43 protein-coding genes are annotated in these 48,367 nt (G+C 72.2%); 16 read left to right on the top strand and 27 right to left on the bottom strand.

Translation table 11 applies throughout. The annotated features are described in order from the left end of the window. Positions 1-213: 213 nt before the first annotated feature. The gene (locus KAK03_RS23340; protein ID WP_210857086.1) at positions 214-471 is read left to right on the top strand and encodes a hypothetical protein; all 258 of its coding nucleotides are present in this window, start codon (positions 214-216) and stop codon (positions 469-471) included. Between the two features lie 105 nt (positions 472-576). Next, entirely contained in the window at positions 577-1,065 is a 489-nt protein-coding gene (locus KAK03_RS23335; protein ID WP_210857085.1) for a Spy/CpxP family protein refolding chaperone, read from the top strand. A gap of 20 nt (positions 1,066-1,085) precedes the next feature. On the opposite strand, the gene KAK03_RS23330 is transcribed toward KAK03_RS23335, so the two are convergent. Then, positions 1,086-1,697: an SAM-dependent methyltransferase gene (locus tag KAK03_RS23330; RefSeq protein WP_210857084.1), complete on the bottom strand. Its 612-nt coding sequence runs from the start codon at positions 1,695-1,697 to the stop codon at positions 1,086-1,088. A 78-nt stretch (positions 1,698-1,775) separates the two neighbouring features. Between KAK03_RS23330 and KAK03_RS23325 the strand changes: the two genes are divergently transcribed. The 5 genes from KAK03_RS23325 to KAK03_RS23305 all read left to right on the top strand — a co-directional run bounded on the left by KAK03_RS23325 (position 1,776) and on the right by KAK03_RS23305 (position 5,830). Next, entirely contained in the window at positions 1,776-3,134 is a 1,359-nt protein-coding gene (locus KAK03_RS23325; protein ID WP_210857083.1) for a DUF3422 family protein, read from the top strand. Further along, complete coding sequence (locus tag KAK03_RS23320; RefSeq protein WP_210857082.1) at positions 3,131-3,928, top strand: sulfite exporter TauE/SafE family protein; 798 nt, start codon at positions 3,131-3,133, stop codon at positions 3,926-3,928. The genes KAK03_RS23325 and KAK03_RS23320 overlap by 4 nt, the downstream gene beginning before the upstream one ends. Before the next feature lie 88 nt (positions 3,929-4,016). Then, on the top strand, positions 4,017-5,018 hold the full coding sequence (locus KAK03_RS23315) for an SLAC1 anion channel family protein (protein WP_210857081.1): 1,002 nt from the start codon (positions 4,017-4,019) through the stop codon (positions 5,016-5,018). Positions 5,019-5,029: 11 nt separating this feature from the next. Beyond that, entirely contained in the window at positions 5,030-5,410 is a 381-nt protein-coding gene (locus tag KAK03_RS23310) for a rhodanese-like domain-containing protein (RefSeq protein WP_210857080.1), read from the top strand. A gap of 42 nt (positions 5,411-5,452) precedes the next feature. Next, complete coding sequence (locus KAK03_RS23305; RefSeq protein WP_210857079.1) at positions 5,453-5,830, top strand: thioredoxin family protein; 378 nt, start codon at positions 5,453-5,455, stop codon at positions 5,828-5,830. Here the strand turns inward: KAK03_RS23305 and KAK03_RS23300 are convergent. The 7 genes from KAK03_RS23300 to KAK03_RS23270 all read right to left on the bottom strand — a co-directional run bounded on the left by KAK03_RS23300 (position 5,813) and on the right by KAK03_RS23270 (position 14,643). Then, positions 5,813-8,167, bottom strand: a complete 2,355-nt coding sequence (locus KAK03_RS23300; protein WP_210857078.1) for a putative bifunctional diguanylate cyclase/phosphodiesterase — start codon at positions 8,165-8,167, stop codon at positions 5,813-5,815. The two genes, KAK03_RS23305 and KAK03_RS23300, sit on opposite strands and share 18 nt — an antisense overlap. Next, positions 8,164-8,763 carry a methylamine utilization protein gene (locus KAK03_RS23295; protein WP_210857077.1) on the bottom strand — a complete coding sequence of 200 codons (600 nt, stop codon included), beginning with the start codon at positions 8,761-8,763 and terminating at the stop codon, positions 8,164-8,166. Before KAK03_RS23295 ends, KAK03_RS23300 begins: the two co-directional genes overlap by 4 nt. Then, entirely contained in the window at positions 8,760-9,629 is an 870-nt protein-coding gene (locus KAK03_RS23290) for a DUF4394 domain-containing protein (protein ID WP_210857076.1), read from the bottom strand. Before KAK03_RS23290 ends, KAK03_RS23295 begins: the two co-directional genes overlap by 4 nt. A gap of 101 nt (positions 9,630-9,730) precedes the next feature. After that, positions 9,731-11,557 (bottom strand): ABC transporter ATP-binding protein, encoded by a 1,827-nt coding sequence (locus KAK03_RS23285; RefSeq protein ID WP_210857075.1) that lies wholly within the window; start codon positions 11,555-11,557, stop codon positions 9,731-9,733. A gap of 48 nt (positions 11,558-11,605) precedes the next feature. Then, a complete protein-coding gene (locus KAK03_RS23280) occupies positions 11,606-12,337 on the bottom strand; it encodes a 16S rRNA (uracil(1498)-N(3))-methyltransferase (protein ID WP_210857074.1) in 732 nt (243 codons plus the stop codon). A gap of 43 nt (positions 12,338-12,380) precedes the next feature. Next, positions 12,381-12,872: a hypothetical protein gene (locus KAK03_RS23275; protein WP_210857073.1), complete on the bottom strand. Its 492-nt coding sequence runs from the start codon at positions 12,870-12,872 to the stop codon at positions 12,381-12,383. Positions 12,873-12,957: 85 nt separating this feature from the next. Further along, on the bottom strand, positions 12,958-14,643 hold the full coding sequence (locus KAK03_RS23270) for a long-chain-fatty-acid--CoA ligase (RefSeq protein ID WP_210857072.1): 1,686 nt from the start codon (positions 14,641-14,643) through the stop codon (positions 12,958-12,960). 230 nt (positions 14,644-14,873) lie between these two features. Here KAK03_RS23270 and KAK03_RS23265 point away from each other — a divergent pair, with 230 nt between their 5' ends. The 3 genes from KAK03_RS23265 to KAK03_RS23255 all read left to right on the top strand — a co-directional run bounded on the left by KAK03_RS23265 (position 14,874) and on the right by KAK03_RS23255 (position 19,587). Next, positions 14,874-16,208 (top strand): S8 family peptidase, encoded by a 1,335-nt coding sequence (locus KAK03_RS23265; RefSeq protein ID WP_210857071.1) that lies wholly within the window; start codon positions 14,874-14,876, stop codon positions 16,206-16,208. Positions 16,209-16,281: 73 nt separating this feature from the next. Continuing rightward, positions 16,282-19,002, top strand: coding sequence for an ATP-binding protein (locus KAK03_RS23260; protein WP_210857070.1), 2,721 nt, complete (start codon positions 16,282-16,284; stop codon positions 19,000-19,002). Between the two features lie 72 nt (positions 19,003-19,074). Continuing rightward, complete coding sequence (locus tag KAK03_RS23255) at positions 19,075-19,587, top strand: hypothetical protein (protein ID WP_210857069.1); 513 nt, start codon at positions 19,075-19,077, stop codon at positions 19,585-19,587. 6 nt (positions 19,588-19,593) lie between these two features. Here the strand turns inward: KAK03_RS23255 and KAK03_RS23250 are convergent, their stop codons facing one another. From KAK03_RS23250 to KAK03_RS23235, 4 genes are all read right to left on the bottom strand, one after another. Continuing rightward, positions 19,594-20,325 carry a 5'-methylthioadenosine/adenosylhomocysteine nucleosidase gene (locus KAK03_RS23250; protein WP_210857068.1) on the bottom strand — a complete coding sequence of 244 codons (732 nt, stop codon included), beginning with the start codon at positions 20,323-20,325 and terminating at the stop codon, positions 19,594-19,596. Between the two features lie 67 nt (positions 20,326-20,392). After that, positions 20,393-20,614 (bottom strand): hypothetical protein, encoded by a 222-nt coding sequence (locus tag KAK03_RS23245; protein ID WP_210857067.1) that lies wholly within the window; start codon positions 20,612-20,614, stop codon positions 20,393-20,395. A gap of 161 nt (positions 20,615-20,775) precedes the next feature. Beyond that, positions 20,776-22,191, bottom strand: coding sequence for a Re/Si-specific NAD(P)(+) transhydrogenase subunit beta (gene pntB, locus KAK03_RS23240; RefSeq protein WP_210857066.1), 1,416 nt, complete (start codon positions 22,189-22,191; stop codon positions 20,776-20,778). A 28-nt stretch (positions 22,192-22,219) separates the two neighbouring features. Then, the gene (locus KAK03_RS23235; RefSeq protein ID WP_210857065.1) at positions 22,220-23,809 is read right to left on the bottom strand and encodes a Re/Si-specific NAD(P)(+) transhydrogenase subunit alpha; all 1,590 of its coding nucleotides are present in this window, start codon (positions 23,807-23,809) and stop codon (positions 22,220-22,222) included. Positions 23,810-23,953: 144 nt separating this feature from the next. On the opposite strand from KAK03_RS23235, the gene KAK03_RS23230 reads away from it, so the two are divergent. Together KAK03_RS23230 and KAK03_RS23225 are read left to right on the top strand one after the other, a co-directional pair. Next, positions 23,954-24,436: an NUDIX domain-containing protein gene (locus KAK03_RS23230; RefSeq protein ID WP_210857064.1), complete on the top strand. Its 483-nt coding sequence runs from the start codon at positions 23,954-23,956 to the stop codon at positions 24,434-24,436. A gap of 90 nt (positions 24,437-24,526) precedes the next feature. After that, positions 24,527-25,711 (top strand): MnmA/TRMU family protein, encoded by a 1,185-nt coding sequence (locus KAK03_RS23225; protein ID WP_210857063.1) that lies wholly within the window; start codon positions 24,527-24,529, stop codon positions 25,709-25,711. A gap of 16 nt (positions 25,712-25,727) precedes the next feature. On the opposite strand, the gene KAK03_RS25190 is transcribed toward KAK03_RS23225, so the two are convergent. Beyond that, entirely contained in the window at positions 25,728-27,482 is a 1,755-nt protein-coding gene (locus tag KAK03_RS25190; RefSeq protein ID WP_210857062.1) for an ATP-binding protein, read from the bottom strand. A 202-nt stretch (positions 27,483-27,684) separates the two neighbouring features. Between KAK03_RS25190 and KAK03_RS23215 the strand changes: the two genes are divergently transcribed. After that, positions 27,685-29,331: a tetratricopeptide repeat-containing sulfotransferase family protein gene (locus tag KAK03_RS23215; protein WP_210857061.1), complete on the top strand. Its 1,647-nt coding sequence runs from the start codon at positions 27,685-27,687 to the stop codon at positions 29,329-29,331. Here KAK03_RS23215 and KAK03_RS23210 read toward each other — a convergent pair whose 3' ends face one another. The 12 genes from KAK03_RS23210 to KAK03_RS23155 form a co-directional block, all read right to left on the bottom strand. After that, complete coding sequence (locus tag KAK03_RS23210; protein WP_210857060.1) at positions 29,332-30,084, bottom strand: LamB/YcsF family protein; 753 nt, start codon at positions 30,082-30,084, stop codon at positions 29,332-29,334. It abuts the gene before it with no gap. Next, positions 30,081-31,034: a 5-oxoprolinase subunit C family protein gene (locus tag KAK03_RS23205; RefSeq protein WP_210857059.1), complete on the bottom strand. Its 954-nt coding sequence runs from the start codon at positions 31,032-31,034 to the stop codon at positions 30,081-30,083. The genes KAK03_RS23210 and KAK03_RS23205 overlap by 4 nt, the downstream gene beginning before the upstream one ends. Then, positions 31,031-31,753 (bottom strand): 5-oxoprolinase subunit PxpB, encoded by a 723-nt coding sequence (gene pxpB, locus KAK03_RS23200; RefSeq protein ID WP_210857058.1) that lies wholly within the window; start codon positions 31,751-31,753, stop codon positions 31,031-31,033. The genes KAK03_RS23205 and pxpB overlap by 4 nt, the downstream gene beginning before the upstream one ends. Beyond that, on the bottom strand, positions 31,753-33,051 hold the full coding sequence (locus tag KAK03_RS23195; RefSeq protein WP_210857057.1) for a TRAP transporter large permease: 1,299 nt from the start codon (positions 33,049-33,051) through the stop codon (positions 31,753-31,755). Before KAK03_RS23195 ends, pxpB begins: the two co-directional genes overlap by 1 nt. Before the next feature lie 13 nt (positions 33,052-33,064). Continuing rightward, complete coding sequence (locus KAK03_RS23190) at positions 33,065-33,568, bottom strand: TRAP transporter small permease (protein ID WP_210857056.1); 504 nt, start codon at positions 33,566-33,568, stop codon at positions 33,065-33,067. A gap of 7 nt (positions 33,569-33,575) precedes the next feature. Next, positions 33,576-34,550: a TRAP transporter substrate-binding protein gene (locus KAK03_RS23185; RefSeq protein ID WP_210857055.1), complete on the bottom strand. Its 975-nt coding sequence runs from the start codon at positions 34,548-34,550 to the stop codon at positions 33,576-33,578. Positions 34,551-34,794: 244 nt separating this feature from the next. Beyond that, on the bottom strand, positions 34,795-36,249 hold the full coding sequence (locus KAK03_RS23180) for an aldehyde dehydrogenase (RefSeq protein ID WP_210857054.1): 1,455 nt from the start codon (positions 36,247-36,249) through the stop codon (positions 34,795-34,797). 18 nt (positions 36,250-36,267) lie between these two features. Further along, entirely contained in the window at positions 36,268-37,074 is an 807-nt protein-coding gene (locus KAK03_RS23175; RefSeq protein WP_210857053.1) for an ABC transporter ATP-binding protein, read from the bottom strand. Further along, on the bottom strand, positions 37,071-37,871 hold the full coding sequence (locus KAK03_RS23170) for an ABC transporter ATP-binding protein (RefSeq protein ID WP_310738715.1): 801 nt from the start codon (positions 37,869-37,871) through the stop codon (positions 37,071-37,073). Before KAK03_RS23170 ends, KAK03_RS23175 begins: the two co-directional genes overlap by 4 nt. Beyond that, positions 37,861-38,880, bottom strand: a complete 1,020-nt coding sequence (locus tag KAK03_RS23165) for a branched-chain amino acid ABC transporter permease (RefSeq protein WP_210857052.1) — start codon at positions 38,878-38,880, stop codon at positions 37,861-37,863. Before KAK03_RS23165 ends, KAK03_RS23170 begins: the two co-directional genes overlap by 11 nt. Before the next feature lie 166 nt (positions 38,881-39,046). Further along, on the bottom strand, positions 39,047-39,934 hold the full coding sequence (locus KAK03_RS23160) for a branched-chain amino acid ABC transporter permease (RefSeq protein WP_210857051.1): 888 nt from the start codon (positions 39,932-39,934) through the stop codon (positions 39,047-39,049). A gap of 15 nt (positions 39,935-39,949) precedes the next feature. Continuing rightward, positions 39,950-41,173 carry an amino acid ABC transporter substrate-binding protein gene (locus KAK03_RS23155; protein WP_210857050.1) on the bottom strand — a complete coding sequence of 408 codons (1,224 nt, stop codon included), beginning with the start codon at positions 41,171-41,173 and terminating at the stop codon, positions 39,950-39,952. Between the two features lie 185 nt (positions 41,174-41,358). Here KAK03_RS23155 and KAK03_RS23150 point away from each other — a divergent pair, with 185 nt between their 5' ends. Continuing rightward, positions 41,359-42,348, top strand: a complete 990-nt coding sequence (locus tag KAK03_RS23150; protein ID WP_247661374.1) for an AraC-like ligand-binding domain-containing protein — start codon at positions 41,359-41,361, stop codon at positions 42,346-42,348. Positions 42,349-42,359: 11 nt separating this feature from the next. Here the strand turns inward: KAK03_RS23150 and KAK03_RS23145 are convergent, their stop codons facing one another. After that, positions 42,360-43,286 carry a LysR family transcriptional regulator gene (locus KAK03_RS23145; protein WP_210857049.1) on the bottom strand — a complete coding sequence of 309 codons (927 nt, stop codon included), beginning with the start codon at positions 43,284-43,286 and terminating at the stop codon, positions 42,360-42,362. A 112-nt stretch (positions 43,287-43,398) separates the two neighbouring features. On the opposite strand from KAK03_RS23145, the gene KAK03_RS23140 reads away from it, so the two are divergent. Continuing rightward, positions 43,399-44,157: a class II aldolase/adducin family protein gene (locus tag KAK03_RS23140; RefSeq protein ID WP_210857048.1), complete on the top strand. Its 759-nt coding sequence runs from the start codon at positions 43,399-43,401 to the stop codon at positions 44,155-44,157. Here the strand turns inward: KAK03_RS23140 and KAK03_RS23135 are convergent, their stop codons facing one another. Then, positions 44,158-46,839, bottom strand: coding sequence for a bifunctional diguanylate cyclase/phosphodiesterase (locus KAK03_RS23135; RefSeq protein ID WP_210857047.1), 2,682 nt, complete (start codon positions 46,837-46,839; stop codon positions 44,158-44,160). It abuts the gene before it with no gap. 115 nt (positions 46,840-46,954) lie between these two features. Between KAK03_RS23135 and KAK03_RS23130 the strand changes: the two genes are divergently transcribed. Next, positions 46,955-48,169 carry a 6-phosphofructokinase gene (locus KAK03_RS23130; protein WP_210857046.1) on the top strand — a complete coding sequence of 405 codons (1,215 nt, stop codon included), beginning with the start codon at positions 46,955-46,957 and terminating at the stop codon, positions 48,167-48,169. Positions 48,170-48,367 lie beyond the last annotated feature (198 nt).

Here is a 48,367-nt window from a genome sequence, read left to right as displayed (position 1 = left end):
CTCAGGCCTTGGCTGAATCCACCGTTGGCGTACTGCAGCAGGCATGGCCCATCGCGGCCAACGGCCGCTGTGGGCAGCAAGCGGTCCATCAACGTTTCTTTGACCCACCACAGACGCGCGCACTGAACCATCCGCCTCCGCGGCCGATACGAGGCCATGGCCGGGTTGCGGGTGCAGTCCGGGCCCGAAGCTTCATGACCAGGGAGGTTCGTGATGGGTGCGACGTGGCGCTTGATCGTGGGCGGGGTGCCCAGCGGGCTGGACCGGCAGGAGCTGGAAGCGTTGCTGGCGCCGTGCGGGGCGGCGCGGCTGGACGTGCATGAGTCGGCGGGCGGGCCGGGTGAATCGGTGGTGGTGGTCCGCATCGGCACCGACCTGCGCCTGGCCGAGCGACTGCGTCAGCGGGTGGGCGGGCGCAGCATCCAGGGCCACAGGCTGTGGACCTGGCTCAGCCGACGACCGCTGCATTGACCTGGCGCAACCAGCGAAGCGCGCGAGACACACGGGCTTGACATCGCCCGGTTGGAATGGGCTTGGACGGTGCCGATCGGCCCGTTGACCTCGAAAGGAACCACCATGCTTCGCTCCCCCGCATTCAAGGCTGGTGCCGCCGGCCTGTTCGCCCTGTGCCTGGCCGGCGCTGCGCTGGCCGCGCCCGGCTGTCCCGACGCTGGCCGCCCATGTGACGGCCATGCCGCACGCGCCCAGCACGCCCGCATGAACGGCGATCCGGCCGAGCATGCGGCCCGGCACCTGGAGCGCCTGAAGGCCGACCTGAAGCTGCAAGCCGGCCAGGAATCGGCCTGGACGGCCTTTGCCGCCCAGGTGGCGGAACAGGCCAAGGCGGCCCGCGCCGAGCGCGACGAGATGGACAAGCTGGCCGGCAGCGCCACCGCCCCCGACCGCCTGGCCGCGCACATCGCCGCGCTCAAGCGCCGAACCGCCGCGCTCGAGGCCGGCCAGCCGGCCATGACGGCGCTGTACGCGGTGCTCAGCACCGAGCAACGCGCCGTGTTCGACCGCGAGGCCCCTGGCAGCCGCCCGCCGCGCGGCCCGGGTCGCTGACCCGGCGCACCGGTGGCGCCTCAGCGCCGCCGCGCCACCCAGCGCGTGACGAAGCCCGGGCCCTGGTGCCCGGTGCCTTCGAACAGCGGCACCTCGCCCTCGAAGGCCTCGATCTCGTCGAGCACATCGCCCATCTCGGCGCGCAGGTCGGCCAGCGTCAGCAGCATGTCCGGGTCCTTGGGTCCGCCGCTGGTATAGCCCTGCAGCTGGCCCGGGTGGAAGCCCTCGACGATGCACCAGCCGCCGGGTGACAGCAGCCCGGCCAGCTGCGCATGCGCCACGCGCCGCACGGCCGAGGGCAGGTGGCAGTAGACCAGTACCAGCGCGTCGAAGCGTTGTTCAGGCGGGGTCCAGGCGGACAGGTCGGCCCAGCGCGCCTCGTAGCGCCGCGCCACGCCACGCTCGGCGGCCAGGGCCCGGGCCTTGGCCAGGCCGTTCTCGGCGTAGTCCAGCGCCAGCACCTGGTGGCCCTGGGTGGCCAGCCACACGCCGTTGCGGCCCTCGCCGTCGCCCGGCACCAGCACCTGCGAGTGCGGGGCCAGCAGCGCGGCCTGTCGGCGCAGGAAGGCGTTCGGCTCGGTGCCGTACTTGTGGCCGGGGGCGGCGAAGCGGTCGTTCCACTGGTCTTGCATGGCGTGCGCGGCTGATCGGTCCAGCGGGCATTGTCGGGTCATACTGCGCACCAAACCGCCTGCTGCGCCGCATTGCCCATGAGCAACACCCCTGAAGCCGACGCCGACCGCGCCCCGCGCGCCTTGCCGCCCGACGACCCGCTGCGCGCCGTGCTGCACGACGAGGTGCATGCCCGCCCCTCGGCGCGCATCCGCCTGCCGGCGCTGGTGGTCTTCGTTGCGGTGCTCAACAAGGGCGTCAGCCGCGACGACGAGTGCGCCCACCTGCAGCGCCTGCCCGGCCATGCCCACCTGACACCGGCGGACCTGGCGGGCAACTTCCTGCGCCTGCGTTTTGCCGACCACACGCTGAAGTGGGAGCGCCACACCGAGTTCACCCGCTACGCACTGGTGCAGCCGCTGCCCGACGACGCAGCCCTGGGCGCGGTGCAGCCGGCGCTGCTGCCCGGGCTGCGCATCGCCACCGACTGGTGGCAGGCGATTCCCGGCCGCACCGTGGCCGCGGTGCAACTGGTGATGGTGAACCACCCGATCGAGGACCCGCACGCGGCGCTGGCGCTGGGCCAGCGCTGGTTCGGCGGCAAGACCGTGGTGGCCTCGCTGATGGGCAATGGCGAGGCCGGCAACGGCCACTCGATCGCCATCACCAACTTCCGCCGCACCGATGACGGCTTCGAGCGCATGCTGGTGATCGCTCCGCCGGGCACCAGCGAGACGCGCGCCGGCCGCATCTCGCAGCGCCTGCTGGAGCTGGAGATCTACCGCCTGATGGCGCTGCGCGGCCTGCCGCTGGCCAAGGAGCTGGCGCCGCTGCTGGCCGGCAGCGAGGACGAGCTGGCCTCGGTCACCGCCCGGCTGGAGGCGCGCAGTGCCTCTGAGGCCGAGCTGCTGGACGCGCTGATCCACGTCGCCGCCCGCATCGAGCGGGCCACCGCCGAGCACGCCTTCCGCTTCTCGGCCACCCAGGCCTACGACGCGCTGGTGCGCCAGCGCATCGCCGAGCTGCGCGAGCGGCCCATCCCGGGCACGCAGACGATCGGCGAGTTCATGCAGCGCCGCCTGTCACCGGCGATGGCCACGGTGGCGGCCACCGCCGGCCGCCTGGCCTCGCTGAGCCAGCGCACCGAGCGCGTCAGCGCCTTGCTGCGCACCCGCGTGGACATCGCCACCGAGACGCAGAACCAGCAGCTGCTGGCCAAGCTCACCCGCGGGCAGCAGCTGCAGCTGAACCTGCAGTCCACGGTGGAGGGCCTGTCGATCGCGGCCATCTCGTACTACGTGGTCAGTCTGCTGCTCTACGGTGGCAAGGCGCTGAAGTCGCTGGGCCTGCCGATCAACCCCGAGATGGCGGCGGGCGCGCTGATCCCGCTGGTGCTGTGGGTGGTCTGGAAGGCCACGCAGCGCGTCCATGCCCGGCTGATGGGCGACGCGCATTGACCGGCACGCTGGCCCTGGTGGGCGCCGTGGTCGGCGCCGTGCTGGCGCTGACCGGCGCCGGCGGTGGCGTGCTGGCAGTGCCGCTGCTGGTGTTCGCCACCGGCCTGAGCGTGCAGCAGGCGGCACCGCTGGCGCTGCTGGCGGTGGGCGTGGCGGCCGGCACCGGCGCCTGGCTGGGCTGGCGCGAGGGCGTGCTGCGCTACCGCGCCGCCGCGCTGGTCGGCGGCCTGGGGCTGCTGACCGCGCCGCTGGGCGTCTGGCTGGCGCAGCGCCTGCCTCCCGAGCCGCTGCTGCTGGGCTTTGCGGGGGTGATGCTGCTGACGGCGCGCCGCATGGCGCGGCGCGACCCGGTGCGCGACGGCAGCGAGGCCCTCGACGGCCGGCCCTGCCGCGTCAACCCCGACGAGGGCCGCCTGCACTGGACCGCGCCCTGCGCCTGGGTACTGGCCACCACGGGTGTGGCGGTGGGCCTGGTCGGCGGACTGCTGGGCGTGGGTGGCGGATTCGTCATCGTGCCGGCGCTCACGCGGGCCACCGACCTGGACACGCGCAGCATCACCACCACCTCGCTGGGCGCGGTGGCGCTGTCGGCGGTGGGCGGACTGGCCGGGGCCTTGCAGTTCGGCCAGCTCGATGGGCTGCAGGCCGGCGTGTTCAGCGGCTCGGCGATCGTCGCGCTGCTGCTGGGCCGGCGCGTGGCGGGGCAGTTGCCCTCACGCACGCTGCGCCGGCTGTTCGCCGCGGTGTGCGTGGTGGTGGCGCTGCTGCTGCTGGCGCGGGTGCTGCTGCGCTGATACCCAACAGGGTATCATCCCGGGGGGCTGCAAGGCCTTCACCGTCGCCGCACAATCACCGGCTGCAGGCCGCTCTTCCCCCTCCCCCATGGCGCATCCCACTCCCCTGAAGTTCCTCCAGCCCGGCTGGTACGCGATCCCGATGGGCCTGACCGGTCTGGCCCTGGCCTGGCTGCGCGCCGCGCCGTTGATGGGCGAGATGGCCACCGGCTTTGCGCTGGTGGTGGGCAGCCTGGCGGCGCTGGTGTTTGTCACGCTGCTGGTCTTCACGGTGCTGCGCGGCCAGCGCCACCCCGAGGCCTGGGCCGAGGACCGCAGGCACCCGGTGCGCCATGCCTTCATCGCCACCCTGCCGGTCTCGGCGATGCTGCTGGGCTCGCTGGCGGCCCAGCTGGGCGTGCAGCATCCGCTGGTCAGCGCGCTGTGGTGGGCCGGCTCGCTGGGCCAGCTGGCCACCACGCTGTGGGTGATGGCGCGCTGGTGGACGCCCGCCGCCCAGGGCGGCCTGAGCTGGATGGCGGTGACGCCGGCGCTGTTCATCCCGGTGGTGGGCAACATCATCGCGCCGCTGGGCGGCGTGCCGCTGGGGCATGAGCTGTGGGCGGCGGCGCAGTTCGGCATCGGCCTGCTGTTCTGGCCGGTGGTGCTGGTGCTGCTGCTGGTTCGGCTGGTGGTGCAGGGCCCGGTGCCCGAGCGCCTGCTGCCCACCGCCTTCATCCTGATCGCGCCGCCGGCACTGGCCGGGCTGGGTGTGCTGCAACTGGGGGGTTCCGGCAGCGTGGCCTGGGCCTGCTGGGGGATGGCGGCCTTCACCTTCGCCTGGGTCGGCTATGCGCTGGCCGGGCGCATCCGCAACCTGCCGTTCGCGCTGCCGCACTGGGGCATGAGCTTCCCGCTGGCGGCCTTCACCTCGCTGACGCTGCGCCTGGCCGAGGTGGGCAGCCCGATGGCCGTGGCCGGCCCGGTGCTGCTGGCGCTGACCAGCATCATCATCCTGGGCCTGGCCATGGGCACGGTGCGCGGCCTGCGCGATGGCACGCTGCTGGCGCCCGAGCCGGTGGCCCCGATCATTCCCGTCACTGCCGCCTGAGGAGCCCCCCGATGAAGAACGCCATGGACCTGGTGATGGCCGCCAAGGCACGGGTCAGCGAAGTCTCCGCCGTCGAGGCGCCCGCCGCGCTGCGCGAGGCCGACGTGCTGATCGATGTGCGCGAGGAGTCCGAGTTCGCCGCGGGCCACATCCCCGGTGCGATCCACGCCTCGCGCGGCCTGCTGGAGTTCAAGCTCAGCAGCAACCCGGCGCTGCAGGCCCGCGACCTGAAGGTGCTGCTGTACTGCAAGACCAGCGGCCGCGCCGCGCTGGCAGCGGTGGCGATGCAGGAGATGGGCTACCTCAACGTGCGCTCGATCGCCGGCGGCTTTGACGCCTGGGTGGCCGCCGGACAGCCGGTCGCCAAGCCCGAACAGCCCAACTTCGGCTGAGGCGCACAGTGGGGGCCTTGAAGCTGCGGCACACTGCGCGGCATGACCGCCGCCCCGCAACTGCTCGTGGCCTGCCTGTGCGCCGGCTGGTGCACCACCTGCGACGCCTACCGTGCCACCTTTGACGCGCTGGCCGACCGCCATCCGCAGGCCCGCTTCGTCTGGGTCGACATCGAGGACCATGCCGATGCGCTGGAGGACGATGACGGCCACGCCCCCGACATCCAGAACTTCCCGACGCTGCTGCTGGTGCAGGACGGTACGCCGCGCTTTTTCGGCACCGTGCTGCCGCATGCGGCGGTGGTCGAGCGGATGCTGGCCGAGGCCGCGCGCGCCGCACTGCCGCGATTGAGCGACGCCGGCAGCCAGGTGCTGGCGCGCGCCGTGCTGGCGCTCCAGCACTCAGGCGCGCTGGACTGAGGCCAGCAGCGCCCGCGCCTGCAACCAGGACGGCAGCTCCTCGGCCGGCATCGGCTTGCCGATGTGCCAGCCCTGGGCCTCGTCGCATCCCAGCGCGCGCAGGCGTTGCAGGATGGCGGCGTTCTCCACGCCCTCGGCCACCACGCTCAGGCGCAGGTCGTGGCCCATGCGCACCAGCGCGCCCACCATCGAGGCCTTGTCGGCGTCCTGGTCCATGGTGCGCACGAACAGCATGTCCAGCTTCAGCTCATCCACCGGCAGGTCGATCAGCTGCGCCAGCGAGGTCTGGCCGGCACCGAAGTCGTCGATCGACAGCCGGAAGCCCTCGGCCTTGAGCGCATGCAGGGTCTGCAGCGCGCGCTGCGGGTCGTGGGCGATCGCGCTCTCGGTGATCTCCAGGCACAGCCAGGACGGCTCGGCGCCATGGCGCTGCAGCGCGGTGCGCAGGCGCTGCTGCAGCTCGGGCTTCATCAGGTCGTGCGCCGACAGGTTGACCGAGATGCGCGGCGACAGGCCCTGGGCGCGCAGCAGCGCCGCCTGGCGCGCCGCCTCGTCGACCACCCACAGCGTCAGCTCGTGGATGAAGCCGGTCTCTTCAGCGAAGGGAATGAACTGCACCGGCGGCACCAGGCCGCGCTGCGGGTGCTGCCAGCGCACCAGGGCCTCGGCCGCCACCACCTGGTCGTCGCCCAGGCGCAGCTTGGGCTGCAGGTACAGGCGCAGCTCCTGGCCGCGGATCGCCTGGCGCAGCTCGCCCAGCAGCGACAGCGTCTGGGCGCTGCCGGCGTCGATGGACGGGTCGTAGACCAGCATGCCGGCGGTGCGGCGCTTGCATTCGGTCAGCGCCAGCAAGGCCCGCGCGAGCAGGGTCTCGGTGTCGGCGGCGTGCAGCGGCGCCACCGCGATGCCGATGCCGGCCGACAGGTCCACCGTGGAGCCGTCCAGCACCAGCGCCTGCTCGGTCAGCTGGCGCTGCACCAGGCGCGCCACCTCGCGCGCGCGGGCCAGGTCGGCGCCGGGCAGCAGCAGCGCGAACTCGTCGCCCCCCAGCCGGGCCACCAGCGGGTGGCGCTCGGGCAGGTCCAGCGCCAGCGCGCGCAGACGCTGGGCCACCTGGCGCAGCACCTGGTCGCCGGCCGCGCGGCCCAGCACCTGGTTGACGCGCTCCAGGCGGTCGATGTTGAGCATCAGCAGCGCCGCGCCGCCGTCGCCCGGCAGCAGGCGCCCGGCCTCGTCCTCGAACTGGCTGCGGTTGGGCAGGCCGGTCAGCGTGTCCCAGAAGGCCAGCTGGCGGATGTGTTCGGTGCGCTCGGCAATGCCCTGGCGCATGCCCTCGAAGGCCTGGGCCAGCTCGGCCATCTCGTCGTCGCTGGCCACGGCCGCCACCGGCGTGGCGTAGTCGCCGCGGCCCAGGCGGCGTGTCGCATCGACCAGGCCCTGCATCGGCGCGGTCAGGCGGCGCGCCGTCAGCAGACTGCCCAGCGCGAACAGGCCCAGGCCCAGGCCGCTGACCAGCAGCAGACTGCCCTGCAGGCCCTCGTAGGGGCGCACCGCCTCGTCGATCGACAGCGACAGCACCATCGGCACCGCCGTGTCACCCAGCGCCGGCAGCTCGACGCGGCGCACCTCGAGGGCAGCGCCCGACAGCGTCAGCTCCTGCGCCGCCGGGCCGACCCGCAGCAGCGGCGCCAGCGCAGCCGTGCCGCGGGCCGGGCTGAGCGTGCTGGCCAGCACCTGCTGCGGGCCGATCAGGCTCAGCTCGGCCTGGGCCAGGCGGGCCAGCTCGGGCAGCAGGTCGGCCAGCGGCACGGCGGCCAGCAGCCAGCCGCTGGGCGCTTCGCCGCGCTGACCGATCGGCACCTTCACCACCTGCGAGGGCAGCTCGCCCAGCCGCACCAGGCGGGCCTCTTGCCAGCGCCCGTCGTCCAGGCGTGCGGCCTGCTGGGCCAGCGCGGCGGCCTGCGGCCCCACCGCCGCCAGCAGGCGGCCCTGGCGGTCCAGCACCGCGGCCAGGCGCGCCGGCCGCAGGCGGCCCAGCTTGTCTTCCAGCGCCGAGCGCACGGTGTCGGCATCCACCTCGCCCTGCAGCGTCGACAGCAGGCCGTAGTCGGCGCCCACCGTGGCCGCGGCGGCCTGCAGCAGCTCGCCGCGCTGGCTCAGCTGCTCGCGCAGCAGGGCCTCGCCGTGCGACAGCCGCACGTCGATCAGCCCGCGCGCGCTGCGCTCGATGCCCAGGCGGGTCAGCAGCAGCGACACGCCCTGCACCGCCAGCAGCAGCGCGACGAAGACCAGCACGATGCGCCCGCCCAGGCTGCGCCAGAACGGCCGCGACTTCACCGCGCGGCTCCCGTCAGGCGCACCGACATCTCGGTGTCACCGGCCACGGCCAGCGGCTGCTCGACGCCCATGCTGCCCGCCGGCAGCACCGGATGCCAGGTGCGCAGCCGGTAGCTGCCTGGCGGCACGTCGGCGATCTGCACCACGCCATCGGGCCCGCTGCGGCCGTACCAGGGCGTGTCGGCCACCACGATCCAGCCGATCATGCTGTCGTGGATGTTGCAGCCCAGCACCACCACGCCGGGCTTGTCGAACAGCACCGGCTTCTCGGGGCGGCCGACATAGAGCTTGATCTCGAAGCGCTTGGATTCGGACACCGAGTAGACATGGTGGCGCACCGTGTCGCGGTTGGGAAAGTCCACCCGCGTGCCCACCGGCACCACCGCCACCTGCGGCTGGAAGCGCTTGTCCTGCTGGCCCACCTCGGCACTGGCCAGCGGCCTGGGCGCGGTGCGCCCGGTGGTGGATTCGAGCATCACCACCGCGTCCGACAGCAGCGTGCCGGCCGGGTTCAGCACCGTCACGCGCACGCTGGCCGCCGTCGCCGCGTCCGTCAGGACCGCGGCGGTCAGCAGCAGCGTGGCGGCGCACCTCATGGTTCGATCGCGATGCTGCGGATCGGACCGCCGTCGCCGATCGGGCCGATCAGCGTGGCGCGGCCGGTGGTCAGGTCGATGCGGTAGAGGCGGCTCTGGTCGGTGCGCAGCATCGCCAGCGGCTGGTTCTTCAGGTCGGAGATGTCCAGGTCGGCCTCGACCACGCCGTCCACGCCCAGCGGGCCGACGCTCATCACCCGGCCGGTGTTGGGCGAGACCGGCGGCACCTTGCTCTCGTGCGAGCCCATCATCACCAGCTGCGCCAGACCCAGGTCGATCGCGTAGTTGGTGGTGACCTTCTCGTTGTCCTTGTTGTAGGTGTAACCGGCGGCCACCACGCGCACTGTGTGGCCGGCGTGCGGATCGGTGTTGACGTAGCCCAGCAGCGTGTCGGGGGCGCCGTCGACGACACGGCCGGTGTCGGGGTGCACGCGCAGGTTCTGGCCGGCCTCGGTGACCACGCGCAGGCGGTCGACCGTGGGGTTGAAGTCGATGCCCACGCGCGCGCCCAGCAGCGGCCAGCCGATGCCCGTGCCCACCGGGCTGGCCGCGCACTGGGCGGTGTCGATGGTGTAGAGCTGGCCGCTGCGGCCCAGCGCATAGAGCTGGCCACGCGCCACGCGGTAGTCGATGCCCAGCAGCTGCTCGCCCGGCTTCAGGCCGCTGATCGCGCACTGGCTGACCAGGGTCTGCGGTGCGGCGGCGGCAAAGCCCAGCAGGCGATGGTCAGGGGTCAGCGCTCGCACGAACTCGCCGCCGCTGCCCCCGCTGGCGGCCGGCGGCGTGGCCGGGATCGGCAGCAGGCTGCAGCCACCCAGCGCCAGGGCGGCGAGTGCGGCGAGGGTCGGGAGCAGGCGCAGCGGCATGGCGGGTCCTTGATGTGACTGAAAGTAACACAGCGCTGTGGGGCTGGACCTTCTGGTGTCGGCATCGGCGCCGGGGTCTTGAGGGTGGCCTGTGGCGTCGGTCACTCCTCGCCGAGGAATCCGCCACTCTGGTGGGCCCACAGGCGCGCATACAGGCCGCCGGCGGCCAGCAGCTCGGCATGCGTGCCCTGCTCGACGATGCGCCCGGCGTCCATCACCACCAGCCGGTCCATGGCCGCGATGGTGGACAGGCGGTGGGCGATGGCGACCACGGTCTTGCCCTCCATCAGCCGGTACAGGCTGTCCTGGATCGCGGCCTCAACCTCGCTGTCCAGCGCGCTGGTGGCCTCGTCCAGCAGCAGGATGGGCGCGTCCTTGAGCATCACCCGGGCGATCGCGATGCGCTGGCGCTGTCCGCCGCTGAGCTTGACGCCGCGCTCGCCCACATGGGCGTCGTAGCCGCTGCGGCCCTTGGGGTCGGTCAGGCCCTGGATGAACTCGTGCGCCTCGGCGCGACGGGCGGCGGCGATCATCGCCGCATCGTCGGCGTCGGGGCGGCCGTAGAGCAGGTTGTCGCGCACCGAGCGGTGCAGCAGCGAGGTGTCCTGGGTGACCATGCCCACCTGGGCGCGCAGGCTTTCCTGGCTGACCTGGGCGATGTCCTGGCCGTCCACGAGGATGCGCCCGCCGGCCAGGTCATGAAAGCGCAGCAGCAGGTTCACCAGCGTCGACTTGCCGGCGCCCGAGCGGCCCACCAGGCCGATCTTCTCGCCGGGGCGGATGGTCAGCGACAGGTCGTCGATCACGCGCTTGCTGGCGCCATAGCCGAAGACCAGGTGGTCGAACACCACCTCGCCGTGCGGCACCTGCAGCGGCTTCGCGTCGGCGCGGTCGACCACGGTGGGCGCGCGCGTCAGGGTGTTCAGGCCGTCCTGCACGGTGCCGATGTTCTCGAACAGGCTGGCCATCTCCCACATGATCCAGTGCGAGATGCCGTTCAGGCGCAGCGCCATCGCGGTGGCCGCCGCCACCGCGCCCACGCCCACCTGGCCCTGGGACCACAGCCACAGCGCGCTGCCGGTGGTGCCCAGCACCAGGCCCACGCTGAGCGCGTGGATCACCAACTCCAGCGCGGTGACCATGCGCATCTGCTGGTGCACCGTGCCCATGAACTCGTGCATCGCGCTGCGCGCATAGCCCGACTCGCGCTGGGCGTGCGAGAACAGCTTGACGGTGGTGATGTTGGTGTAGGCGTCGGTGATGCGCCCGGTCATCAGCGAGCGCGCGTCGGCCTGCACCTGCCCCACCTTGGCCAGGCGCGGCACGAACCAGCGCAGCGCCGCCAGGTAGCACAGCAGCCAGATGCCGAAAGGCCACAGCAGCGTGGTGTCGAAGCTGCCCACCAGCGTCAGCATGGTGGCGAAGTAGATGATGATGAAGACCAGGATGTCGGTCAGCAGCATCACCACGTCGCGCACCGCCAGCGCGGTCTGCATGACCTTGGTGGCCACCCGGCCGGCGAACTCGTCCTGGAAGAAGGCCAGGCTCTGCGCCAGCATCTGGCGGTGGAAGTTCCAGCGCAGGCGCATCGGGAAGTTGCCGTTGAGCGCCTGGTACTTCAGCAGCGCCTGCGCGGCCACCAGCACCGTGCTGCCCACCAGCACGCCGGCCAGCGCCAGCAGCTCGTCGCCGCGCTGCGCCCACAGCTGCGCCGGCGGCACCTCGGCCAGCCAGTCGACGATGCGGCCCATGAAGCCGAACAGGATGGCCTCGAAGACGCCGATCAACGCCGTCAGCGCGGCCATGGCCGCGACGTGGCCGCGCAGGCCATCGGAGCAGGCCCAGATGAAGCGGGCCAGGCCGCGCGGCGGCACGGGCGGGATGGCGTCGGGGTAAGGGCGGACCAGCCGCTCGAAGAAGGCGAACAAGAGGTGGGCGTGCAGCAGAAAAAGGTCCGCAAGCGTAGCCGAAGCGGCTCAGCCGCGCAGCGCGATCCAGCCCAAGGCCGCCAGCGGCGCGGTGTCGGCGCGCAGCGTGCGCGGGCCCAGCGTCACCGGGGTGAAGCCGGCGCCGCGGGCCAGGGCCTCCTCGGCCGGGCTGAGGCCGCCCTCGGGGCCGCTGAGCAGCAGCACCGGGCCCGGGCGCCCGGCCAGGTGATCCGCCAGCCGCTGCGCGTCGGGCGCCAGGCTCAGCACCAGTCGCTGCTGCGCCGGGTCGGGGGCCAGCGCGGCCAGCCAGTCGGTCAGGGCGTTCACCGGCGCCACCTCGGGCACGCGGCGGCGGCCGCACTGCTCGGCGGCGGCCACGGCCACGCCCTGCCAGTGCGCACGCCGGCGCTCGGCGCGCTCGCCGCTCAGGCGCAGCACCGAGCGCTCGGTGTGCAGGGGCTGCACCGCAGCGGCACCCAGCTCGGTGGCCTTCTCGACCAGCGCGTCCATGCGCTCGTTGGCCGGCATGCCCAGCGCCAGCGTGACGGCGCAGGGCAGCTCGGTGTCGGGCGCGGCCCGCTCGGCCAGCACACGCACGCTGACCTCGCGCCGGCCCATCGCGGTGATCTCGGCCTGCCACTCGCGGCCGTCGCCGTTGAACAGGGCCAGGGTGTCGCCGGGCTGGCGGCGCAGCACCTGCACGTGGCGGGCCGCTTCGGGCGGCAGTTCCAGGGTGGCGCCGGCCTGCAGCGGCAGCGCGACATGGTGACGCGTGGACATGTCGCCAGTGTGCCCGATGGCGGCGCTGCGGCCGCGCGGGCCCCTAGAGCAGTTCGCTGAGGCGGCGCACCGAGGCCAGGCCGTGGTGGTCGGCGATGCGGTCCAGGTAGTCCATCGCCAGCGCCTGCAACTCGGGCGCGCCGGCGCAGCGCTCCAGTTCCAGCGCGAAGCGGTACGAGGCCACCAGGCCCAGGGTTTCGCGGCCGTGGGCATTGAGCGCGTCGTAGAGACGGCTGTAGCTGCTTTCGCGCAAACGCTGGCGCAGGCGGGCCAAGTCCAGGGGCGCGCTGGCATCGCCCGACGGCGCGGCCGCCGCTGGGGCGGGCGCCGGCGACGGGGCCGGCGCGAGCAGGCCGGCCTCGACCAGTTGCCTCAGGTCATCCGCCTCGCAGCCCTTGACCTGCGACAGCCAGAAACCCGCCGGTTTGTCCGGCGAGATGACCAGCAACAGATTGCGCTGGTGGCGCGGCAGGCCCAGCGTGCGAGAGCGGATCTCGTCCTGACCCGCGGTGGTGCGGACAAATCGCGTTTGCATGTCCCAACGTCAGGCCCGTGGCTGCCCGTTATCGCTTCACTGTGTGCGCTGCGCTGGCGCTGCTCCCCATGAGCTCAGCGGGCCATTATGCGCGTGCAGCCGGCTTGTCGCGCAACTCGCGGCGCAGCACCTTGCCCACCGGCGTCTTGGGCAGCTCGGTGCGGAACTCGATCAGCTTGGGCCGTTTGTAGCCGGTCAGGTTGGCCTCGCACCAGGCACGCACATCGGCCTCGGTGACGGCGGGATCCTTCTTGACCAGCACCACCTTGACGGCCTCGCCGGCCTTCTCGTCGGGGATGCCCACGGCGGCGCATTCGAGCACGCCGGGCATCTGGGTGATCACGTCCTCGACCTCGTTCGGGTAGACGTTGAAGCCCGAGACCAGGATCATGTCCTTCTTGCGGTCGACGATGCGGAAGAAGCCGCGCTCGTCCACCACGCCGATGTCGCCGGTGCGGAAATAGCCGTCGGCCGTCATGACCTTGGCGGTCTCGTCGGGCCGCTGCCAGTAGCCGGCCATCACCTGCGGACCGCGGATGGCGATCTCGCCGGACTGGCCGGCGGGCACCTCGTGGCCGTCGTCGTCCAGCAGCGCCAGCTCGGTGTTGGGCACCGGCAGGCCAATGGTGCCGGTGAAGGCCTTGGTGTCGACCGGGTTGCAGGTGGCCACCGGGCTGGTCTCGGACAGGCCGTAGCCCTCGCAGATCGGGCAGCCGGTCTTCTCCAGCCACAGCCGCGCCGTGGCCTGCTGCACCGCCATGCCGCCGCCCACCGAGATCTTCAGGTGCGACCAGTCGACGCTGGCGAAATCGGCGTGGTTGGCCAGCGCACCGAACAGCGTGTTGACCGCCGGCAGGCTGTGGAATCGCTCGCGCGCGAGGTCCTTCAGCACCGCGGGCACGTCACGCGGGTTGGGGATCAGGATGTTGCAGCCGCCCAGGCGCAGCCCCAGCATCATGTTCGTGTTGAATCCGAAGATGTGATAGAGCGGCAGCGCGCAGATCGCGGTGTATTGCTCGCCGGGCGGGATCAGGCGCAGCGCCGGCTGGTACCAGGCCTCGCACTGCAGCACGTTGGCCACCAGGTTGCGGTGCAGCAGCACCGCGCCCTTGCTGACGCCGGTGGTGCCGCCGGTGTACTGCAGCACCGCGATGTCGTCGGGGCCGGTGGCCGGCGGGGTCCAGGTCATGCCCCGGCCGCGGGCCAGCGCGGCATTGAAGCGCACCGCCTGCGGCAGCTCGAAGGCCGGCACCATCTTCTTCACCTTGCGCACCACATGGTTGACGATGCTGCCCTTGACCAGGCCCAGCATGTCACCCATCGCCGCCAGGATCACGTGCCGGGTGGGCACGTCGCGCGCCACCTGCTGCAGCGTGGCGGCAAAGTTCTCGACGATGACGATGGCCTTGGCGCCCGAGTCCTTCAGCTGGTGCTCCAGCTCGCGCGGCGTGTACAGCGGGTTGACGTTCACCACCACCAGCCCGGCGCGCAGGATGCCGGCCACCGCCACCGGGTACTGCGGCAGGTTGGGCATCATCACCGCGACGCGGTCGCCGGCCTGCAGGCCCAGGCCCTGCAGGTAGGCGGCAAAGGCGCGCGAGGCCTCGTCGATCTGGGCAAAGCTGTAGGCCTTGCCCATGAACTTGTAGGCGGGCCGGCTGGCGTGCTGGCGCAGGCTCTCGTCGATCAGCGCCACCAGCGAGGGGTAGAGCGAGACATCGATCTCGGCGGGCACGCCTTCAGGGTAGTTCTTCAGCCAGATCCGATCCATCTTCTCTCCGAGCTTGATGGATGATTGTCCTTGCGCGCTTCAGGCGCAGGCATCCGGGGATTCGATAGCGCCGTCTCGGGGATTCTCCCTAGACCAGCGGCCCTTTGTCACAGGGCATTGGCACAAGGAGTTACCTTTCAACGGTCTGAAGACCTCCACCCTAGGGAGGTTCGCGGCGGCGGCGGGTGCCTAGGATCAGCACCCTCTTGTCGTACTTCACGAGGCATCCCATGCTCGCACTGATCCGCACCTCGCTCTGTGCCGCCGCCCTGGCGGCGATCGCCGCGCCGGCCCTGGCGGGTGGCCCCAACGCCGTCGTCCACTCGGCGCAGGCCGACATGACGAACGAGTTCGTCGTCAAGTTCCGCGACACGGCCAGTGCCGAGGCGACGGCGCGCCATGCCGGCGTGCAGGCCGCGCTGGCTGCCCGTGGCGTGTCGCTGGCCGGCATCGAAGGCCGGTTCCTGCGTGTGGACCGCCCGCTGTCCAACCTCGACGCCCAGGCGCTGGCCAAGGAGCTGAAGGCCGCCAACCCGGCGATTGCCTACATCGAGGCCAACATCCGCCTGTCGCACCAGCTCGTGCCCAACGACACGCGCTGGAACGACCAGTGGCACTACTACGAAGACATCGCCGGCATCAAGCTGCCCAAGGCCTACAACAAGTCGCAGGGCGCCGGCGTGGTGGTGGCGGTGCTCGACACCGGCTACCGTCCGCACGCCGACCTGGTGGCCAACATCGTGCCGGGCTACGACTTCATCACCAACACCAGCACCGCCAATGACGGCAATGGCCGCGACAGCGACGCCCTGGACCCGGGCGACGGCTGCGGTGGCCAGAGCAGCTGGCACGGCACGCACGTGGCGGGCACCATCGCTGCGGTGACCAACAACGGCGTCGGCGTGGCCGGCATCGCTCCGGGCGCGAAGATCCAGCCGGTGCGCGTGCTGGGCTGCGGTGGCGGCACCTTCGTCGACATCCAGGACGCGATCGAGTGGGCCTCGGGCGGCACCGTCGCCGGTGTGCCCGCCAACCCGACGCCGGCCCGGGTGATCAACATGTCGCTGAGCGGCTCCGGCGCCTGCCCGGCCGGCCTGCAGACCGCGATCAACAACGCCGTGGGCCGTGGCACCGTGGTGGCCGTGGCCGCGGGCAACAACAATTCCAATGCCGGCAACTACACGCCGGCCAACTGCGCCAACGTGATCACGGTGGCCTCGGTCAACCGCAGTGGTTCGAAGGCCTGGTACTCGAACACCGGCGCCACGGTCGAGATCGCCGCGCCGGGTGGCGACACCACCGGCAACGTCGCCAACGGCGTGCTCTCCACGCTGAACGCCGGCGTGTCCACGCCGGGCGCCGACAGCTACGCCTACTACCAGGGCACCTCGATGGCCACGCCGCACGTGGCCGGCGTGGCCGCGCTGATGCTGGCCAACCGTCCGACGATGACGCCGGCCCAGGTGCTGGCCCGCATGCAGAGCACCGCGCGCGCCTTCCCGGGCACCTGCACCCTGTGTGGCGCGGGCATCCTGAATGCCGCCAAGGCGGTGCAGCGTCCCTGAGCGGCCGGCGCCTCGCGCCGCTGAGCAAGGGCCCGCCACTGGCGGGCCTTTTTTCTTGTAGTGTCCGGCTCTGATGCAGCCGACCGAACCTGCCGCCCCCGAGCCAACCACCCGCGCCGCACCGCGCTGGTACCTGCGCCTGCTGGGCGGGTCCACGCTGGACGGCGGTCAGGGCAGTGAGCTGCGCCGCTGGCCCAGCCGTGCCGCGCTGCTGCTGCTGGCGCGCCTGGCGCTGTGGCCGCGGCGCGTCCATCCGCGCGAGGAACTGGTCGAGCTGCTCTGGCCCGGCGTGGCCACCGATGTCGGCCGCAACCGCCTGCGCCAGGTGCTGTCCACCTTGCGCGCGCTGCTGGAGCCGGCCGGTGCGCCGGCGGTGCTGCAGGCCGACCGCCACGCGCTGCGCCTGCTGCCGGGCGCACTGGGCTGCGACGCCCACGACTTCGAGCGGCTGCTCTCCAGCCGCCGCGACGCCGACGCCCTGGCGCTCTACGCGGGGGAGCTGCTGCCCGGCGTCTACGACGACTGGGTGGTCGACGAGCGCCTGCGCCTGCAGGCGCTGCACGATCGACTGACCGAGCGCCAGCCCGAGCCGCCCGCGGCGGCGGCCGCGCCGCACCCGCAGCCCGCGCCCGAGCTGTCGCGGCCGCGCCGGGGGGCGCTGCCGCGCTACCTGAGCCGCTTCTTTGCCGACGACATCGCGCTGTCACGGCTGCGCTCGGCGCTGGATGCCACGTCGGCCCTGGTGCTGCGCGGACCAGGCGGCGCGGGCAAGACGCGCTGCGCCGTCGAGCTGATGCGGGGCCTGCCGCCGGGCGTGCCGGTGCAGTTCGTCGACCTGAGTGCCTGCAGCGACCTGGCAGCCCTGGAGGCGGCGGTGTCGGCCGCGCTGGCCGACCCCACGCCCACCGCGCAGCCACTGGCCGAGCGTCTGGCCGCCACCGACGGCTGGCTGGTGCTGGACAACTTCGAGCAGCTGCCGCCCGCCGCCGATGCCCGGTTGAGCCAGTGGCTGCAGACCTCGCCGCTGCTGCGGGTGCTGGTCACCTCGCGCCGCGGGCTGACGCTGGCGGGGGCGCTGGAGCTGTCGCCGCCGGCGCTGGGCCCGCTGCCCGCCGCGGACGCCGCGCTGGAGGTGCTGGCCCGGCACCCGGCGGTGGCCTTGTTCGTCGACCGCGCCCGGGCGGTGCGCCCGGACTTCCACCTCACGCCGGGCAACGCCGCGGCGGTGCGGGCCCTGGTCGGTGCGCTGGACAGCCTGCCGCTGGCGCTGGAATTGGCCGCGGCCCGGGTGCGCAGCCTGCCCCCGGCCGAGTTGCTGACGCTGCTGCTGGCCGACACGGACTCGGCCTCGCTGGACCTGGTGGGCCGTGCGCGCTCGGCCGCGTCCGAGCGCCAGGCCAGCCTGCGCGATGTGGTGGCCTGGAGCTGGCGTCTGCTGTCGCCGCCGCTGGCGGCGCTGGCCGCGACCCTGGGCAGCCTGTCGGCGCCGTTCAGCCGCGGACTGGCCCAGGCGCTGGCCGACCCGGCGCTGGGGCCGGTGGCGCTGGCCGCGGCGCTGGACGAGCTGGTCAGCCAGTCGCTGCTGAACAGCCTGCCCACGGCGCACCCGGGTGAGCCGGCCCGCTACCTGATGTCGGTGCCGGTGCGGCAGTTCGCGGCGGCTCAGTTGACGGCCGACGAGCGGGTCGTGCTGCGCCAGCGCCTGCGCACGGGGCTGCTGGACTGGGCCGAGACCTGGCCCCCCACGCCGCCGCTGTCCGAGGCCCGCACGCGCCTGCCCCATCTGGGCCGTGCCCTGGACGACGCCGACGGCGAGGTCGCCGCCCGCTGGCTGGCCGCCTGGCGCCCCGCCTTGCAGGACCTGCACCTGGATGCGCCCACGCTGACCCGGCTGCAGGCGCTGTTGCCGTCGTGCACGCGGCCCGGGCTGCTGTCCGAGGCGACCGCGGCCCTGGCCTGGCAGTGGCACCTGGCGGGCCATCAGGCGCAGGCGCGGACTCAGGCGCGGGCCGCGCTGTCGGCGTCACGCCGGGCCGGACCGCCGGCGCGCACGCTGGCCCGATGGACCCTGCTGGCGCTGGACTGGCGGACCTGCGAGGACGGGCCGCGCCTGCGCCGCCACCTGGCGCGCGCACTGGCGGCCGTGCCCGCCGATGCCGCGTCGCTGCGCGCCCAGCTGCTGCACATCGCCGCCGGTGTGGCCGAGTTCCATGACCACGATGCCGAGCGCGCCGGGCAGGCGCTGCAGCAGGCCCTGGCGGCGGCCGAGGCCGGCGGCAACGCCCATCTGCAGCAATCCTGCCGGCTGCGCCTGGCCACCTGGCAGGCCCGGCGCCACCAGGCCGACGAGGCGCTCGCCGGCCTGGACGCGGTGGCGCGGCAGGCCGCGCTGCTGGGCGACTGGGAGGTGCTCAGCAGCGTGCACAACAGCCGCGGCAACCTGCTGCTGCGCCTGCGCCGCCCCGCCGACGCGGCCACCAGCCTGCGCGAGGCGGTGCGCCAGGCCTGGGCGGTGCGCTCCGGCGTGGACCTGGCCTATGCGCTGTGGAACCTGCCCCGCGCACTGGTCCGTCTGCCGGGGCAGGCGCCGCTGGCGCTGCAGCTGCTGGCCTTTGCCGCCGCCTGGTGGGACCGCCACTACGGCCGCCTCACCGCCGCCGAGCGCCGTTTCGTGCGCCGGGTGCGGCGGCTGGCGGCGGCGAAGGGCGAGCCGGCGCTGGCCCGGCGACTGTGGGCCAGCGCCGAGGGCTGGACGCTCGACGAGGCCGTGGCGCGCGCGCTGGCTAACGATTGACGAACGCCTGCGCGGCAGCATGGCTGCGCCAGCCGCGTGGCGGCGTCAATCAACCCAACTCCGGAGGTCTCCATGTTCCCCTCGCTGCACCCTGTCCTGCGCCCCGCCGCCCTGCTGCTGGGCCTGAGCGCACCGCTGGCCCAGGCCCAGCAGGTCGGCACCTATGAAGGGCTCACCGATGCCGGCGACTCGCTGACGATCAAGGTCGAGCTCGACGAATTCGGCCAGCCCCGGGTGCACGAGGTCGGCATCGGCTACATCGCCACCTGCACCAAGTCCGGCCCGGGCCGCTGGGTGGGCTGGGGCGCCGGTGTGTCCCAGTCCATCGTCGCCCGCAAGGCCAGCTTCGAGGTCCGCGGCAACGCGCTCTACCAGAGCTGGAGCCTGAAGTTCAATGGCGCCGGCGACCAGATCAGCGGCAGCTTCCTGGGCCGCACGCCGGAATTCGTCGACCTCGACAGCTCGACCAAGCTGGTCCAGCTGTGCGACAGCGGCAAGCGCAGCTTCACCGCGTCGCTGGTCCCGATGGGCACGGCCGCCGCGCCCGGCCTGGGCCGCGGCGAGTTGCGCGCACGGCCGCGCTGAGCCGCCTCAGGCGGCCAGCGCCGCCAGCACGATGTCGCGCGCGTACTCGGCCGCCACCTCGCGCAGGAAGCGCGGGAAGTCGACATGCGCCGCGTCGTCGGCGCGGTCGGAGATGGTGCGCAGCACCGCGCAGGGGCGGCCGAAGTCATGCGCCACCTGCGCCAGCGCGGCGCCTTCCATCTCCACCGCCAGCGCGTCAGGCAGCTCGGCCTGCAGGCGCGCGCACTCGGCGGCTGAGCTGACGAAGCGGTCGCCGCTGACCACCAGGCCCTGGTGCACGCGGGGCGCAGCGATGCCGAACGAGGCCAGCGCCGGGTGCTCAGCCGCCAGCACCGCGGCGGCACCGGTGACCAGGCGGGCGGACCAGGCGCCGTCAGCGTCGAAGCGGCTGCGCCCGGTCATCGGCACCTCCCAGCGCGGGAACAGCGGCGAGGCGTCCATGTCGTGCTGCAGGAACTGCCGGCCCACCACCACATCGCCAACCGCCACGCCCGGCCCCAGGCCGCCGGCCACGCCGGTGAACAGCAGCGCCTGCACGTCGAAGCGGTCCAGCAGCAGCGCCGCGGTGGTGGCCGCGGCCACCTTGCCGATGCCGCTGAGCACCAGGATGACGTCATGGCCAGCCAGTCGGCCGCGGTGCAGCCTGCGGCCGGCCAGGGTGCTGACATGGTCGACATCCAGCCGGGCCTGCAGCGCAGCCAGCTCGTCGGGCAGGGCGCTGACGATCGCAAGGGTCATGGCCGCGATTGTGCGTCGGCCATGAAAAAGGCGCCCCGCGGGCGCCTCGGCTGGAGCGCGAGACCGCTCAGGAACCGTTGGCCGGGGCCAGGCTCTCGTTGAGCTGGGCGCCGATCTTCGGGCCCAGGTTCTTCACCAGCAGCGCTTCGGCCACCAGGATGATCAGGGCGCCGGCGGCACCGGCGGCCACCGAGTGGCCGCTGATTTCATAGGCCACGACGCTGAAGAAGGCGGCGTTGAAGACGCCGACCACGCCGGCGACGCCCAGGGCGAGTTGGGCGGGGGTCATGCGGACACCTCGGCGGTGCGGGGGAAGCTCAGGACGCTCAAGACAATCTCCGGGAGGATGAAGGAACCGGGTGGGTCGGCCGCGCCGTGACGCGACCTAGCATTAACCCTTATTTTAGGCCTTGATCCAGATCCAGGAAGGTCAGATTCCCGCCGCCGCGCTCAGGCTTTCAGCGCGCCCAGCACCTCGTCGAGCATCTTCTTGGCGTCGCCGAACAGCATGCGGTTGTTGTCCTTGTAGAACAGCGGGTTGTCCACGCCGGCGTAGCCGCTGGCCATCGAGCGCTTCATGACGATGCTGGTGCGGGCCTTCCAGACCTCGAGCACCGGCATGCCGGCGATCGGGCTGCCGGGGTCATCCTGGGCGGCCGGGTTCACGATGTCGTTGGCGCCGATCACCATGGTCACGTCGGTGTCCGGGAAGTCCTCGTTGATCTCGTCCATCTCCAGCACGATGTCGTAGGGCACCTTGGCTTCGGCCAGCAGCACGTTCATGTGGCCCGGCATGCGGCCGGCCACCGGGTGGATGCCGAAGCGCACGTTCACGCCCTTCTCGCGCAGCAGCTTGGTGATCTCGAACACCGTGTGCTGGGCCTGGGCCACGGCCATGCCGTAGCCGGGGACGATGATCACGCTCTTCGATTCGCGCAGCAGCTCGGCCGTCTCGGCCGCGCTGATCGGCGAGACCTCGCCCTGCGGCTCGGCCGCGCCACCGGCAGCCTTGGGCGCCGGCGCGCCGCCGCCGAAGCCGCCGGCGATCACGCTGATGAAGTTGCGGTTCATCGCCCGGCACATGATGTAGCTGAGGATGGCGCCCGAGGAGCCCACCAGCGCGCCCACCACGATCAGCAGGTCGTTGCTGAGCATGAAGCCGGTGGCCGCGGCGGCCCAGCCGGAGTAGCTGTTGAGCATCGACACCACCACCGGCATGTCGGCGCCGCCGATGGCCATCACCATGTGCACGCCGAACAGCAGCGCCACCACGGTCATCACCAGCAGCGGCGTCATGCCCGAAGCGATGTCGTGGGCGTTGAGGAACTCGCGGCCGAACCAGATCACCACCAGCAGACCCGCCAGGTTGAGCCAGTGGCGCCCCGGCAGCAGCAGCGGCTTGCCGCCGATGCGGCCCGAGAGCTTGCCGAACGCGACGATCGAGCCCGAGAAGGTGACCGCGCCGATCAGGATGCCGATGTAGATCTCGACCTCGTGGATGGCCTTCTCGGCCGGCGTGGCGAAGACGGTGGAGGTGTCCACATAGCTGGCGAAGCCCACCAGGCAGGCCGCCAGGCCCACCAGGCTGTGCATCAGCGCCACCAGCTCGGGCATCTGCGTCATCTGCACCTTCTTCGCGGCGAAGAGGCCGATGCTGCCGCCCACCACCAGGGCGCCGACGATGTAGGGCACGCCGGCCGCGGTGACGCGCGGACCCAGCACCGTGGCCAGCACCGCGATGGTCATGCCGACCATGCCGAACAGGTTGCCGCGGCGGGCGGTTTCGGGGTTCGACAGCCCGCCCAGGCTGAGGATGAAGAGGATGGTGGCGCCGATGTAGGCCACGGTTGCGAGGCTGGAAGTCATGTCCGGTTCCTTGTTCTTGTTCTGACGATCACTTGCGGAACATGGCCAGCATGCGGCGCGTGACCGCAAAGCCACCGAACATGTTCACCGCGGTCAGCACCAGGGCGACCACCGCGCAGCCCAGGATCAGGCCGTGGGGCCGGTCGGCCGCGCCGGTGGCGTCCAGCGGCGGCGCCACCTGGATCAGCGCGCCGATGGCGATGATCGAGCTGATCGCGTTGGTCACGCTCATCAGCGGGGTGTGCAGCGAGGGCGTGACGTTCCAGACCACCATGTAGCCCACGAAGCAGGCCAGCACGAAGACCGTGAAGTGCGACAGGAAGGCCGCCGGCGCGTACAGACCCACCAGCGCGAACAGCACGGCGCCCACGGCAAAGACGATGGCCAGCGTGCTGCCCTTCATCGGCTCGCCCGGGCCATGGCCATGGGCCGCTGCCTTGGGCGCGGCCACCGCGGCGGCCTTGGCCGGCGGGGGTGGCGGCAGCTTGGGCGCCGGGGCGGGCCAGGTCAGCTCGCCGTTCTTCACCACCGTCAGACCGCGGATGGCGTCGTCCTCGAAGTTGACGTTGATGACGCCATCCTTGGTCTTGCACAGCTCCTCGGTCAGGCGCAGCAGGTTGGTGCTGTACAGCGTGGAGCTCTGCTTGGCCAGGCGGCTGGCCAGGTCGGTGTAGCCGACGATGGTCACGCCATGGCGCACCACGGCCTGGCCGGGCACGGTCAACTCGCAGTTGCCGCCCTGCTCGGCGGCCATGTCGACGATCACGCTGCCGGGCTTCATGGTCGCCACCATCTCGGCGGTGATCAGCTTGGGCGCCGGCTTGCCGGGGATCAGCGCGGTGGTGATGATGATGTCCACCTCGCGGGCCTGCTGCGCGTACATCGCGCGCTGCGCGGCCTGGAAGCCCTCGCTCATCACCTTGGCGTAGCCGCCGCCGCCCGAGCCCTCTTCCTCGTAGTCGACCTTGACGAACTCGCCGCCCAGCGAGACCACCTGGTCGGCCACCTCGGCGCGGGTGTCGTTGGCGCGCACGATCGCGCCCAGGTTGGCGGCGGTGCCGATGGCCGCCAGGCCGGCCACGCCGGCACCGGCGATGAAGACCTTGGCCGGCGGCACCTTGCCGGCGGCGGTGATCTGGCCGTTGAAGAAGCGGCCGAAGGCGTTGGCCGCCTCGATCACCGCGCGGTAGCCGCTGACGCCGGCTTGCGAGGTCAGCGCGTCCATCTTCTGGGCGCGGCTGAGCTGGCGCGGCAGGCAGTCGATCGCCAGCGCGGTCACCTGCCGGGCCTGCAGCGCGGCCATCAGCTCGGGGTTCTGCGCCGGCCAGACGAAGCCGATCAGGGTGGCGCCGGGGCGCAGCAGCGCCACCTCGTCCAGCGTGGGCGGGCGCACCTTGAAGACGATGTCGGCCGTGCCCCACAGCTCGGCCGCGCTGCCCGCCACCTTGGCGCCGGCGGCGCGGTAGCTGTCGTCGTCGCAGTTGGCCGCGTCACCAGCGCCGGTTTCCACCGCCACCGAGAAGCCCAGCTTGATGAGCTTCTCGACCACGTCCGGCACGGTGGCGACGCGCTTTTCCCCGGCCGCAGTCTCGCGCGGCACCCCGATCAACAGAGCCATGACTCTCCTCTCCAACGTCCACTGTGCAGGGGCGGCGGCGCCGCATCCACGCGGCGGCCTCGGCGCCCCTGTCGTTTGCCGACAAGCTTACCCAATCGCCGGGGCCTGTCGTCCGGCGGTTTGCCCGGGCTCTAAGATGGCCCGATGGAACGTTGGAAACCAAGCGTCACCGTGGCCGCGATCATCGAGCGCGAGGGCCGTTACCTGCTGGTCGAGGAGCGCACGCCCGAGGGCCTGAAACTCAACAACCCGGCCGGCCACCTGGACCCCGGCGAGTCCATCGTCGAGGCCGTGGTCCGCGAAGCGCTGGAAGAGACCGCGCGCGTCTTCACGCCCACCCACGTGGTCGGGGTTTACCTGGGGAGAATGCAGCGCGCCAGCACCGGCGAGGACATCACCTACCTGCGCTTCGCGATCGCCGGCACCGTGGGCGAGCCGGTGCCCGGGCGGGTATTGGACGAACCGATCGAGCGCACGCTGTGGATGAGCCTGGACGAACTGCGCGCCTGCACACCGCGCCACCGCAGCCCGATGCTGCAATGCAGCATCGACGATCACGCCGCAGGACGCGGTTTTGCGCTCGATTTGCTGCACATGCACGAGAGCGTCAAGCTGCTGCACAAATAGGCACCGGGATTTCCCGACCCTGCGGTCGTTGCATGATGTGAAAAGCCGCCCCGGGATGATTGACGCCGGGGCCCCGGCGACAATCCCGCCATGCACAAGCAACGCGTGGTCGTCGGCCTGTCCGGCGGCGTCGATTCCGCGGTCTCGGCCTGGCTGCTCAAGCAGCAGGGGCACGAGGTCGTCGGCATCTTCATGAAGAACTGGGAGGACGACGACGACAGTGAGTACTGCTCGTCCAACGTTGATTTCGTCGATGCGGCGGCGGTGGCCGATGTCATCGGCATCGAGATCGAGCACGTCAACTTCGCCGCCGAGTACAAGGACCGCGTCTTCGCCGAGTTCCTGCGCGAGTACCAGGCCGGCCGCACGCCCAACCCCGACGTGCTGTGCAACGCCGAGATCAAGTTCAAGGCCTTCCTGGACCATGCGATGCGCCTGGGCGCCGAAAAGATCGCCACGGGTCATTACGCCCGGGTGCGTGAGTGCCCCCACGTCGCTTCGCTCCTGCCCCCCGAGGGGGCGCGAGCCTCCTTGGGGCGGCCCGGCGAAGGCCCGACCGCGTCGGGGACGTCGTTCCAGCTGCTCAAGGGGCTGGATCCGCTGAAGGACCAGAGCTACTTCCTGCACCGACTGAACCAGGCCCAGCTGGCCAGGACGCTGTTCCCGGTGGGCGAGCTGCCCAAGACCGAGGTGCGCCGCATCGCCGAGGAGATCGGCCTGCCCAATGCGAAGAAGAAGGACTCGACCGGCATCTGCTTCATCGGCGAGCGGCCGTTCCGCGAGTTCCTCAACCGGTATCTCAGCCACGCGCCCGGCCCGATCGTCGACGACCGGGGCCGCAAACTGGGTGAGCACGTGGGCCTGAGCTTCTACACGCTGGGCCAGCGCCAGGGCCTGGGCATCGGTGGCGTGAAGGACAAGAAGGCGCCGCGCGGCGGCGGCGAGCACCTGCCCTGGTTCGTCGCCCGCAAGGACCTGGACCGCAACGCGCTGGTGGTGGTGCAGGGCCACGAGCACCCCTGGCTGCAGTACCGCAGTCTGGTGGCCGACGACCTCAGCTGGGTGGCCGGTCAGGCGCCGCGCGCCGGCGGCTATGGCGCCAAGACCCGCTACCGCCAGGCCGATGCCGCCTGTGCGCTGGACCATTCGCCCGCCGGCCTGTCGCTGCTGTTCGCCCAGCCGCAGTGGGCAGTCACGCCGGGGCAGTCGGCGGTGGTCTACGACGGCGAGGTGTGCCTGGGCGGCGGCGTGATCGCCTCGGCCGAGCTGGCCTGAAGGGCCTCAGGCCGCCTCAGGCCGCTTCGGGCGGGCCCAGATGCCGCCGCAGCATGCGGCCCAGGGCCTCGGCGGTGACGGGCTTGGGCAGGTAGTCGTCCATGCCGGCGGCCTCGCAGCGGTCGCGGTCCTCGGCCAGCGCATGCGCGGTCAGCGCGATGATCGGCACACGGGCCCTCGGAGAGTCAGTGGTCCGGATCCGGCGCGTGGCCTCGTAGCCGTCCATCACCGGCATCTGGCAGTCCATCAGCACCAGATCGACGGCCTGGGACTGCACTGCGGCCACCGCCTGCGCGCCATCACTGGCCAGCACCACCGACATGCCCATGCGCTCCAGCATGGCCTGGACCACCATGCAGTTCACGGCGTTGTCTTCCACCACCAGAACGCGCGCGGGGCGCGGGGCGCTGGCGTCGGCGCCCCCTGCGGGGTCTGCGACCGCGGCGGCCTCGCCTGCGGGGCGCTCGGCCCGCGCCAGCGGCACCTCGAACCAGAACCGGCTGCCCTGGCCGGGCTGGCTCTCGGCATGGATCGTGCCGCCCATCAGCACCACCAGGTGCCGGCAGATCACCAGGCCCAGGCCGCTGCCGCCGAAGCGGCGGGTGGTGGAGCTGTCGGCCTGCGAGAAGCGCTGGAACAGCTGGCCCAGCTGCTCGGGCGTCATGCCGATCCCGGTGTCCTGGACAGACACCTGCAGCCAGGGTCGGGCGTCCCCGTCCGGCGGGGCCACGGTGCAAGCGCGCAGCGTCACCGTGCCCGACGGCGTGAACTTGAGCGCATTGCCCAGCAGGTTGGTCATGACCTGGCGCAGCCGGGTGGGGTCGCCGCTGACCGGGGGCAAGGCCGACAGCGACAGCTCGGTCAGCACCGTCACCCCGCGCGCCTGCCCCAGCTCGCGGTAGATCGCAGCGACGCTGCTCAACAGCAGCGCCGGATCGAAGTCGACCCGCTCCAGCGCCACCTTGCCCTCTTCGATCTTCGACAGGTCGAGGATGTCGCCCAGCAACTCGTGCAGCGCGTTGGCGGCACTGGAGATGGCCTGCACATAGCGCGTCTGCTCGGCGTTCAGCGGCGTGTCGCGCAGCAGCTCGGACATGCCGAGGATGCCGTTCATCGGCGTGCGGATCTCGTGGCTCATGTTGGCCAGGAAGCGGCTCTTGGCCTGGCTGGCCTCGACCGCGATCTGCCGCGCCTGCTCGCGTTCGGCCGCCACCGACGCGGCCTCCAGACGCAGGCGTGTCATCTCGGTCCAGTCGCGGCAGCTGCGCCAGCTTTCCTGCGTCAGCACCACGCCATAGATCAGCACGCTGGCCACGACGATCCAGGCGTCCGAGTGGCCGGACCACAGCGCCTGCAGGACCACCGGCAGCAGCATGATCACGAAGTTCATGATGGCCGTGCGCAGGCTGCTGACCAGCAGGAACACGCCGACCGCGGTGATGCACAGCACACTGGCGAACAGCAGGGTGCCCAGCAGCGTGTCATGCACGGCCGGCACGAAGACCAGCGAGATCACGGCCCAGCACAGGTTGTCCAGCGTGATCAGCACGTCGAAGCGGGTCTGCCAGTAGCGCAGGCGCAGCGCCCGGTCCGGGTCTTTCTCGAAGCGGCCGGTGTCCAGGGCCCGCACGGCGCTGATCAGCAGCCGCCACGCCAGCCAGCCCAGCACCCAGGCGTCCTCGACCCGACCCCACATCGCCCAGGCCACCACCATGCCGAACACCGCGGCGCCGAGTTGGGGCTGGGGCGCCAGGCGGTAGATGGCGCTCACACGCTCCAGCGCGATCTGCTGGTCAATGGAGGGTGCTGAGCCTGGGTCAGTCGGCGGCTGGGGGTACTGCATGGGATCGGGACCCGTCACCACGGGCGTCGATGAACACCGGACACCTCGCGACGGCGTGGCTCAAAGGTATATCGGCCCGCCAGCGGTGTGCTTGATGAATACCCAGGGGCGGATCGATACACTCGGGCCGATGCCTGTGGCTCCCCCTCCCTCCACGCCGGACCCCTGGGCCCGCGCGATGCAGCGCCTGGCTGCGCAGCGGCCGCCGTCCACCCCCCTGCTGCGCCAGGCCGCCGAGCTGTTGCAGGCCAGCCGCGACGCACTGGTCGAGCCGCTGCTCGGACCGCACCTGGCGCGCCAGCCCGACGATGCCGACGCGCTGTACCTGCAGGCCCGCGCGCAGCTGCGCACCGGCCGGCCGGCGCAGGCAATCGCCTCGTTGCGCCGCTGCGTGGCCGCGCAGCCCGACTTCAGTGCCGCACGCTACAACCTGGCCAAGCTGCTGGACCAGCAGGGCTGGCCCGCCGAGGCCGAGCCCGAGTCGCGCCGGCTGCTGGCGGCCGAGCCCGACCACCCGCTCTTCGCCGAGCTGCAGGCCCACCTGCACCTGGCGCTGGGCGAGCACGACGCGGCGCTGGCGATCTACCAGCGCCTGGCCGATGCCCACCCGGCGCGCGCGCTGTCCTGGCTGGATCTGGGGCATGCGCTGCGCGCGCTGGGCCGGCGCGACGCGTGCGTGGCCGCCTACCGCCGCGCCTGCGGCCTGCGCCCTGCCCTGGGCGCCGCCTGGTGGGCGCTGGCCGACCTGCGCAACCACGCCTTCGACGCCACCGAGCTGGCGACCATGCAGCAGCAGCTGGCCCGCCCCGAGCTGCCCGCGCTCGAGCGCGCCGCGCTGCAGTACGCGCTGGCCAAGGCGCGCGAGGACGCGGGCGATGCCGAGGGCGCGTTCGCGCTGTATGCCCAGGGCGCGGCTGCGCTGCGCGCGCGCATCGACTACGACCCCGACACGCTGAGCCGCGGCGTGGCCCGCCAGCGCGCGGTCTTCACGCCCGCCTTCTTCGCCGAGCGCGCCGGCCACGGCTGCCTGGACGAGGCGCCGGTGTTCATCGTCAGCCGGCCGCGCTCGGGCTCGACGCTGGTCGAGCAGATCCTGGCCAGCCACCCGCAGGTCGAGGCCACGGCCGAGCTGCCCTACATCGGCGCCATCGCCGCCGAGCTGGCCGGCCGCAAGGACACCGCGCTGGGCACCGCCTGGCTGGAGGCGCTGGTCGCGCTGCCGCCCGAGCGGCTGCGCGGCCTGGGCGAGCGCTACCTGGCGCTGCTGCAGCGCCACCGCCACCTGGGCCGGCCGGTCGTCATCGACAAGAAGCCGGCCAATTTCTTCCACCTGGGCCTGATCCGGCTGATCCTGCCGCGCGCCCGCATCGTCGAGGTGCGCCGCGCGCCGGTGGCCAGCGCGCTGTCGATCTTCAGGTCCTTCAGCAGCAAGGGTCGGCTCAGCCTGGCCGAGCTGGGCCGCTACCACCGCGACTACCTGGCGCTGATGGACCACTTCCAGGCGGTGCTGCCCGGTGGCATCACGCGGCTGCACTACGAGGACCTGGTGGCCGACCCCGAAGGCCAGACGCGCCGCCTGCTGGACGCGCTGGACCTGCCCTTCGATGACGCCTGTCTGCGCTTCCACGAGAACCCGCGCGGCGTCACCACGCCCAGCTCCGAGCAGGTGCGCCGGCCGATCCACGGCGGCGCGCTCGAACAGTGGCGCGCCTTCGAGCCCTGGCTGGGGCCGCTGCTCGACGCGCTGGGCCCCCACGCGCCCACCCGCGGCGACTGATCAGGGCGCGCGCACCGTCACCCCGTCGGTGGCCAGCGCGGCGCGCAGCGTCTGCGCAAAGTGCAGCGCACCGGGCTGGTCGCCGTGCAGGCACAGGGTGTCGGCGCGCAGCGCCACCAGTGCGCCGCTGCGCGCCCGCACCTGGCCCTGCAGCATCAGCCGCACCTGGGCCAGCGCGGCGTCGGCGTTCTCGATCATCGCGCCGGGCGTGCCGCGCGCGGCCAGGCGGCCGTCGTCCTCATAGGCGCGGTCGGCAAACACCTCCTCGGCCACGCGCAGACCGCGGGCGCGGGCGGCGTCCACCATCGCGCTGCCGGCCAGGCCGTAGAAGACCAGCGAGGGGTCCAGGTCGTGCACCGCCTGGGCCAGCGCGTCGGCCAGCGCGCGGTCGCGGGCGGCCATGTTGTAGAGCGCGCCGTGCGGCTTGACGTGGTGCAGCCGGCCGCCGGCGGCGCGGGCGAAGGCGGCCAGCGCGCCGGCCTGGTACAGCGTCATCGCGTAGGCGTCCGCCGGACTCACCTTCATCTCGCGCCGGCCGAAGCCCACCAGGTCGGGCAGGCCCGGGTGGGCGCCCACCGCCACGCCGCGCTGCACCGCGGCCGCCACCACGCGGCGCATCGTGGCGGGGTCGCCCGCATGGAAGCCGCAGGCGATGTTGGCCGAGCTGACATGGTCCAGCAGCGCCAGGTCGTCGCCCATCGTCCAGGCGCCGAAGCCTTCGCCCATGTCGCAGTTCAGGTCGAGTGTGCTCACGGTGTCTCCAGCAGGGCCAGGCGCAGCAGCGCCAGGTGGCGTTCACGGTCTTCCAGCAGGGCCTGGGCGCGGTCGGCGCTGATCAGCTCGAAGCGCAGCCGCTGGCCCGGTGCCATCTGCGCCAGCAGCGGCAGGTCCACCGCGGCGACATGGGCGATCTTGGGGTAGCCGCCGGTGCTCTGGCGCTCGGCCATCAGCACGATCGGCTGGCCGTCGGGCGGCACCTGCACGGTGCCGAAGGCCACGCCCTCGCTGAGCAGCTCGCCCAGCGCCGGCGCGCCCAGCGCCGGGCCTTGAAGACGGTAGCCCATGCGGTCGGACTGCGGCCCGACGCGCCAGGCGGTGGCGCCGAAGGCGCGGCGCACGTCCGCGGGAAAGGCCGCCCAGTGCTCGCCGGGAACCACCAGCACGGGCTCGATGCGGTCGGCGTCAGGCAGCGTGGGGCTGGTGTCCGCCAGGGCCGTGATCGATGACGGCGCGGTGCCCGCCGGCCCCAGCGGCAGCCGATCGCCGGCCTGCAGCGCGCGCCCCTGCCAGCCGCCGAAGCCGCCGCGCACATAGGTGCTGCGGCTGCCCAGCACCGGCGGCACGTCGAAGCCGCCCTGCACCGCCAGGTAGGCGCGCAGGCCGGCGCGGGCGCGACCACAGGCCAGCTCGGCGCCGGCCGGCACGGGCAGGCGCTGACCGGCAGGGACGCTCTGGCCATCCAGCGTCAGCGGCAGCTCGGCGCCGACCAGGGCGATGCAGGCGGCGCGCGCAAAGCGCAGGCGCGGGCCCTGCAGCAGGATCTCCAGCGTGGCCTCGTCGTCGGCATTGCCCACCAGCAGATTGGCCACGCGGTGGCTCCAGCCGTCCATCGCACCGCCCACCGGCACGCCGTCGGCCTGCCAGCCCCAGCGGCCGCTGTCCTGCAGCTGCGTCTGCAAGCCGGGGTGCAGCACCTCGATCATGCGCGCTCCTGGGCCCACAGCGCCGCGAAGCGCTCGGCGTCGATCGGCTCGAAGCGCAGCCGGTCGCCCGGGCGCAGCCGGCTGGGCGGTGTGGCAGCGGGGTCAAAAAGGCGCAGCGGCGTGCGGCCGATCAGGTTCCAGCCGCCGGGGGTTTCCAGCGGGTAGATGCAGGTCTGCTCGCGGGCGATCGCCACCGAGCCCGGCGGGATGCGGGTGCGCGGCGTGGCGCGGCGCGCGGTGCGCAGCGCGGTGTCCAGGCCGGTGATGAACGGAAAGCCCGGCGCGAAGCCCAGCAGGCACACCACATGCGGCGAGGCCAGGTGGCGGCGCACCACCTCGTCCTCGCTCAGGCCGCAGTGCGCGGCCACCGCGGGCAGGTCGGGACCGGCCTCGCCGCCGTAGCACACGGGCACCACCACCTCGCGCGCGGCGACCGCCGCACGGCGGCGCGGACGGCGCAGCAGCGCCTGCACCTGGGCAGCCAGGCGCTGCCAGGGCGGCTGCAGACCGTCGGGCTCGCCCGCCACCGCCTCGGGGCGGTAGTGCAGCGTGAGCGTGGTGTAGGCGGGCACCACTTCGCGCAGGCCGGCGGGCGGCGCCTCACGCAGCGTGCGGGCCGCCGCCTGCACACGGGCCACGGTGGCCGCGTCGGGCTCGCTGCCCAGGCGCACGCGCAGCGCGCTGTCGCCCAGCGGCTCGATGCTTGGTGCTTCGCGCATCAACCCATCGCCGCCGGCAGCACCAGCACGATCTGCGGGAACATGGTGATCAGCGCGGTGGCCGCCACCAGCAGGAAGAAGAAGGGCAGGGCCATGCGCGCCAGCGTGAACAGCTGCAGCCCGGTGATGCCCTGGATCACGAACAGGTTGAAGCCCACCGGCGGCGTGATCTGCGCCATCTCCACCACCAGCACCAGGTAGATGCCGAACCACAGCGGATCGATGCCCGCGGCCTGCACCGCAGGCATCAGCACCGCGGTGGTCAGCACGACGATCGAGATGCCGTCCAGAAAGCAGCCCAGCAGCACGAAGAAGGCGGTCAGCACGGTCAGCAGCTGCCAGGGCGCCAGGCCCAGGCCAGTGATCCAGCCAGCCACCGTGGCCGGCAGGCCGGTGAAGCTCATCGCGCTGGTCAGGAAGGCCGCGCCCATCAGGATGAAGCCGATCATGCAGGAGGTGCGCACCGCGCCCATCAGGCTGGCCGCCAGCGAGGCGCGCGTCAGCGAGCCGCCCACCGCGGCAATCGCCAGCGCGCCCACCACGCCCACCGCCGCCGCTTCGGTGGCGGTGGCGATGCCGGCGTAGATCGAGCCGATCACCGCGATGATCAGCACCGTCACCGGCGCCAGCAGGCGCAGGCGCTTGAAGCGCTCGACCATGGGCACCGACTCGCCCTCCTCGGGCACACGGTCCGGGTGGCGCCAGGCCCAGAAGGCGATGTAGCCGGAGAACAGGGCCATCAGCATCAGCCCCGGCAGCACGCCGGCGGTGAACAGCTTGACGATCGACACCTGCGCCGCCACGCCATAGACGATCATCACGATCGACGGCGGGATCAGCAGGCCCAGCGTGCCGGCGCCGGCCAGCGAGCCCACCGCGATGGCCTCGTCATAGCCACGCGACTTCAGCTCGGGCAGGGTGATCTTGCCGATCGTGGCCGCGGTGGCCGCCGACGAGCCGCTGACCGCGGCGAAGATGCCGCAGCCGATCACGTTGACATGCAGCAGCCGCCCCGGCAGCCCGCGCACCCAGGGGCCCAGGCCGGCGAACATGTCCTCGGCCAGCCGGGTGCGGTAGAGGATCTCGCCCATCCAGATGAACAGCGGCAGCGCGGTCAGCGCCCAGCTGGCGGTGGCGCTCCACACCGTGGTGGCGAACAGCAGCCCCGGCGGCGTGGAGGTGAACAGCAGCAGCCCCACCAGGCCGCAGCCCAGCAGCGCCAGCGCCACCCACAGGCCCAGGCCCAGGGCGATGAAGAGGACCACCATCAGGATGGCGGCCTGGCTCAGTTCGGTCATGCAGCGCTCCTGCTCATTCGGTGCGGGCGGCTTCGCCGCCCTCGCCCAGGTCCTGGCCGCTCAGGCAGCGCCACAGGCGCTCGCCCAGCAGCGCAGCCAGCAGCGCCAGGCCGATCGGCATGGGCAGCTGCGGGATCCACATCGGCACCCGCAGCACGCCCTGCGCCACCTCGTCGTAGCGCCACGAGTCGAACACGAAGACGCCGGTCTGCCACGCGGCCCAGGCGGCCAGCGCCAGACCCAGCGCGGTGGCCAGGGTCTCGACGGCGCGCGCCGTGCCGCCGCTCAGGCGGCCCAGGATCAGCGTGACGCGGATGTGCTCGCCATGGTGCAGCGCATAGGGCAGGGCCAGGAAGGCCGAGGCGGCCATGGCCCAGGCGGCGAAGTCGTCGGCCGCCGGCACCTGGGTGCCGGCCAGCCGGGCGACGATCTGCGCCAGGATCACCACGGCGATCGCGACCATCGCCACGGCGGCGCCCACGCCAGCCGCGGTGGCCAGTCGGTGCAGCAGCTTCATCGCGGGCTCAGCGGCGGAAGGCGTCGAGCACGGCCGCGCCCTCGGCGCCGGCCTTCTTCAGCCACTCGTCGGCCATGGTCTGGCCGATCTTGGTCAGCTCCCCGGCGATGGCCGGCGGCACTGGCTGCACCTTGACGCCCTTGCTGGCCAGCGTCTGGGTGAGCGCGCCGGTGCGCTCGCGGGCGGTCTGCCAGCCGCGCGCCTCGGCCTTCTTCGCGGCGGCCATCACGGCCGCCTGCTGGTCGGCTGGCAGGCCCTGCAGCGCGCGCTTGTTGGCGATGACGATGGCCTGGGGGATGAAGGCGTGGGCGTCGTAGTAGTGCTTGACGTAGTCCCAGGCCTGGGTGTCCACGCCGGTGGCGGGCGAGGTGATCATCATGTCGACCACGCCGGTGGAGAAGGCCTGCGGCACCTCGGCGGTCTGGATGGTGGTGGGCACCGCGCCCATCAGCGTGACCATGCGGGTGGTGGAGGCGCTGTAGGCGCGGAAGCGCACGCCCTTGAAGTCGGCCATGCTGCTCACCGGCTTCTCGGTGAAGATGCCTTGCGGCGGCCACGGCGCGCCGTACAGCAGCACCACGCCCTGCTTGTCCAGGCGGGCGGCGATCTGCTCGCGCGCGGCCTTCCAGAGCTTCTCGGAGGCGTCGAAGCTGGTGGCGACAAAGGGGATCGAGTCGATCTCGAACATCGGGTCCTCGTTGCCCAGCGCCGACATCAGCACCTCGCCCACCGGCACGATGCCGGCTTGCACGCCGCGCTTGACCTCAGGCCGCTTGAGCAGCACCGAGTTGGACTGCACCTTGAGCTCCAGCGCGCCGCCGGTGGCCGCCTTCACGTCCTCGGCGAACTGGCGCACGTTCTGCGTCAGGTAGTTGGCGTCGGGCTGCTCGGCCGACACATTCCAGCTGGTGGCGGCGGCGGCAGGCAGGGTGGCCAGCGCGGCGGCAGCCGCGGCGGTGGCGATCATCAGGCGACGGTTCATCGGCTTCCTCGTGGGGCAGGGTGGGTCGGGGCCTGCCTGGCGCGCCGCCGGCAGGATGGTCCGAACTGTCGGGCCACCGGGCCGGTGCTGTCCAACGAGAAATCTTTGCCGGGCGCGACCACTTTTTCTGATCGCGCCTGCGGGTTCTCCCGCGGTGCGGGCCTCTCAAGGAAACGCCGGGCCGCCCCAAGTTTCCTTGTCCCCCACGGGGGGCGGGCTGGGCGCAGCCCGGCCCTGGGGGCGCTCAGAACGGGTAGTGGCGCGGCGTGGTCTGCACGGTGATCCAGCGCAGCTCGGTGAACTCGGCGATGCCGGCCTTGCCGCCGAAGCGGCCGATGCCCGAGCCCTTGACGCCGCCGAACGGCATCTGCGCCTCGTCATGCACCGTGGGCCCGTTGACGTGGCAGATGCCGCTGTCGATCTTGCGCGCCACGTTGAAGGCGCGCGCGATGTCGCGGCCGAACACTGCCGCCGACAGGCCGTACTCGTTGTCGTTGGCGCAGGCGATCGCCTCGTCCACGCCCTTCACGCGCACGATGGCCTTGACCGGGCCGAAGGTCTCCTCGTGGTAGATGCGCATGGCCGGCGTCACGTGGTCCAGCAGCGTGGCGGGCATCAGCGTGGTCTCGGCCTTGCCGCCGCAGACCAGCTTGGCCCCCTTGGCCAGCGCGTCGTCGATCAGCGCATTGCAGTGCTGCACCGTGCCCATGCCGATCACCGAGCCCAGCACCACCGGGGCGGGCTGGCGCGGGTCGCCCAGCGGCAGGCTGGCGGCCTTGGCGGCGAACTTGCGCACGAACTCGTCGGCCACTGTCTGGTCGACGATCAGGCGCTCGGTACTCATGCAGATCTGGCCCGAGTTGGCGAAGCAGCCGAAGGCGGCGCCGTTGACCGCGTCGTCCAGGTCGGCGTCGTCCAGCACCAGCAGCGGCGCCTTGCCACCCAGCTCCAGCACCACCGGCTTGAGGTACCGGGCGCAGGTGGCGGCGATGATCCTGCCCACCTTGGTCGAGCCGGTGAAGTTGACGCGCCGCACCGCCGGGTGCGCCACCATCGCCTCGACCACCGCGCCGGCATCGGCCGGGGCGTTGGTCAGGTAATTCACCACGCCGGGCGGGAAGCCCGCGTCCTGGAAGGCCTCCACGATCAGCGCATGGGTGCGCGGGCAGTTCTCGCTGCCCTTGAGGATCACGGTGTTGCCGCAGGCCAGCGGCGTGGCGATCGCGCGCACGCCCAGGATGATCGGCGCGTTCCAGGGCGCGATGCCCAGCACCACGCCGGCGGGCTGGCGCACGCCCATCGCCAGGCTGCCGGGCACGTCGGAGGGGATGACCTCGCCGGCCACCTGGGTGGTCAGCGCGGCGGCCTCGCGGATCATGCCGGCGGCCAGCATCACGTTGAAGCCGGCCCACATGCCGGTGGCGCCGGTCTCGGCGGGCACGGCCTCGATGAACTGCGGGGTCTTGGCCTCCAGCGCGTCGGCGGCCTTGAGCAGCAGCGCGCGGCGCTCGCCAGGGCCGGTCTCGGACCAGCTGCGGAAGGCCTCGGCGGCGGCCTCGACCGCCATCACCGCGTCGGTGGGGCTGGCCGCCGGCGCACGGGTGGCGACGGTGCCGTCCAGCGGGTTGCGCCGCTCGAAGGTGGCGCCGCGCTCGGCGGTGACCTTCAGGCCGTTGATGAGCATCGACAGATCGGACATGGGGACTCTCCTGCAGGGTCAGGCCGCGACGGGGCGCATCGCGCGATGCGCCGCCTCGCTGGCGGAATGGGTGTCGCCGGCGGCGGCGCCCAGGTAGGCCTCGCGCACGACGCTGGAGCGGGCCAGCAGCGCCGCCGGGCCACAGGCCACCAGCGCGCCGCGCTCCAGCACATAGCCGCGGTCGGCCACGGCCAGCGCCTTCTTGACGTTCTGCTCGACCATCAGCACGGTGGTGCCGGCGTCGGCAATCCGGCGGGCCATCGTCAGCAGCTCGTCGACCATCTTCGGCGCCAGGCCCAGCGAGGGCTCGTCGAGCATCAGCAGGCGCGGCGCGCTCATCATCGCGCGGGCCACCGCCACCATCTGCTGTTCGCCGCCACTCATCGTGCCGGCCAGCTGGTCGGCGCGCTCGCGCAGCTTGGGAAAATCATGGAAGGCCTGCGCCAGGCGGCGCTCGCGCTCGTCACGCCCCAGCAGCCAGCCGCCCAGCTCCAGGTTCTCGCGCACCGTCATCTGCGGGAACAGCTGGCGGCCCTCGGCCACCAGGGCCACGCCGGCGCGGACGATCTGGTCGGTCTTCTCGGGCAGGTCCTCGCCGTCCAGCGTGATCCAGCCCTGGCGGCCGATCAGGCCATTGATCGCCTTGAGCAGCGTGGTCTTGCCGGCGCCGTTGGGGCCCAGCACCACGGTCAGGCCGGGCCGCACCTCCAGTGACAGATCGCGCAGCACCAGGAAGGCGCCGTAGCCGGCCGACAGGCCCTGCACCTTCAGGTGCGCGCGGCCGCTGCCGCCGAGCTGGAAGGGGGTGTCGCGGTACCACATCATGCGGCGGCTCCCGAGCCGGCATCGGCCATCTCGTCACCCAGGTAGGCCTCGACCACCTCGGGGTGGCGCACCACCTCGGCCGGCGTGCCGTCGGCGATCTTGCGGCCCTGGTGCAGCACGATCACCCGCTCGACATGGCGCAGCAGCGTGGTCACCGCATGCTCGATCCAGACCACGGTCAGGTCCAGCTCGTCGCGCAGGCGGCGGATCAGCCGCGCCATCTGTTCCACCTCGGCCTCGGTCAGGCCGGCCGCCACCTCGTCGAGCAGCAGCACGCGCGGCCGCGTGGCCAGCGCCATGCCGATCTCCAGCAGGCGCTGCTGCGAGGGCGTGATCGCCGCCGCCGGCAGCGCCGCCAGCTGCGGCAGGCCGATCAGCGCCAGGATGCTCTCGGGCGTGCGCAGCGACCAGGGCACGTCGCGCTCCTCGCCCCACAGCCAGAAGCGGCGTGGACGGCGGCCGGCGAAGCGCAGGCCGAAGGCGATGTTGTCGCGCACCGTCATCTCGGCGAAGACGCGCGGCGTCTGGAAGGTGCGCGCCACGCCGCGGGCGGCGAAGCGCTCGGCGCGGCGGCCGGTCAGGCGCTGGCCGCGCGCCAGGATCTCGCCGCTGGTGGGTGCGGTGACGCCCGACAGCGCATTGAAGAAGGTGGTCTTGCCCGCGCCGTTGGGGCCGATGATGCCCACCAGCTCGCCCGCCGCAAAGCAGGCGTCCACCGCATCGACCGCGGTCAGACCGCCAAAGCGCACGCTGACGCCGCGGGCTTCGAGCAGCGGGGCGCTGGTGTCAGACGGCACGACGGCGCTCCTTCAGGCGTTGCTCGTCGCGGGCCTGGTCGCCGCTCCATTCGTAGCGCCGGGCGGTCCACCAGGTCCTCATCGCCGTGCCCCAGCCGCGCAGCGAGCCCCAGCGCAGCGAGGCCAGGCCGCCGGGCAGGTACAGCACGCACAGGATCAGCAGCGCGCCCAGCGCCATCATGTAGAGCTGCGGCAGCGACAGGCGCAGCGTCTCGGCCAGCAGGCTGAAGACGATGGCCGCCAGCAGCGGGCCCCACAGCGTGGTGGCGCCGCCGATCAGCGCGATCAGCACGGTCTGGAAGCCGATGAAGGGGTTGAACACCGTGACCGGGTCGATGTAGGTCCAGCGCACCGCCATCGCCGCGCCCACCGCGCCGGCAAAGGCCGCGGTCAGCGCAAAGCCCAGCGTCTTGACCCAGCGCGTGGGCACGCCCAGGGTCTGGGCGCGCACCTCGTCGGCGCCAATGCCCGCCAGCGCCAGGCCGAAGCGGGTGCGCCGCACGAGGATGCTGGTGGCCAGCGCCAGCACCGCCAGCGCCAGCACCGTCAGGTAGACCACGCCGTCCTCGGGCACCACGGTGAGCACGCGGCCGACGGTGCCCGTGACCTGCTTTTCCCAATAGGTGACGGCGTGGCGGATCAGCTCGGTCATGCCGAAGGTCAGCATCGCGAAGTAGGTGCCGCGCAGGTGCAGCACCGCCAGCCCCATCACCACCGCCAGCGCAGCCGCGACCGCTGCGCCCAGCACGATGCTGCCCACCCAGCCGATCGTCTCCAGGCCCAGCGCGCTGACATAGGCGCCCACGCCGAAGAAGGCCGAGGTGGCCAGGCTGAGGTAGCGGGTGGCGCCGCAGAACAGCGCCCAGGTCGACGACAGCACCACGTACATCAGGCAGCTCAGCGCCATCGACACCACGAAGGGGCTGCCGTAGTGGGGCACGGCCAGCGCCCAGCCGGCCAGGCCGAAGAGCACCAGCAGGTCGCGCGTGAGCAGGTCGCGGGGGGTCATCGCGTCAGAGGCTGAGAGTTTTTCGATCGTGCCCGACAGGTGCCTGCAAACGCCTCCGATTGAGGCGCAAAGCACAGCCATAGCTCGGGCTATGGCGAGCATTTGCAACGATGAGCGGGGGCGTTTTCAGGTGCAGGGCGGGCATGAGTGAAAGACTCTCAGCCTCTCAGGTCTTCAGGGCACGGCCGAACAGGCCCTGGGGCCGCGTCAGCAGCACCAGGATGAACACGCTGTAGGACAGCAGCGACTTCAGCGAGGGGCTGGTGAAGTGCATGCCCAGCGCCTCGACCACGCCCAGCAGCAGGCCGCCGGCCAGCGCGCCGCCCATGTGGCCGAAGCCGCCCAGCGTGATGACGATCAGCGCGGTGACGCTGTAGGGCTCGCCCATCGCCGGCGCGATCGTGTAGGTCATCGACAGCAGGCAGCCCGCCACGCCCGCCAGGCCCAGGCCCAGGCCGAACATCAGCGGGTGCAGCCGCTCTGTGCGGATGCCCACCAGCCGCGCGCCCACCGGCGACTGCATCAGCGCGCGCACCCCCTTGCCCAGCAGCGTGCGCTGCAGCCAGACGATCAGCGCCACCGCGATCGCCAGCGCCAGCGCCGCCACCAGCAGCTTGTTGGCGGCGAACTGCGCGCCGCCCAGGCTGACCGGCGAGGTCAGGTAGTCGTAGCCGCGCAGGTCGGCGCCCCAGACCAGCGAGGCGAAGTTCTGCACCAGGAACATCAGGCCGAAGGCCACCATCAGGCCGCGCGCCTCGAAGACATCGAGGTTGGGCGAGGTGGCGGTCAGCCGCTGGAAGGCCAGCCGGTGGATCAGCAGGCCCAGCGCCGCCAGCAGCACGAAGCTGACCGGGATCATCAGCAGCGGCGACACGCCCCAGCCGGTGTGCGCCGCCCAGGTGGCGTAGGCGCCCAGCATCAGGAACTCGCCGTGGGCGATGTTGAGGATGCGCATCAGCCCGTACTGCAGGTTCAGGCCCAGGGCCACCAGCGCGTAGATCGCGCCGGTGATCAGCCCCGAGGCCAGCAGCTCGAACCAGCTCTGCAGCGACACGGCGCCCTGGCTCCCTTACTTCCAGGCCGGCTTGTTGGCGTTGAGCGGCGCGGTGGCCACGGCCCTGGGCCAGACCACCTCGAACTCGCCGTTCTGCCACTGGCCCACCGTGCCCGGCGTGGCCACGTTCTCGCTGCCATCGAAGCGCACCTTGCCGATGATGGTGCTGTGCTCGGTGCGCGCCACGTAGTCGCGGATCGCCTTGCGGTCCAGCCCCACCTTGGCCACGGCGGCGCTGAGGATCTCCAGCCCGGCCCAGCAGTGGCCGCTGGCCCAGCGGTCGGGCTCCTTGCCGTTGAACTTCTTGGTGTGGGCGTCGAAGTAGGCCTTGGCGCCCGGGCTGGTCTTGGCGTTCCACGAGCCCATGCCCAGCACGCCCTCGGCCCCGGCCGGCGTGATGACGTTCTTGTAGAGCTGGAAGGCGGTGCCCACCGAGGCGTAGAAGAACTTCGGGTTGAAGCCGATCTCCTTGGCCTGCTTGCTGGCCAGGATGGTGTCGGGCGGGTAGGTGAAGCCCACGAACGCGTCGGGGTTCTTGTCCTTGATGCTGCGCAGCACCGGGCTGAGGTCCTTGACGCCGCCGGGGTAGCTCTTGTCCTCGACCATGCTGATGCCCGAGCCCTGCAGCGCCACTTTCAGCGCGGCGTAGTTCTCCAGGCCGAACAGGTCGTCCACGTAGATCACCGCCAGCGTCTTCACGCCGTTGGCCTTGAGCATGTCGACCAGCGCGCCGGTCATGGGCGCGGGCTGCTGCAGCAGCAGGAAGAAGTAGGGCAGCCGCATCTCCACCAGGCGCCGCGACAGCGCGGTGGGCGCCAGGAAGGGGTAGCCGTAGCGGTTGGCCAGCGGCGCCACCGCGAAGTTGGCGTTGCTGCCCCAGGGCGGCAGCACCAGGTCGACCTTGTCGCTGGCCATCAGCTTCTCGTAGGTGCGCACGCAGGTCTCCACCTCGGAGCGGTCGTCGCTGCTGACCAGCTCGATCGGGCGGCGCACGCCCTTGACGTCCAGACCGCCGACGGCATTGACCTGCTCCGCCCACAGCAGGTAGTTGGGCTCCTGGCTGACCTGGGCGCCCCCGGCCCAGGGGCCGGTGCGGGCGATCGCGTAACCGATGCGCACCGGCGGCGCGCTGCCTTGCGCCAGCGCCGGCAGCGCCAGGCTGGCGCCAGCGGCGGCCAGGCCCTGGGCGGCCTGGCGGCGGGTGAGTCCACGGGTCGGGCGGGCGGTCGGATCGGCCATGGCAGTGTCTCCGTTGGGGATGGCGTGGGAGCGGATTGTTGGAACTTGCGGCCGGGCCGGCTTGCCTGTGGGTGCACGCGCACTTGCCGATGCGTGCAGGCCGGCCTGGGGCTTTCCCGGGGCTATCGCCGCCATCGGCGAAATCCATCCCCGCCGGCGGCCCGGATGCCTATGATCCGCGGACCATGCCCGCCGCCCCTGCGCTCGCTGCCGCCCAGGTGATGACGACCGACGAGGTCGCGCTGCGCGAGCGCGTGCCCTTCTGGCAGGACTGGATCCGCCGCGTCTTCTGCGGGCTGGAGTCGGATGTCTACGGCGACAGCGTGATCGACGCCCGCCTGGCCAGCGCCCAGGCCGGTCCGGTGGTGCTGACCCGGCTGGAGGCCGGCCGCCACCGGGTGATGCGCGATGCCCGCATCGTGCGCAGCAACGACAGCGGCTTTCTCAAGATCGTCGCGCCGCAGAAGGGCCGTGCCGGCGTGGTGCAGCAGGGCCGCACCGCCTGGGTCGGCCCCGGCGAGTGGAGCATCTACGACACCACCGACACCTACGCGGTGGAGAACCCCGAGCGGGTGGAGCACCTGATCGTCATGCTGCCCAAGGCCGATCTGGCCGAGCGCGGCCTGCCGCTGGCCGAGCTGGTGGCGCGCCCGATGAACGGCCGCGCCGGCGTGGGCCGGCTGGCGCTCGAGGCGATGCGCAGCGCCTACCAGGAGCTGCCGCAGCTGTCGCCCGACACCGCCCGCGGCGTGGGCGAAAGCATCACCCAGCTGGTCCACCTGGCGCTGCTGGACCTGGCCGGTCGCGGCACCGCGATCAGCCAGCGCGAGGCGCTGCGCGACCGCATCAAGCACCTGGTGGCGCGCCGCCTGGGCGATCCGCGGCTGGGCGTGGACGACATCGCCGGCTCGCTGCAGTGCAGCCGCCGCCAGCTCTACAACGCCTTCGCCGACGAGCCCGAGGGCGTGGCCGGCTACCTGCTGCGCGAGCGCCTGGAGGCGGTGCGCCGTGACCTGGCCGACCCGGCCCAGGTCAACCGCAGCATCACCGACATCGCCATGGACCGCGGCTTCAACAGCCTGGCCCATTTCAGCCGCGTGTTCGCCCAGCGCTACGGCGTGCCGCCCAGCGTCTACCGCCGCCTGGGCTATGGGCAGACGGTGATGGTGCGCTGAGAGGCTGAGGCTCAGGCGTCCAGGCGGCGCACCCAGTCGGGCCGCTGCTCGGCGCAATAGCGCGCCACCACCTCGGCGGTCAGCAGCTGGGTGGCCCGCACGGCAGGCGGCGCCTCGCGCTCGCTGGTGGTGGTGATCGTCATCGCCGGCAGCGCCGGCCCCTCGCACAGGCGCAGCGCGCCGCTGTCCAGGTCGGGGCCGACGAAGACCGGCGGAATGGCGGCGATGCCGTAGCCGTCGCGCACCAGCTGGATGATCGACTCCACCGAGGGGAAGTTGCAGATGCGCGGCTCGGTGCCGCGGTCGGCGAACAGCGCGCGCACATGGGCCTGCGGGCTGGAGGTGCGCGAGAAGGTCAGCAGCGGCACCCGCTCCAGTTGCGCCAGCGTCAGCGCTCCGCGCTGCGGCGCCAGCTCGGGCCGGGCGATCCAGTGCAGCGCGAACTCGCACAGCGGCGTCACCCGGTGCTCGGTGCTGCCCACGGCCGGTGCGTAAGGGTCGTTCTGCACCATCAGGTCGAGCTTGCGGTGGCGCAACGCCTCGTGCAGGTTCTTCGCGGTGTCCACCGTGATGTCCAGGTCGATCTGCGGGTGACGCTCGGCCAGCAGCCGCACCAGCGGCGACAGCCAGGTGCGCACCACCGACTCGATCGCCCCCAGCCGCACCCGGCCGGCCGGCGGCGCCTCGGGGCGGGTGCTGGCGCGCAGCTCGCGCTCCAGGTCCAGCATGCGCTGGGCCTGGCGCACCGCCTGCTCGCCGGCGGCGGTCAGGGTCAGGCGGCGCTGGCTGCGGTCGACCAGCTCCACCCCCAGGTCGTCCTCGAGGTTGGCGATGCGCTGCGAGATGGCCGCCTGGGTGGCGTTGAGCACCTGCGCGGTCTCGCGGAAGCTGCCGACGCGGGCGAGCACCACCAGGGTTTCGAGAAAGCGCGTGTTCATGACAGGAGCGTAGCAAGCCGTGGGCCTGTCGCGTCGGGGACGCGGGTGGGTCCGCATGGGCAAGCCGCGAACGATGGCCTAGATTGACCGGCACAGCCACCGGAGAAGCCCGATGATCATCCCCTCGCTCAAGGACCAGGTGTCCGCCACCGAATGGCAGGCCCGCGTGGACCTGGCCGCCGCCTACCGGCTGGTGGCGCTGTTCGGCTGGGACGACCTGGTCTACACCCACCTCTCGATGCGCGTGCCGGGCGAGGCCGATCACTTCCTGATCAACCCCTACGGCCTGTTCTTCGAGGAGATCACCGCCTCCAGCCTGATCAAGGTGGACCACGCCGGGCGGCCGCTGCAGGAGACGGCGTTTCCGGTCAACCCGGCGGGCTTCGTGATCCACAGCACCGTGCATGCGGCGCGGCCCGAGATGGCCTGCGTGATGCACACCCACACGCCGCACGGCGTGGCGGTGGCGGCCCAGGCCGAGGGCCTGCTGCCGCTGTCGCAGCAAAGCGGCTTCATCCTCAACGCGCTGGCCTACCACGACTACGAGGGCGTGGCCCTGCGCGACGCCGAGCGCCCGCGCCTGGCCGCCGACCTGGGCGGCGCGATGTGGATGATCCTGCGCAACCACGGCCTGCTGACCGTGGGCCGCAGCGTCGGTGAGGCCTTCCAGAACATGTACCTGCTGGAGATGGCCTGCCGCATCCAGATCCTGGCGCAGTCGGGTGGCGCGGCACTCACCCGGGTGGGCCAACCCATCATTGCCGACATGCTGGCGCAGGCGCGCGAGGTCAGCGTGGGCCAGGGGGCCGACCTGGTCTGGCCGGGCCTGCGGCGACGGCTGGACCGGCAGCTGCCGGGCTACGACAGCTGATCAGGGCGCGGGTGCCAGCTGCGCCTCGATGAAGCCCTGGCAGGCGTCGGGGTCCAGCGGTTTGGCGAACAGGTAGCCCTGCACCAGGTCGCAGCCCAGGCCGCGCAGGTAGTCGAGCTGGGCGCGGGTCTCCACGCCCTCGGCCACCACCTCCAGGCCCAGGCTGTGGGCCAGCGTGATCGTGGCGGCGCAGATCGCGGCGTCGTTGGCGTCGTGCTCGATGTCCATGACGAAGCTGCGGTCGAGCTTCAGGCTGTTGAGCGGCAGCTGCTTCAGGTAGGCCAGCGAGGAGTAGCCGGTGCCGAAGTCGTCGATCGACAGGCCCACGCCCAGCTGGCGCAGCTGCTGCAGCTGGGCGATGGTGCGGCGCGGGTCGCGCATCGCGGTGCTTTCGGTGACCTCCAGCTCCAGCGCGCCGCCGGGCACGCCGTGCTGCACCAGCGCGTCGGCCACGGCCACGGCGAACAGCTCGTCGCGCAGTTGCTGGGCCGACACGTTGACCGCCACACGCAAGCTGGTGTGGCCCTGCGCGCGCCAGACCGCGAGCTGGCGCAGCGCCTCGTGCAGCACCCAGCGGCCGATGCTGGCGATCAGGCCGGTGTCTTCGGCGATCGGGATGAAGCGCACCGGCGACACCAGGCCCAGGCTGGGATGGCGCCAGCGCAGCAGCGCCTCGACGGTGACGGTGCGCAGGCCCCCGGCCTCGATCTGCGGCTGGTACTGCAGGAACAGCTCGTGGCGGTCGATCGCCACCCGCAGGCCCTGCTCCAGCGCCAGGCGTTCCTGGTTGTCCTGGTTCATGGCCGCGGTGTAGAAGTGCAGGCCATCGCGGCCGGCGGCCTTGGCGTGGTACATCGCGGCGTCGGCGCCCTTCATCAGCGCGTCCATGTCGTTGCCGTCGCTGGGGTACATGGCGATGCCGATGCTGGCCGAGGTGTGCAGCGCGTGACCTTCCACCGCCACCGGCTGGCGCAGCGCCTCCAGCACCTTCTGCGCCACCAGGGCGCTGGCGCGCGCGCCCTCGTCGCCCAGCTCGGTCAGCACCAGCACGAACTCGTCGCCGCCCAGGCGGGCCACGATGTCGCTGCCGCGCACCAGGGCCTGCAGGCGCTGGGCCACCTCCACCAGCATGGCGTCGCCCACATGGTGGCCCAGGCTGTCGTTGATGTCCTTGAAGCGGTCCAGGTCGATGAACAGCATCGCCAGCTCCGAGCCGGCGCGCTGCGCGGCCGCCAGGGCCTGTTCCAGCCGGCCGCGCAGCAGCACGCGGTTGGGCAGGCCGGTCAGGTGGTCGTGGTGGGCCAGGTGCAGGATGCGCTGCTCGGCGGCCTTGAGCTCGCTGAGGTCCATGGTCTGCGCGATGTGGTGGGTGATCGCGCCCTGGGCGTCGCGCACCACCGAGATCGACATCCACTTGGGCGACACGCGGCCGTCGCGGTGGCGGTCCAGCAGCTCGCCGCGCCACTGGCCCCGTTCGGTCAGCGAGGCCCACATCGCCTCGTATTCGTCGGGCCGGGTGTGGCCGGAGGCCAGCAGGCGCGGGTTGCGGCCCACCACTTCCTCGGGGGTGTAGCCGGTCTGCTGGACGAAGGCGGGGTTGACCTCGACGATGCTGTTGGTGGCGTCGGTGACGACGATGGCCTCACCGCTGTGCTCGAACACCGCCGTCAGCAGCCGGGCGCGCTGGCGTGCCTCCTCGCCGCGGGCCAGGGCGCGCACCAGCATCAGGCCGGCACCGGACAGCAGCAGCAGGAAGCCCGCCACCAGCGCCAGCGTGGTGCGCAGCTCCCGGTGCCAGCCGGCCAGCGTGTCCTGATCGGCCAGGCCCACCAGCACCAGCAGCGGGGCGGCGCTCATGCGGCGGGCGGCGTAGGTGCGCGCCACACCGTCGGGTGTCTGACCGGTGTGGTAGTTGGCCACGCGCCAGTCGTTGCGCGCCATCAGCGCGCGCAACGCCGGCGACGCATTCTGCCGGCCGACCTGGCCCGACTCGCCACTCAGCGCCGGGTAGCGCACGATCTGGTGCAGCGCCGCGCTGCGCAGCACCACCACGCCGCCCGGCCCGGCGTCCACACGCGAGAGCAGCAGCGACAGGTGCGAGACCTGCATCGTCGCCAGCACCGCACCGGCGAGTTGCCCGTCCGGGCCGGTGATGCGCCGGCCAAAGGGCAGCACCCAGCCGTCGCCCACCAGGCTCAGCCGGGGCGCAGCCACCTGCAGGCCGGGGTGGGCGCTGTCGCGCAGGGATTGGAACCAGGGCTGGCCGGACTGGTCCAGATCAGCGGGCTGAACACCCAGACCGCCCGCCATGATGCGGCCGGCGGCGTCGACCAGGTAGACCCCGCTGAGGTCGGGCCGCTCCGCCTGCATGGCGTCGATCAGGCTGGCGGCCTCGGTCGGCTCGATCCGGCCGCGCAGCGCCAGCGAGGCCTCGACCGTGTGCGCCACGCCCTGCATCGACTGGTCGAGCTGGTTCAGATGGGCCGCCAGGTAGGCATCGGTCAGCGTGGCCAGGTTCTCGCTGTGCGCCTCGGCCCGCGCCTGGTGCTGCAGCCGGCTCTGCCACAGGCCCATCACCGCCAGGCTGGCGATCATCGAAGCGAGCAGCGCCAGCGCCCCCCACACCACGGTGCGGGGGCGGCGGGCGAGCAGCTTGGAGAGAAGGGCGGTGGGGCGGGGCATGGGCGGGCCTCGGTCGGTTATCGGCGGCAGCGGGTGAAGCTTGAGCCGCCCCGTTGTGTCCCGGGCTGGGCGGCGCTAACCTGACACTTTCGTCACCGTCTCCCGGAACCCTCCCATGTCCTCAGGCAAGATCCTCGTCGCACAGGGCGGCGGCCCCACCGCCGTCATCAACCAGTCGCTCGTTGGCGTGGTGCTGGAAGCCCGGCGCCACCAAGGGGTGCAGCGGGTCTATGGCGCCGCCCATGGCGTACGGGGCATTGTCAACGAGGACTTCCTGGACCTGACCCAAGAGACCAGCCACAACCTGGAATTGGTGGCCGGCACGCCGGCGGCTGCGCTGGGCAGCACCCGCGACAAGCCCGACCTGGCCTACTGCCAGGAGATGTTCAAGGTGCTGCGGGCGCACCAGATCGAGCATTTCTTCAACATCGGCGGCAACGACAGCTCCGACACCATCCGCATCGTCGCCGAGGAAGCCGCCAAGGCCGGCTACCCGCTGCGCTGCATCCATATTCCCAAGACGATCGACAACGACCTGGTGCTCAACGACCACACGCCCGGCTTCCCCAGTGCGGCGCGCTTCGTGGCCCAGGCCTTTGCGGGCGCCAACCTGGACAACGCCGCGCTGCCGGGCGTGTATGTGGGCGTGGTGATGGGCCGCCACGCGGGCTTCCTGACCGCGGCCTCGGCGCTGGGCAAGAAGTTCCCCGATGACGGCCCGCACCTGATCTACGTGCCCGAGCGCACCTTCGAGATCCCGAAGTTCCTGGCCGACGTCAAGGCGGTGCACGACCGCTACGGCCGCTGCGTGGTGGCCGTCAGCGAGGGCATCCACGACGCCTCCGGCCAGCCCATCCTGGCCCAGCTGGCCAAGGACCTGGAGCGCGACGCCCACGGCAACGTGCAGCTCAGCGGCAGCGGCGCCCTGGCCGACCTGCTGTGCGAGGAGATCAAGCGCAACCTGGGGATCAAGCGGGTGCGCGGCGACACCTTTGGCTACCTGCAGCGCAGCTTTGTCGGCTGCGTGTCCGACGTGGACCAGCGCGAGGCCCGCGAGGTGGGCGAGAAGGCGGTGCAGTTCGCGATGTGGGGCGACCGCAATGGCTCGGTGGCGATCAAGCGCACCGGCTTCTACTCGGCCGACTACGAGCTGCTGCCGCTGGAAGCCGTGGCCGGCAAGACCCGCACGATGGAGGACGAATTCATCGCCCCCAGCGGCACCGACGTGACCGACGCCTTCCGCCTGTACCTGCGTCCGCTGCTGGGCTCGGGCATGCCGGATGCCTTCCGGCTGCGCCGGGCCAAGGTGCCCAAGATCTTGAAGGGCTGAGACTGCCCGCAGCGGCCGTAGGCCGCTTCGGGCGCCGCAGTACGCCGACGGTGACTCAGCCAAGGACTGAGCGGCCTGGGGATGGTGGCGCTGTCGGGGGCGCCGAGGAGCGCAGACGCCTCGGGGCGCGCGCCGCAGGCGCGCCTCGTGCACTGACTTGGTCGACACTGTTTGACCGGAGCGAGCCGCAGGCGAGCG

The organism is Ideonella alba, from assembly GCF_018069845.1.
GTDB lineage: Bacteria > Pseudomonadota > Gammaproteobacteria > Burkholderiales > Burkholderiaceae_C > Ideonella > Ideonella alba.
This window is presented reverse-complemented; position numbering and strand designations above follow the sequence as displayed.

What these genes read in the sequence shown, in the direction of transcription:
- KAK03_RS23250 (WP_210857068.1), bottom strand. Translation starts at nt 20,325, where the DNA reads ATGACCCTTGCGATCGTCAGCGCCCTGCCCGACGAGCTGGCTGCGCTG.
- KAK03_RS23235 (WP_210857065.1), bottom strand. Translation starts at nt 23,809, where the DNA reads ATGGCTCTGTTGATCGGGGTGCCGCGCGAGACTGCGGCCGGGGAAAAG.
- KAK03_RS23245 (WP_210857067.1), bottom strand. Translation starts at nt 20,614, where the DNA reads ATGACCCCCGCCCAACTCGCCCTGGGCGTCGCCGGCGTGGTCGGCGTC.
- pntB (WP_210857066.1), bottom strand. Translation starts at nt 22,191, where the DNA reads ATGACTTCCAGCCTCGCAACCGTGGCCTACATCGGCGCCACCATCCTC.
- KAK03_RS23325 (WP_210857083.1), top strand. Translation starts at nt 1,776, where the DNA reads ATGAGCAACACCCCTGAAGCCGACGCCGACCGCGCCCCGCGCGCCTTG.
- KAK03_RS23230 (WP_210857064.1), top strand. Translation starts at nt 23,954, where the DNA reads ATGGAACGTTGGAAACCAAGCGTCACCGTGGCCGCGATCATCGAGCGC.
- KAK03_RS23150 (WP_247661374.1), top strand. Translation starts at nt 41,359, where the DNA reads ATGCCCGCCGCCCCTGCGCTCGCTGCCGCCCAGGTGATGACGACCGAC.
- KAK03_RS23340 (WP_210857086.1), top strand. Translation starts at nt 214, where the DNA reads ATGGGTGCGACGTGGCGCTTGATCGTGGGCGGGGTGCCCAGCGGGCTG.
- pxpB (WP_210857058.1), bottom strand. Translation starts at nt 31,753, where the DNA reads ATGCGCGAAGCACCAAGCATCGAGCCGCTGGGCGACAGCGCGCTGCGC.
- KAK03_RS23175 (WP_210857053.1), bottom strand. Translation starts at nt 37,074, where the DNA reads ATGATGTGGTACCGCGACACCCCCTTCCAGCTCGGCGGCAGCGGCCGC.
- KAK03_RS23205 (WP_210857059.1), bottom strand. Translation starts at nt 31,034, where the DNA reads ATGATCGAGGTGCTGCACCCCGGCTTGCAGACGCAGCTGCAGGACAGC.
- KAK03_RS23180 (WP_210857054.1), bottom strand. Translation starts at nt 36,249, where the DNA reads ATGTCCGATCTGTCGATGCTCATCAACGGCCTGAAGGTCACCGCCGAG.
- KAK03_RS23135 (WP_210857047.1), bottom strand. Translation starts at nt 46,839, where the DNA reads ATGCCCCGCCCCACCGCCCTTCTCTCCAAGCTGCTCGCCCGCCGCCCC.
- KAK03_RS23190 (WP_210857056.1), bottom strand. Translation starts at nt 33,568, where the DNA reads ATGAAGCTGCTGCACCGACTGGCCACCGCGGCTGGCGTGGGCGCCGCC.
- KAK03_RS23310 (WP_210857080.1), top strand. Translation starts at nt 5,030, where the DNA reads ATGAAGAACGCCATGGACCTGGTGATGGCCGCCAAGGCACGGGTCAGC.
- KAK03_RS23195 (WP_210857057.1), bottom strand. Translation starts at nt 33,051, where the DNA reads ATGACCGAACTGAGCCAGGCCGCCATCCTGATGGTGGTCCTCTTCATC.
- KAK03_RS23335 (WP_210857085.1), top strand. Translation starts at nt 577, where the DNA reads ATGCTTCGCTCCCCCGCATTCAAGGCTGGTGCCGCCGGCCTGTTCGCC.
- KAK03_RS23275 (WP_210857073.1), bottom strand. Translation starts at nt 12,872, where the DNA reads ATGCAAACGCGATTTGTCCGCACCACCGCGGGTCAGGACGAGATCCGC.
- KAK03_RS23130 (WP_210857046.1), top strand. Translation starts at nt 46,955, where the DNA reads ATGTCCTCAGGCAAGATCCTCGTCGCACAGGGCGGCGGCCCCACCGCC.
- KAK03_RS23315 (WP_210857081.1), top strand. Translation starts at nt 4,017, where the DNA reads ATGGCGCATCCCACTCCCCTGAAGTTCCTCCAGCCCGGCTGGTACGCG.
- KAK03_RS23185 (WP_210857055.1), bottom strand. Translation starts at nt 34,550, where the DNA reads ATGAACCGTCGCCTGATGATCGCCACCGCCGCGGCTGCCGCCGCGCTG.
- KAK03_RS23215 (WP_210857061.1), top strand. Translation starts at nt 27,685, where the DNA reads ATGCCTGTGGCTCCCCCTCCCTCCACGCCGGACCCCTGGGCCCGCGCG.
- KAK03_RS23165 (WP_210857052.1), bottom strand. Translation starts at nt 38,880, where the DNA reads ATGACCCCCCGCGACCTGCTCACGCGCGACCTGCTGGTGCTCTTCGGC.
- KAK03_RS23265 (WP_210857071.1), top strand. Translation starts at nt 14,874, where the DNA reads ATGCTCGCACTGATCCGCACCTCGCTCTGTGCCGCCGCCCTGGCGGCG.
- KAK03_RS23255 (WP_210857069.1), top strand. Translation starts at nt 19,075, where the DNA reads ATGTTCCCCTCGCTGCACCCTGTCCTGCGCCCCGCCGCCCTGCTGCTG.
- KAK03_RS23280 (WP_210857074.1), bottom strand. Translation starts at nt 12,337, where the DNA reads ATGTCCACGCGTCACCATGTCGCGCTGCCGCTGCAGGCCGGCGCCACC.
- KAK03_RS23225 (WP_210857063.1), top strand. Translation starts at nt 24,527, where the DNA reads ATGCACAAGCAACGCGTGGTCGTCGGCCTGTCCGGCGGCGTCGATTCC.
- KAK03_RS23270 (WP_210857072.1), bottom strand. Translation starts at nt 14,643, where the DNA reads ATGGATCGGATCTGGCTGAAGAACTACCCTGAAGGCGTGCCCGCCGAG.
- KAK03_RS23295 (WP_210857077.1), bottom strand. Translation starts at nt 8,763, where the DNA reads ATGAGGTGCGCCGCCACGCTGCTGCTGACCGCCGCGGTCCTGACGGAC.
- KAK03_RS23330 (WP_210857084.1), bottom strand. Translation starts at nt 1,697, where the DNA reads ATGCAAGACCAGTGGAACGACCGCTTCGCCGCCCCCGGCCACAAGTAC.
- KAK03_RS23290 (WP_210857076.1), bottom strand. Translation starts at nt 9,629, where the DNA reads ATGCCGCTGCGCCTGCTCCCGACCCTCGCCGCACTCGCCGCCCTGGCG.
- KAK03_RS23305 (WP_210857079.1), top strand. Translation starts at nt 5,453, where the DNA reads ATGACCGCCGCCCCGCAACTGCTCGTGGCCTGCCTGTGCGCCGGCTGG.
- KAK03_RS23140 (WP_210857048.1), top strand. Translation starts at nt 43,399, where the DNA reads ATGATCATCCCCTCGCTCAAGGACCAGGTGTCCGCCACCGAATGGCAG.
- KAK03_RS23145 (WP_210857049.1), bottom strand. Translation starts at nt 43,286, where the DNA reads ATGAACACGCGCTTTCTCGAAACCCTGGTGGTGCTCGCCCGCGTCGGC.
- KAK03_RS23260 (WP_210857070.1), top strand. Translation starts at nt 16,282, where the DNA reads ATGCAGCCGACCGAACCTGCCGCCCCCGAGCCAACCACCCGCGCCGCA.
- KAK03_RS23155 (WP_210857050.1), bottom strand. Translation starts at nt 41,173, where the DNA reads ATGGCCGATCCGACCGCCCGCCCGACCCGTGGACTCACCCGCCGCCAG.